The sequence below is a fragment of the Nocardiopsis halophila DSM 44494 genome (assembly GCF_000341245.1).
GTDB classification, from domain to species: domain Bacteria; phylum Actinomycetota; class Actinomycetes; order Streptosporangiales; family Streptosporangiaceae; genus Nocardiopsis_A; species Nocardiopsis_A halophila.
Genome location: NZ_ANAD01000085.1, coordinates 1 through 55,720, shown reverse-complemented (window position 1 = coordinate 55,720; position 55,720 = coordinate 1). Strand labels below are relative to the sequence as shown.

At 73.5% G+C, this 55,720-nt stretch carries 55 protein-coding genes and 1 pseudogene (1 of these 56 cut by a window edge); 22 read left to right on the top strand and 34 right to left on the bottom strand.

Annotation, left to right across the window (positions count from 1 at the left end; genetic code table 11):
- A protein-coding gene (gene paaA / locus D450_RS0111485) for a 1,2-phenylacetyl-CoA epoxidase subunit PaaA (RefSeq protein WP_017538807.1) crosses the window boundary here: on the bottom strand, window positions 1-846 show its 5' portion. Its footprint begins 132 nt before the window's first position; only the first 846 of its 978 coding nucleotides appear in the window; the start codon lies at window positions 844-846; its stop codon lies beyond the left edge, outside the window.
- A gap of 128 nt (window positions 847-974) precedes the next feature.
- Window positions 975-2,640: pseudogene (gene paaN, locus D450_RS30025) on the bottom strand (phenylacetic acid degradation protein PaaN).
- A 187-nt stretch (window positions 2,641-2,827) separates the two neighbouring features.
- Between paaN and D450_RS0111475 the strand changes: the two are divergent.
- The 3 genes from D450_RS0111475 (at window position 2,828) to D450_RS0111465 (ending at window position 7,551) form a co-directional block, all read left to right on the top strand.
- Window positions 2,828-4,168 carry a phenylacetate--CoA ligase family protein gene (locus tag D450_RS0111475; protein WP_017538806.1) on the top strand — a complete coding sequence of 447 codons (1,341 nt, stop codon included), beginning with the start codon at window positions 2,828-2,830 and terminating at the stop codon, window positions 4,166-4,168.
- Window positions 4,169-4,242: 74 nt separating this feature from the next.
- Window positions 4,243-4,866, top strand: a complete 624-nt coding sequence (locus D450_RS0111470; protein WP_017538805.1) for a TetR/AcrR family transcriptional regulator — start codon at window positions 4,243-4,245, stop codon at window positions 4,864-4,866.
- Between the two features lie 426 nt (window positions 4,867-5,292).
- Window positions 5,293-7,551 (top strand): hypothetical protein, encoded by a 2,259-nt coding sequence (locus D450_RS0111465; RefSeq protein WP_017538804.1) that lies wholly within the window; start codon window positions 5,293-5,295, stop codon window positions 7,549-7,551.
- Here D450_RS0111465 and D450_RS0111460 read toward each other — a convergent pair.
- A complete protein-coding gene (locus tag D450_RS0111460; RefSeq protein ID WP_017538803.1) occupies window positions 7,517-8,356 on the bottom strand; it encodes a TauD/TfdA dioxygenase family protein in 840 nt (279 codons plus the stop codon). The two genes, D450_RS0111465 and D450_RS0111460, sit on opposite strands and share 35 nt — an antisense overlap.
- 471 nt (window positions 8,357-8,827) lie before the next feature.
- On the opposite strand from D450_RS0111460, the gene D450_RS0111455 reads away from it, so the two are divergent.
- The gene (locus D450_RS0111455; protein ID WP_017538802.1) at window positions 8,828-9,190 is read left to right on the top strand and encodes an STAS domain-containing protein; all 363 of its coding nucleotides are present in this window, start codon (window positions 8,828-8,830) and stop codon (window positions 9,188-9,190) included.
- A gap of 61 nt (window positions 9,191-9,251) precedes the next feature.
- Here the strand turns inward: D450_RS0111455 and D450_RS0111450 are convergent, their stop codons facing one another.
- From D450_RS0111450 to D450_RS0111435, 4 genes are all read right to left on the bottom strand, one after another.
- Window positions 9,252-9,980 carry a M50 family metallopeptidase gene (locus D450_RS0111450; protein ID WP_017538801.1) on the bottom strand — a complete coding sequence of 243 codons (729 nt, stop codon included), beginning with the start codon at window positions 9,978-9,980 and terminating at the stop codon, window positions 9,252-9,254.
- A gap of 169 nt (window positions 9,981-10,149) precedes the next feature.
- Entirely contained in the window at window positions 10,150-11,070 is a 921-nt protein-coding gene (locus D450_RS0111445) for a DUF4097 family beta strand repeat-containing protein (RefSeq protein WP_017538800.1), read from the bottom strand.
- Entirely contained in the window at window positions 11,067-11,744 is a 678-nt protein-coding gene (locus tag D450_RS0111440) for a response regulator transcription factor (protein ID WP_017538799.1), read from the bottom strand. Before D450_RS0111440 ends, D450_RS0111445 begins: the two co-directional genes overlap by 4 nt.
- A gap of 2 nt (window positions 11,745-11,746) precedes the next feature.
- Window positions 11,747-13,078 carry a sensor histidine kinase gene (locus D450_RS0111435; protein WP_017538798.1) on the bottom strand — a complete coding sequence of 444 codons (1,332 nt, stop codon included), beginning with the start codon at window positions 13,076-13,078 and terminating at the stop codon, window positions 11,747-11,749.
- 210 nt (window positions 13,079-13,288) lie between these two features.
- Here D450_RS0111435 and D450_RS0111430 point away from each other — a divergent pair, with 210 nt between their 5' ends.
- The 6 genes from D450_RS0111430 (at window position 13,289) to D450_RS0111405 (ending at window position 17,268) form a co-directional block, all read left to right on the top strand.
- A complete protein-coding gene (locus D450_RS0111430) occupies window positions 13,289-13,696 on the top strand; it encodes a TOBE domain-containing protein (RefSeq protein ID WP_026124432.1) in 408 nt (135 codons plus the stop codon).
- The gene (gene modA, locus D450_RS0111425) at window positions 13,689-14,573 is read left to right on the top strand and encodes a molybdate ABC transporter substrate-binding protein (protein WP_017538796.1); all 885 of its coding nucleotides are present in this window, start codon (window positions 13,689-13,691) and stop codon (window positions 14,571-14,573) included. The genes D450_RS0111430 and modA overlap by 8 nt, the downstream gene beginning before the upstream one ends.
- Window positions 14,567-15,376: an ABC transporter permease gene (locus D450_RS0111420; RefSeq protein WP_017538795.1), complete on the top strand. Its 810-nt coding sequence runs from the start codon at window positions 14,567-14,569 to the stop codon at window positions 15,374-15,376. Before modA ends, D450_RS0111420 begins: the two co-directional genes overlap by 7 nt.
- Window positions 15,361-16,410 (top strand): ABC transporter ATP-binding protein, encoded by a 1,050-nt coding sequence (locus D450_RS0111415; RefSeq protein ID WP_017538794.1) that lies wholly within the window; start codon window positions 15,361-15,363, stop codon window positions 16,408-16,410. Before D450_RS0111420 ends, D450_RS0111415 begins: the two co-directional genes overlap by 16 nt.
- A 79-nt stretch (window positions 16,411-16,489) precedes the next feature.
- Complete coding sequence (locus tag D450_RS0111410) at window positions 16,490-16,723, top strand: hypothetical protein (RefSeq protein WP_017538793.1); 234 nt, start codon at window positions 16,490-16,492, stop codon at window positions 16,721-16,723.
- Window positions 16,724-16,911: 188 nt separating this feature from the next.
- Window positions 16,912-17,268, top strand: a complete 357-nt coding sequence (locus D450_RS0111405; protein ID WP_017538792.1) for a DUF4333 domain-containing protein — start codon at window positions 16,912-16,914, stop codon at window positions 17,266-17,268.
- Window positions 17,269-17,311: 43 nt separating this feature from the next.
- Here the strand turns inward: D450_RS0111405 and D450_RS0111400 are convergent, their stop codons facing one another.
- The 6 genes from D450_RS0111400 to D450_RS0111375 all read right to left on the bottom strand — a co-directional run bounded on the left by D450_RS0111400 (window position 17,312) and on the right by D450_RS0111375 (window position 24,078).
- Window positions 17,312-17,752, bottom strand: a complete 441-nt coding sequence (locus D450_RS0111400; RefSeq protein WP_017538791.1) for an SRPBCC family protein — start codon at window positions 17,750-17,752, stop codon at window positions 17,312-17,314.
- A gap of 45 nt (window positions 17,753-17,797) precedes the next feature.
- Entirely contained in the window at window positions 17,798-18,778 is a 981-nt protein-coding gene (locus D450_RS0111395) for an NUDIX hydrolase (protein WP_017538790.1), read from the bottom strand.
- On the bottom strand, window positions 18,771-20,858 hold the full coding sequence (locus D450_RS0111390) for an RNA degradosome polyphosphate kinase (RefSeq protein ID WP_026128496.1): 2,088 nt from the start codon (window positions 20,856-20,858) through the stop codon (window positions 18,771-18,773). Before D450_RS0111390 ends, D450_RS0111395 begins: the two co-directional genes overlap by 8 nt.
- 451 nt (window positions 20,859-21,309) lie before the next feature.
- Window positions 21,310-22,140 (bottom strand): CPBP family glutamic-type intramembrane protease, encoded by an 831-nt coding sequence (locus D450_RS0111385; protein WP_017538788.1) that lies wholly within the window; start codon window positions 22,138-22,140, stop codon window positions 21,310-21,312.
- 233 nt (window positions 22,141-22,373) lie between these two features.
- Entirely contained in the window at window positions 22,374-23,330 is a 957-nt protein-coding gene (locus D450_RS0111380) for a CPBP family intramembrane glutamic endopeptidase (protein WP_017538787.1), read from the bottom strand.
- 325 nt (window positions 23,331-23,655) lie between these two features.
- Window positions 23,656-24,078, bottom strand: a complete 423-nt coding sequence (locus D450_RS0111375; protein WP_241483128.1) for a DUF4234 domain-containing protein — start codon at window positions 24,076-24,078, stop codon at window positions 23,656-23,658.
- A 646-nt stretch (window positions 24,079-24,724) separates the two neighbouring features.
- Between D450_RS0111375 and D450_RS33670 the strand changes: the two genes are divergently transcribed.
- The gene (locus D450_RS33670) at window positions 24,725-25,258 is read left to right on the top strand and encodes a GNAT family N-acetyltransferase (protein WP_017538785.1); all 534 of its coding nucleotides are present in this window, start codon (window positions 24,725-24,727) and stop codon (window positions 25,256-25,258) included.
- A 54-nt stretch (window positions 25,259-25,312) separates the two neighbouring features.
- On the opposite strand, the gene D450_RS33665 is transcribed toward D450_RS33670, so the two are convergent.
- Window positions 25,313-25,450 (bottom strand): hypothetical protein, encoded by a 138-nt coding sequence (locus D450_RS33665; protein WP_017538784.1) that lies wholly within the window; start codon window positions 25,448-25,450, stop codon window positions 25,313-25,315.
- A gap of 72 nt (window positions 25,451-25,522) precedes the next feature.
- Between D450_RS33665 and D450_RS30020 the strand changes: the two genes are divergently transcribed.
- Window positions 25,523-26,344: a hypothetical protein gene (locus D450_RS30020; RefSeq protein WP_017538783.1), complete on the top strand. Its 822-nt coding sequence runs from the start codon at window positions 25,523-25,525 to the stop codon at window positions 26,342-26,344.
- Between the two features lie 236 nt (window positions 26,345-26,580).
- Here the strand turns inward: D450_RS30020 and D450_RS33895 are convergent, their stop codons facing one another.
- From D450_RS33895 to D450_RS0111345, 3 genes are read right to left on the bottom strand one after another with little or no spacing between them, the layout of a single operon-like run.
- Entirely contained in the window at window positions 26,581-26,889 is a 309-nt protein-coding gene (locus tag D450_RS33895) for a hypothetical protein (protein ID WP_017538782.1), read from the bottom strand.
- A complete protein-coding gene (locus tag D450_RS0111350) occupies window positions 26,889-27,311 on the bottom strand; it encodes a hypothetical protein (RefSeq protein WP_017538781.1) in 423 nt (140 codons plus the stop codon). Before D450_RS0111350 ends, D450_RS33895 begins: the two co-directional genes overlap by 1 nt.
- A gap of 10 nt (window positions 27,312-27,321) precedes the next feature.
- Window positions 27,322-27,699 carry an ATP-binding protein gene (locus tag D450_RS0111345; protein WP_017538780.1) on the bottom strand — a complete coding sequence of 126 codons (378 nt, stop codon included), beginning with the start codon at window positions 27,697-27,699 and terminating at the stop codon, window positions 27,322-27,324.
- Between the two features lie 113 nt (window positions 27,700-27,812).
- Here D450_RS0111345 and D450_RS0111340 point away from each other — a divergent pair, with 113 nt between their 5' ends.
- Window positions 27,813-28,562 (top strand): GntR family transcriptional regulator, encoded by a 750-nt coding sequence (locus tag D450_RS0111340; protein ID WP_017538779.1) that lies wholly within the window; start codon window positions 27,813-27,815, stop codon window positions 28,560-28,562.
- A gap of 41 nt (window positions 28,563-28,603) precedes the next feature.
- Here D450_RS0111340 and D450_RS0111335 read toward each other — a convergent pair whose 3' ends face one another.
- From D450_RS0111335 to D450_RS0111325, 4 genes are all read right to left on the bottom strand, one after another.
- Window positions 28,604-29,062 carry a flavodoxin family protein gene (locus D450_RS0111335; protein ID WP_026128493.1) on the bottom strand — a complete coding sequence of 153 codons (459 nt, stop codon included), beginning with the start codon at window positions 29,060-29,062 and terminating at the stop codon, window positions 28,604-28,606.
- A 138-nt stretch (window positions 29,063-29,200) separates the two neighbouring features.
- Window positions 29,201-29,782, bottom strand: coding sequence for a PH domain-containing protein (locus D450_RS34600; protein ID WP_241483122.1), 582 nt, complete (start codon window positions 29,780-29,782; stop codon window positions 29,201-29,203).
- On the bottom strand, window positions 29,764-30,684 hold the full coding sequence (locus D450_RS30015) for a PH domain-containing protein (RefSeq protein WP_449289461.1): 921 nt from the start codon (window positions 30,682-30,684) through the stop codon (window positions 29,764-29,766). Before D450_RS30015 ends, D450_RS34600 begins: the two co-directional genes overlap by 19 nt.
- Before the next feature lie 173 nt (window positions 30,685-30,857).
- A complete protein-coding gene (locus D450_RS0111325) occupies window positions 30,858-31,403 on the bottom strand; it encodes a PH domain-containing protein (protein ID WP_017538776.1) in 546 nt (181 codons plus the stop codon).
- 123 nt (window positions 31,404-31,526) lie between these two features.
- Between D450_RS0111325 and D450_RS0111320 the strand changes: the two genes are divergently transcribed.
- Window positions 31,527-32,444 carry an SPFH domain-containing protein gene (locus D450_RS0111320; RefSeq protein ID WP_017538775.1) on the top strand — a complete coding sequence of 306 codons (918 nt, stop codon included), beginning with the start codon at window positions 31,527-31,529 and terminating at the stop codon, window positions 32,442-32,444.
- A 51-nt stretch (window positions 32,445-32,495) separates the two neighbouring features.
- Window positions 32,496-32,768 carry a hypothetical protein gene (locus D450_RS0111315; RefSeq protein ID WP_017538774.1) on the top strand — a complete coding sequence of 91 codons (273 nt, stop codon included), beginning with the start codon at window positions 32,496-32,498 and terminating at the stop codon, window positions 32,766-32,768.
- A gap of 51 nt (window positions 32,769-32,819) precedes the next feature.
- On the opposite strand, the gene ehuA is transcribed toward D450_RS0111315, so the two are convergent.
- The 8 genes from ehuA to ectA all read right to left on the bottom strand — a co-directional run bounded on the left by ehuA (window position 32,820) and on the right by ectA (window position 39,823).
- Complete coding sequence (gene ehuA, locus D450_RS0111310) at window positions 32,820-33,605, bottom strand: ectoine/hydroxyectoine ABC transporter ATP-binding protein EhuA (RefSeq protein WP_017538773.1); 786 nt, start codon at window positions 33,603-33,605, stop codon at window positions 32,820-32,822.
- 22 nt (window positions 33,606-33,627) lie between these two features.
- Window positions 33,628-34,269: an ectoine/hydroxyectoine ABC transporter permease subunit EhuD gene (gene ehuD, locus D450_RS0111305; protein ID WP_017538772.1), complete on the bottom strand. Its 642-nt coding sequence runs from the start codon at window positions 34,267-34,269 to the stop codon at window positions 33,628-33,630.
- The gene (locus D450_RS0111300; RefSeq protein WP_017538771.1) at window positions 34,269-34,994 is read right to left on the bottom strand and encodes an amino acid ABC transporter permease; all 726 of its coding nucleotides are present in this window, start codon (window positions 34,992-34,994) and stop codon (window positions 34,269-34,271) included. Before D450_RS0111300 ends, ehuD begins: the two co-directional genes overlap by 1 nt.
- A gap of 21 nt (window positions 34,995-35,015) precedes the next feature.
- A complete protein-coding gene (gene ehuB / locus D450_RS0111295) occupies window positions 35,016-35,942 on the bottom strand; it encodes an ectoine/hydroxyectoine ABC transporter substrate-binding protein EhuB (protein WP_017538770.1) in 927 nt (308 codons plus the stop codon).
- A 346-nt stretch (window positions 35,943-36,288) separates the two neighbouring features.
- Window positions 36,289-37,197 (bottom strand): ectoine hydroxylase, encoded by a 909-nt coding sequence (thpD, locus tag D450_RS0111290; RefSeq protein WP_017538769.1) that lies wholly within the window; start codon window positions 37,195-37,197, stop codon window positions 36,289-36,291.
- A gap of 172 nt (window positions 37,198-37,369) precedes the next feature.
- Entirely contained in the window at window positions 37,370-37,759 is a 390-nt protein-coding gene (locus D450_RS0111285; RefSeq protein ID WP_017538768.1) for an ectoine synthase, read from the bottom strand.
- 102 nt (window positions 37,760-37,861) lie between these two features.
- Window positions 37,862-39,127, bottom strand: coding sequence for a diaminobutyrate--2-oxoglutarate transaminase (ectB, locus tag D450_RS0111280; protein WP_017538767.1), 1,266 nt, complete (start codon window positions 39,125-39,127; stop codon window positions 37,862-37,864).
- 129 nt (window positions 39,128-39,256) lie between these two features.
- Window positions 39,257-39,823 (bottom strand): diaminobutyrate acetyltransferase, encoded by a 567-nt coding sequence (ectA, locus tag D450_RS0111275; protein WP_017538766.1) that lies wholly within the window; start codon window positions 39,821-39,823, stop codon window positions 39,257-39,259.
- A gap of 670 nt (window positions 39,824-40,493) precedes the next feature.
- Between ectA and D450_RS0111270 the strand changes: the two genes are divergently transcribed.
- The 3 genes from D450_RS0111270 to D450_RS0111260 all read left to right on the top strand — a co-directional run bounded on the left by D450_RS0111270 (window position 40,494) and on the right by D450_RS0111260 (window position 42,153).
- A complete protein-coding gene (locus D450_RS0111270) occupies window positions 40,494-40,760 on the top strand; it encodes a WhiB family transcriptional regulator (RefSeq protein WP_017538765.1) in 267 nt (88 codons plus the stop codon).
- 80 nt (window positions 40,761-40,840) lie between these two features.
- Window positions 40,841-41,434, top strand: a complete 594-nt coding sequence (locus D450_RS0111265) for a hypothetical protein (protein ID WP_017538764.1) — start codon at window positions 40,841-40,843, stop codon at window positions 41,432-41,434.
- A complete protein-coding gene (locus D450_RS0111260) occupies window positions 41,431-42,153 on the top strand; it encodes a copper resistance CopC family protein (RefSeq protein WP_017538763.1) in 723 nt (240 codons plus the stop codon). Before D450_RS0111265 ends, D450_RS0111260 begins: the two co-directional genes overlap by 4 nt.
- Before the next feature lie 1,710 nt (window positions 42,154-43,863).
- On the opposite strand, the gene D450_RS0111255 is transcribed toward D450_RS0111260, so the two are convergent.
- A complete protein-coding gene (locus tag D450_RS0111255; protein WP_026128489.1) occupies window positions 43,864-44,625 on the bottom strand; it encodes a PP2C family protein-serine/threonine phosphatase in 762 nt (253 codons plus the stop codon).
- A gap of 171 nt (window positions 44,626-44,796) precedes the next feature.
- Window positions 44,797-45,459, bottom strand: a complete 663-nt coding sequence (locus D450_RS0111250) for a hypothetical protein (RefSeq protein ID WP_017538761.1) — start codon at window positions 45,457-45,459, stop codon at window positions 44,797-44,799.
- A 447-nt stretch (window positions 45,460-45,906) separates the two neighbouring features.
- Here D450_RS0111250 and D450_RS0111245 point away from each other — a divergent pair, with 447 nt between their 5' ends.
- Window positions 45,907-47,145, top strand: a complete 1,239-nt coding sequence (locus D450_RS0111245; RefSeq protein ID WP_017538760.1) for a glycosyltransferase — start codon at window positions 45,907-45,909, stop codon at window positions 47,143-47,145.
- Window positions 47,146-47,229: 84 nt separating this feature from the next.
- Window positions 47,230-48,192 carry a sensor histidine kinase gene (locus D450_RS0111240; RefSeq protein ID WP_241483119.1) on the top strand — a complete coding sequence of 321 codons (963 nt, stop codon included), beginning with the start codon at window positions 47,230-47,232 and terminating at the stop codon, window positions 48,190-48,192.
- 58 nt (window positions 48,193-48,250) lie between these two features.
- On the opposite strand, the gene D450_RS0111235 is transcribed toward D450_RS0111240, so the two are convergent.
- Window positions 48,251-48,607: an STAS domain-containing protein gene (locus D450_RS0111235; RefSeq protein WP_017538758.1), complete on the bottom strand. Its 357-nt coding sequence runs from the start codon at window positions 48,605-48,607 to the stop codon at window positions 48,251-48,253.
- A 127-nt stretch (window positions 48,608-48,734) separates the two neighbouring features.
- Window positions 48,735-49,517: a GAF and ANTAR domain-containing protein gene (locus tag D450_RS0111230; RefSeq protein ID WP_017538757.1), complete on the bottom strand. Its 783-nt coding sequence runs from the start codon at window positions 49,515-49,517 to the stop codon at window positions 48,735-48,737.
- Between the two features lie 156 nt (window positions 49,518-49,673).
- Between D450_RS0111230 and D450_RS0111225 the strand changes: the two genes are divergently transcribed.
- Together D450_RS0111225 and rph are read left to right on the top strand one after the other, a co-directional pair.
- Window positions 49,674-50,840 carry a GAF domain-containing protein gene (locus D450_RS0111225; RefSeq protein WP_017538756.1) on the top strand — a complete coding sequence of 389 codons (1,167 nt, stop codon included), beginning with the start codon at window positions 49,674-49,676 and terminating at the stop codon, window positions 50,838-50,840.
- Window positions 50,841-51,372: 532 nt separating this feature from the next.
- Window positions 51,373-54,036 (top strand): rifamycin-inactivating phosphotransferase, encoded by a 2,664-nt coding sequence (gene rph, locus D450_RS0111220; protein WP_017538755.1) that lies wholly within the window; start codon window positions 51,373-51,375, stop codon window positions 54,034-54,036.
- Between the two features lie 99 nt (window positions 54,037-54,135).
- Here the strand turns inward: rph and D450_RS0111215 are convergent, their stop codons facing one another.
- A complete protein-coding gene (locus D450_RS0111215; RefSeq protein ID WP_017538754.1) occupies window positions 54,136-54,966 on the bottom strand; it encodes a hypothetical protein in 831 nt (276 codons plus the stop codon).
- Between the last annotated feature and the right edge of the window lie 754 nt (window positions 54,967-55,720).

Sequence of the window (55,720 nt, the reverse complement as noted above, 5' to 3'; positions counted from 1 at the left end):
CTTGAGGACCTGCATGAACTCGTCCCAGTCGGGGGTGCCGAAGTCGTAGTGGCCGCGTTCGGCGTTCCAGGCCAGGTCGGGGTCGGGGAGGGTGAGCCCGAGCGCCTCGGCCTGCGGAACGATCATGTCGACGAAGCGCTGGCGGAGCTCGTCGTTGGAGAACCGCTTGATGTTCCAGGCCATGGACTTCTCCGAGTGCGTCGACTCCGAGTCCGGCGGGCCGAACATCATCAGCGAGGGCCAGTACCAGCGGTCGACCGAGTCCTGGGCCATCCTGCGCTGCGCCTCGGTGCCGCGCGCCAGGGTGTACAGGAGGTCGAAGCCCTGCCGCTGGTGGAAGCTCTCCTCCTTGCAGATGCGCACCATCGCACGCGCGTAGGGCCCGTAGGAGCAGCGGCACAGGGGCACCTGGTTGGTGATCGCGGCGCCGTCGACCAGCCATCCGATGGCGCCGACGTCGGCCCAGGAGACGGTGGGGTAGTTGAAGATCGACGAGTAGCGCTGGCGCCCCTGGTGGAGCAGGTCGAGCAGTTCCTCCCGGGCCACGCCCAGGGTCTCGGCGGCGCTGTACAGGTACAGGCCGTGCCCGGCCTCGTCCTGCACCTTGGCGATGAGCACCGCCTTGCGGCGCAGCGAGGGGGCGCGGGTGATCCAGTTGCCCTCGGGCTGCATGCCGATGATCTCGGAGTGGGCGTGCTGGGCGATCTGGCGGATCAGGGTGCGCCGGTAGTCGTCGGGCATCCAGTCGCGCGGCTCGATCCGCTCGTCGGCGGCGATCCGCTCCTCGAAGCGCCGCTGCTCCGGCGCGTTCTCCGGCGCCGCCGTCGCCGTCCCTCGGTCCGTCATCGCGGGTCCTCCCCCGGCCATAATACCGACCGAACGTTCAGTGAGAAATTACCGCCCGGAGAAGGGCGGGGTCAACGGCGCGACCCCGCCCTCTCCGGCCGCGGAGCGGCCCCGTTCGGCCGTACTGCTCAGCCGTGCCGCCGGGACTGCACGAAGCTGAACCGGCCGGCGACGAACGCCGGGTCGGTCAGCGAGGTGGTCGCCGCCCGGTTGGCGCCGCTGCCGTGGTAGTCGCTGAAGGCCGCCGACTGGTTGACGAACACCTGCCCGGTGAGGTTCTCCGACAGGTTCACCCCGGCGTCCAGGGCGGCCTTCTCCGCCTCGGCCAGCACCTCCTCGGAGGTGGAGTAGACCGCGGCGGTCAGTGCGCCCCGGCGCTCCACGCTCCGGCGCAGCAGCCGCAGCGACTCCCCGGTTCCGGAGGTGGGCACGAGGAAGGAGACCGGGCCGAAGTGCTCGCGGCCGAACACCTCCTCGCGGTCGGCCTCCACCCGGACCACGGCCGGGGTGCGCACGGTGGCGTCGGCGAAGTCCGGGTGGGCGACCTCCTCCGAGCGCCGCACNCCCCCCCCCCCCGCCCCCGCCCAGCCGGTCCATCACGCCCTCGTTGGCGATGGCGCCGAGCACGCCCGCCGCCTTGGCCGGATCGCCCAGCAGGCGCCCGAGCGCGCCGGACAGGTCCTCGCCGACCTGCTCGGCGCTCTTGCGGCCCTCGTCGGTGTCGATCCCGGCGGCGGGCACGAAGATGTTCTGCGGGGTGGTGCACATCTGCCCGCTGTACAGCGACAGCGAGAACGCCAGGTTGCCCAGCATCCCCGCGTAGGAGTCGGTGGAGTCCACCACCACGCAGTTGACCCCGGCCTTCTCGGTGAACACCGCGGCCTGGCGGGCGTTCTCCTCCAGCCACTCGCCGAACTCGCTGGAGCCGGTGAAGTCGACGATCCGCACCTCGGGCCGCAGCGCCAGGTCGGCGGCGATCCGGTCCTCGGCCCGCTCGGCGGCCAGCAGCACCGCGTTCGGGTCCAGCCCGCACTCGGCCAGCACCTCGCGGGCGACGGCCACGGTGACCGCCAGCGGCAGCACCGCCCGCGGGTGCGGCTTGACGATGACCGTGTTGCCGGTGACCAGGCTGGCGAACAGCGCCGGGTAGGCGTTCCAGGTGGGGAAGGTGTTGCAGCCGATGAGCAGGGCGGTGCCCCGCGGGACCGCAGTGAAGCGCTTCTCCATCACCAGCGGGTCGCCCTTGCGCTGGGGCTTCTCCCAGCGCACCGCGCCGGCGTAGCCGGTGGTCATGTCGTGGCCGTAGGCGAGTGCCTCCAGCCCGCGCTCCTGGGCGTGCGGGCCGCCGGCCTGGAAGGCCATGACGAAGGCCTGGCCGCTGGTGTGCTGCACGGCGTGCGCCATCTCGAAGCTGCGCTTGTTGATCCGGTCGAGGATCTCCAGGCAGATCCCGGCGCGCGCGTCCGGGCCGGCGTCCCGCCACGGCCCGGCGGCCTGCCCGGAGGCGGCGATCAGCGCGTCGGCGCCGGCGCGGGGGTAGCCCGTGCCCAGCGCCAGCCCGTACGGGGAGCGCTCGGTGACCACGCGGTCCCCGGTGCCGGGGTGGCCCTCCAGCGGGAAGTCCCGCCCCAGGTAGGCCTCGAAGGCCGCCTTTCCGGCCGGCGCCGCCTCCTCCCCGTACACCTTGGGGCTGGGGGATTCGGGGTAGGGCGACCAGAAGTGCCGTCCGCGGATCGCGCCGACCGCCTCCTCCAGGGTCTTGCGGTGCCGTTCGTAGAGCTCGCTGGGGTCCATGGGCGGCCTCTCCCTACGCGTCGTCGCGTCCTGCTGCGCTTTCCAGCACCGATGGCCGCCGGGCCCCTTGACAGCGCCCCGGCCGGTGGTGCTTGTCTATGCCGTACTTACTAACCGACCGTTCGTTCAGGCCGCAAGGGTCCGTCCCCGCGCCCCGCCGGGGTGCGCCAGCCGAAAGGACGACGCCGTGACCGACCCGTCCCCCCACCCCGCCGGCGCCAGGCGCCTCGGACCCGCCCCCGGCCCCGGGATGCTCGACCCCATGGAGCGCGCCGACCGCGGGATGCTGGAGGAGCACCAGCTCAAGCGGCTGCGCTGGACCCTCGCCCACGCCTACGCCCACCAGCCCTTCTACCGGCGCAAGTGCGAGGCCGCCGGGGTGCACCCGGACGACCTGGACTCGCTGTCGGACCTGCGGCGCTTCCCCTTCACCACCAAGCAGGACCTGCGCGACGCCTACCCGTACGGGGCGCTGGCCGTGCCGCACGACCGGGTGCTGCGGCTGCACGCCTCCAGCGGCACCACCGGGCGGGCCACGGTGGCCGGGTACACGCGCGGCGACCTGGACATCTGGTCGGACCTGGTGGCCCGGTGCATCCGCGCCTCCGGCGGGCGGCCCGGGGAGAAGGTGCACGTGGCCTACGGCTACGGGCTGTTCACCGGCGGCCTGGGGGCGCACTACGGGGCCGAGCGGCTCGGGTGCACGGTCATCCCCGTCTCCGGCGGGCAGACGGCGCGGCAGGTGCAGCTCATCGACGACCTGCGGCCCGAGACCATCATGGTCACCCCCTCCTACCTGCTCACCATCGCCGACGCCATGCGCGAGCAGGGCATCGACCCGCGGGCGAGCTCGATGCGCACCGCGATCCTGGGCGCCGAGCCGTGGACCGAGGACATGCGCGCCGAGATCGAGGAGGCCTTCGACCTGCACGCGGTGGACATCTACGGGCTCTCGGAGGTGATGGGGCCCGGGGTGGCCAACGAGTGCGTGGAGTCCAAGGACGGGCCGCACGTGTTCGAGGACCACTTCCTGCCCGAGACCGTCGACCCGGTCGACGGCGCGCCGGTGCCCGACGGCGGCGAGGGGGAGCTGGTGTTCACCTCGCTCACCAAGGAGGCCATGCCGGTGGTGCGCTACCGCACCCGGGACCTGTCCCGGCTGCTGCCGGGGACCGCCCGGCCCGCGTTCCGGCGCATGGAGCGGATCGGCGGGCGCAGCGACGACATGATCGTGCTGCGCGGGGTGAACCTCTTCCCCACCCAGGTCGAGGAGCAGGTGCTGCGCGTCCCGGCGCTGTCGCCGCACTTCCAGCTGGTGCTGCGGCGCCCGGGGCGACTGGACGAGATGACGGTGCGGGTGGAGGCGCGGCCGGGCATCGCCGAGCAGGAGCGCACCCGGGCCGGGGCCGCGCTGGCCGAGGCGGTGCGCGAGCACACCGGGGTGGGCGCCGCGGTCGAGGTGCTCGACCCGGGCACCCTGGAGCGGTCCACCGGCAAGGTGCGCAGGACGATCGACGAGCGGCCGTGACGTCGGACACCGTTGGCGGCGCGAGCGGCGATGCGCGCACGGGCACGGTCGCGGCCGGGGTAGATTCACCCTCTGTGTCCCGCTCCACTCCCCCCGGCCCCGCCACCCCCGCGCGCCGCCGCGCCGGACGCCCCGGCCACGACGCCGACTCGGTCCTGCGGACGGCGGTTCGGGTGTTCAACGAGCGCGGGTACGACGGCACCAGTATGGAGGACCTGGCCCGCGCGCTGGGCGTGACCAAGTCCGCCATCTACCACCACGTCTCCGGCAAGTCCGAGCTGCTGCGCCAGTCGCTGGACCGCGCGCTGGACGCCCTGTTCGCCGTCACCCGCGAACCGGAGGCCCGGCGCGGGCCGGCCCTGGGCCGCCTGGAGCACGTGCTGCGCGGCAGCGTGCTGGCGCTCGCCGAGGAGCTGCCGCACGTGACGCTGCTGCTGCGGGTGCGGGGCAACACCCCGGTGGAGCGGCGGGCGCTGGAGCGGCGCCGCGAGTTCGACCGGTTCGTCGCCGACCTGGTGCGCGAGGGGATGGCCGAGGGCTCGATCCGCCCGGACGTCGACCCCGACGTGGCGGGGCGGCTGCTCTTCGGCATGGTGAACTCCCTGGTGGAGTGGTACCGCCCCGGCGGCGGCCTGGACCCCGAGGCCCTGGCGGCGCAGGTGGCGGCGGTCGCCTTCGAAGGCCTGCGCAAGGACTGACGACCAGGGAAGCGGCCCCTGGCCGTTCCCCTCGGCCGCCCCTTGCCACGTGCAAGGCCGCAGTTCGAGGTGGAGCGTCCGCAGCACGGCGAGGACGAACGGTCGCGTTCGCCGCAGTGGTGGACGTTCCGTCCGGCCGGAGCAGCGCCATCGTTACGGGCATGAGCCGACCCCGAGCCGCCTTCGGCCCCGCAGGGGGAGGCGTCGGCGCCCCCGGAATCCGGCGGCGGCACGAGGGGCGAGCGCGAGCCCGCTCCGGCCGCCCGAATCCGGCTCCCTTCCCCCGCTCTCCTTCCTCCTCCGAGAGCCCCGGGCCTTCCGTCTCCTCTCCGCCCTTCCGTCCACAGGGTGCGTGGCACACCCCGGTGGGGCGTGCCCGGACCGCTACGGTGTGCAGCAGAACGCCCCCGGAGCGAGGAGGATGCCGTGTCCTTGGGAGGACGGGCGGCCCGGGCGGCGGCCGCACTCGCCGTGGCCGCCGCCGTCCTCGCCGCCGTTCCAGGCGCTCCGGCACGGGCCGCTCCCGCCGCGCAGGAGCCCCCCTCGGGCGGCCCGGCCGTGGTCGTCGGGATCCCGGGCCTCATGTGGGAGGAGGTCGACCGGGACACCATGCCCGAGCTGTGGTCGCTGGCCGGCCGCAGCGCGATCGGGGACATGTCGATCCGCACCGCCACCTCCCGCACCTGCCCCGTCGACGGGTGGCTCACCGTCTCGGCCGGGCAGCGCGCGTTCAGCGAGCGCCAGCGGCACTCCATCTGCGAGCTCCCGGTGCCCCCCGAGCGCGACGGCGAGGGCGCGGTCGTCAAGGACTACGGCGACCACGTGGCGGTCAACGCCGCATCGCCCTACACCGCCCGCGTGGGCCTGCTCGGGAGCACCGTGCACGAGGCCGGGGGCAGCACCCTGGCGGTCGGCCCCGGCGCCGCCCTGGCCGCCGCCGACGAGGACGGGCGCGTCGACCGCTACCTGGCCACCCCCGCCGCCCTCACCGAGTCGCAGATGGCCGAGGCCCGGCTGACCGTGGTCGACCTGGACGGCCTCTCCGACCTGTACCTCGACCCGCCGGTGGACCCCGAGGCCTCTCCCTCCGGCCCCGCGGCCTCCCCGGAGGGGGAGGCCGAGCCCGAGCCCGACCCGGTGCAGCACGAGGACCGGCTGGAGGCGCTCTCGGCCATCGACGACCGGCTCGCCGAGGTCGTGGACGCCCTCCCCGAGGACGCGACGCTGATGGTGGCCGGGGTGTCGGTGGAGGCCGGGCCGTCCAACCTCAACGCGGCGCTGCTGCACGGCCCCGGCCCCGTCACCGGCGACGGGTACGGCGGGGGCTACCTGACCTCCGAGTCCACCCGGCGCGACGGCCTGGTCACCCTCACCGACGCCAGCCCCACCGTCCTGCGCTCGATGGGGCTCACCCCGCCGCCCTCCATGGTCGGGCGGACCTGGGCCTCCGTCGAGCGCCCCGGCGAGCTGGAGACCGCCGTGGACGAGCTCGCCGAGTTCAACACCGCGGCCAACGTGGTGGGGTCGCTGATGGCCGGGTTCTTCAGCCTGCTGGTCGCCCTGCAGCTGCTCATCTACGCCGCGGCCGCCTACGCGGTGCACCGCTACGGCGAGCGCGACCGGGACAAGCGCGCGACCGTGCTGGCGGCGACCCGGGCGGTGGCGCTGGGCGGGGCGGCGGTCCCGGTCGCCAGCTACCTGGCCAACCTGGTGCCCTGGTGGTCCTTTCCCGCCCCGGAGGCGGCGCTGCCGCTGTGCGTGCTGCTGTTCGCGGCGCTCATCGCCACCGCGGCGCTGGCCGGCCCCTGGCGCCGGGACATCCTGGGGCCGATGACGGTGGTCGCCGGGATCACCACCGCGGTGCTGTTCACCGACATGTGCACCGGCGCGACCCTGCAGATGAACTCGCCCATGGGGTACACGCCCATCGTGGCCGGGCGCTTCTACGGCCTCGGCAACATCGCCTTCGCGACCTTCGCCACCGGCATGCTGATGACGGTCGCGGGACTCGCCCACTACCTGATCGCGGCCGGGCACCGCCGGGCGGCGGTGGCCGTCGCCCTGGCCATCGGGGGCGCGACCGCGCTGGTGGTCGGCTGGCCGGGGCTGGGCACCGACTTCGGCGGGCTGTTCGCCCTGGTGCCGGGGCTGGCGGTGACGGTCCTGATGATCGCCGGGCGCACGGTGACGATCACCCGGATGGTGCTGGTCTGCGCGGCCGGAGCCGCCGTGCTGGCGGCGATCGCCTACTGGGACTACCTGCGCCCGCCCTCGCAGCGCAGCCACTTCGGGCTGTTCGCCTCCCAGGTGCTGGAGGGCGGCGCGTGGCCGGTGGTGGCCCGCAAGCTGACCGCGATGCTGGGCACCCTGGGCAACTGGCAGCTGACGCTGCTGGCCGGCTGTGCGCTGCTCTTCCTGTTCGCGGTGCTCAACAAGCCGACCGACTGGCGGATGGGGGTGCTGCAGCGGGCCTACGAGCGCGCGCCCACGCTGCGCGCCGGACTGACCGGGTCACTGGTGACGGCGCTGGTGGGCTTCGCCGCCAACGACTCGGGGATCGCCATCCCGGCGCTGGCGCTGACGGTGGCGGTGCCGCTGACGCTTTCGGCGGCCACCTGGGTGCTGCGGCGCGACGGGCCGGGCGCGCGGCTCAGTCCTCGAAGCCCTTCGGGAAGTCCACCGTGACCCGGTGCATCTCGCGCCGCTCGGTGTAGTCGGGCACCGCGTAGTGCTGCACCGCCCGGTTGTCCCAGAAGGCGATGGTGCCCACCTCCCAGTGCAGCCGGACCTGGTACTCGGGGCGGCGGATCCGGTCGCACAGCATCGGCAGGAGCGCCTCGTTCTCCCACTCGTCCAGGCCGGTGATCCGGGTGACCGAGCTGCGGTGCACGTACAGCAGCCGGCGGCCGGTCTCGGGGTGCACGCGCACCACGGGGTGCTCCCGCGGCGGGAAGCGGCGCTGCAGGTCGGCCAGGTCGAGCGGGTGGCCCTTGGACACGGCCTTGCGGACGCCCAGGGTGATGTCGTGCACGGCGGTCAGGGAGTCGGCGAGCGTGCGGACCTGGGGCGAGAGGCCGTCGTAGGCGGCGCAGGCGCTGGCCCACAGGGTGTCGCCGCCGACCTCGGGCAGCACGACGGCGCGCAGGATCGACGCGTGCGGCGGGTTCGGCATGAAGGTGTTGTCGGCGTGCCAGCTGTCGCCGCCCTCGCCCTTGGGACTGGTCTGGTTCAGCACGTGCATCGCGTCGGCGACCGGGTCGCCGGAGGGCTCCCCGGCCTTCATCGGCGGCGTGTTGAGCTCGCCGAACCGGAGCGCGAAGCGGACGTGCTGCTCGTCGGTGATGTCCTGGCCTCGGAAGAAGAGCACTCCGTGGTCGAGCAGGCCGCGGTGGACGGTGCCGACCTCTTCGCCGGACAGGTCCTGGCTCAGGTCCAGGCCGGTGACGTAGGCGCCGACGCGCGCGGTCGCCTTGGTGAACTCGATGGCCATGCCGGGACGCCTCCCCATGAAGCAAGCAGTTGCTTGGTGTGGTGAGGCTAACACCGCACCCCGTTCATGAGCACGCTCGCGCTTCACTCATGTCACGAATAGGCCACAGCCGTGTGGTATCGTCCGGGACGGAGGCTTGTTCTAAGCTCCTTAGCATCCAGCGGGCGTGTGAGAGTTCCAGCCCACGGGTCGCCCCGCAGGCCGCCGCGTCCGGCCCGGCCACCCGCAACCCGGCCGCCCGCCCCGGAGTCGAGCGATCGCCGACGACGAAGACCACGCAGATGCCGGTCCCGCCAGGGGCCCGGCATGAGGGGTAGAGCCATCACGATGAGTCAGCAGTCCCGCCGCGACCATGCGCCCGCTCACGCGCGAGCACACGCGTTCGGCGCCCGCCCGGAGCAGGGCGCCCCGCGGACCGCTGCCCGGGCCGGGGGCGCCGAGGGCGCCCGACCCGGAACTCCCGGAGCCGCCATGCCCGCCCTGACGATCACCAGCCACGCCCACGACGAGGGCCTGGTCCTCACCTTCGAGGGCGAGGTCGACCTGGCCACCGAGCGGCGGTTCCACACCGCCGCGCGCGAGGCCGTCGAGTCCATGCCGCACGGACGGGTGGTGCTCGACTTCTCCCGCCTCGACTTCATCGACTCCAGCGGGCTGCGCGTGCTCATCCAGGCCCACAAGCTGGCCAAGGAGCACTACGCGGCGGTGATGGTCGCCGCGCCGAACGAGCGCGTCGCCCAGATCCTGCGGGTCACCGCGATCGACACCCGGGTGCCGGTCATGCCCGACGTCGCCGCGGCGCTGGCCGCCCCGCTCAACGCGCCCAGCCCCTGAGTCCGCCGGCCGGTGTGCCCGGTGTGGCCGGTTCCGGCCACACCGGTCCCGGCCCCGTCCCTCACGCCGCGTGGCCCGCAGAGGTCCACAGCAGCCACACGCCCAGCGCCAGGACACAGAGGTTGACCGCGCCGAACACCACGACCCACGCGGTGCCGGGCATCCCGGTGAGCCGGTGCAGCTGGTCGGCGTCGGAGTGCGGGGAGGGCTGGCGCCGCCGCTGGGACTGCAGCTCCAGCACCGGCCGCACCCCGGCGACCAGCATGAACCAGGTGAAGAAGTAGGCGAAGCCGGCCTGCACCTCGGCGGGGGTGAACCAGGAGACGCCGAACACCAGGGCGCCCGTCCCCACCACCGACACCACGCCGTACAGGTTGCGGATCATCACCAGCAGGGCCGCCAGCACCAGCACCGAGAGCCACAGCAGCGCGGTGATGCGGTTGCCCAGCAGGAACACCACCCCGATCAGGCCGACCAGCGACGGGGTGACGTAGCCGGCGAACACGGTGAGGACCATCCCGATCCCCTCCGGCCGGCCCCGGGAGACGGTGACCCCCGAGGTGTCCGAGTGCAGCCGGATCCCGGTGAGCTGGCGCCCGCTGAGCAGCGCCACCAGCGCGTGCCCGCCCTCGTGGGCGATGGTCACCGCGTTGCGCGCCAGTCGCCAGGGCCCTGAGGTGGACACCAGCGCCAGTGCGACCACCCCGGTGGCGACGACGAGCCACCACGGCGGCGCCGTCTGGGTCGAGAAGACCTCGGACACGACATCCTCGAAGGAGGTTCCCTCCATGGCGCGCTTTCCCGTCCTCGCTCGGTGGTCGGCGGCCGGTCGTCCCCGGCCGTCCGCACGGGGCGTGGGCCCCGCACCTGAAGGGGAGGGTAGGCCATCGGCCGCACCGCGGAAGCCGCGGCGGCGCTGATCGCGGGGCCGGGGCGGCCCCGCCCGGCGCCGGCGGGCCTCAGTCGTCGGAGCGGACCTCGACCGCGCCGCTGGTGGAAGAGGCCCGGATGCTGCTGTCCGAGCCGCCGTCGTCCTCGACCCCGACGTCGACGGCGCCGCTGGTGGACTCGGCCTGCACGTCGTAGGCGCCGTCGGGGACCGTCAGCTCGACCTCCCCGGAGGTGGTCTCGGCGCGCAGCGAGTCGAAGCGCTCGCGCGTGAGGACCTCGACCATGCCGGAGGTGCTCTCCAGCTCCGCCGCGGAGAACGCGCCCTCGACCTCGATCACGCCCGAGGTGCTCTCGGCGGCCAGCCGGTCGACGTCCAGGCCCTCCATCTCCATCTCGCCGGAGACCGAGCGGGCCTCCACCGACCCGTCCGCCCCGTCCACCTCGATCATCCCGGAGACCGTCTCCAGGACCGCGCCTCCGCCCAGGTCCTCGACCTCGATCGGGCCGGACACCGACTCGGCCCGCACCGCGCCGTCGACGCCGACCACCTCGACCTCGCCGGAGGCGGTGCGCACCTCGACCTCGGCGCCCAGGGGGACCGTCACCTCGTAGTCGACCGCGCACACCGACATCAGTGCGGCCTGGCACCCGGCCTCGGCGCGGACCACCCCGCCCCGCTCGTCCAGGCTCTCCTCCGGCTCGAACAGCAGGGACCGCCGCAGCTCGGTGCGGACCTCCACCGCCCCGGTCTCCGCCCCGGTGACCGTCACCCCGCCCGGCGTCCGGTTCTCGACCACCACCCGCTCGGCGCCCTCGAAGCTCTGGGGGGCGCGCTCCTCGCTGCCGACCGGGACCGCGCCCAGCGCCACCGCCGCGCCGAAGAGCACGGCGGCGACCGCCGCCACGGTCCCCAGCCACATCCAGCGGAACCTCCGCTGCCGCGGGACCTTGCTCGACGAGGCGTAGAGGCCCCGCGCATTGAACGTCATGGCTTCCTCCCTTCGGGGGCCGCGGCCTCCACGCCGCGGAGGTACTCCAGTACGGCGCGCACGCGCCGGTGGTCGTGGTCGTCCTGGCCCAGGTCGAGCTTGGTGAAGATGGAGCGGATGTGCTTCTCCACCGCCCGCTCGGTGATCACCAGGCGCTCGGCGATGCCGGCGTTGTTCAGCCCTTCGGCCATCGCCGCCAGCACCTCCCCCTCGCGCGGGCTGAGCCGCTCCAGGGAGCTGTCGGCGCGCCGGCTGAGGAGCTGGGAGACGACCTCGGGGTCGATGGCCGCACCGCCGCCGGCGACCCGCCGCAGCGCCTCCATGAACTCGTCGATGTCGGCGACCCGGTCCTTGAGCAGGTATCCCACCTTCGACGCGCCGCCGCCGAGGAGCTCTCCGGCGTAGCGGCTCACCACATGCTGGGAGAGCAGCAGCACCGCCACCCCCGGGTGCTCGCTGCGGATGCGGATGGCCGCGTCCATGCCCTCCTCGGAGTAGCCGGGGGGCATGCGGATGTCGACCAGGCACAGGTCGGCCTCCGGGTGGGCCGCGACGGCCCGCATCAGCGCCTCGGCGTCGCCCGCCTGGGCGAGCACCTCCACCCCTTCGTCCTCCAGGAGCCGGGCCATGCCGCTGCGCAGCAGCACCGAGTCCTCGGCGATGATCACCCGCATCGCTATGCCTCCCATGGGATCTCCGCGGTCAGGACGGTCCCTCCGCCCTCGGGGCCGGCGATGTGCAGGCGCCCGTCCACGGCGTCCACCCGGTCCCACAGCCCGTACAGCCCGGTGCCGCCCTCGGGGTCGGCGCCTCCGACCCCGTCGTCGCCCACGCTGATCCGCAGCAGGTCGCCGCCGCGGCCGGGGACCCGGCGGACGGTGATCCGCGCCGCGGTGGCGCGGGCGTGCTTGGCGACGTTGGTGAGCGCCTCGCTGGCGACGTAGTAGGCCACGCCCTCGGCCCGCGGCGACGGGCGCCCGTCAAGGTCCACGTCGACCTTGACCGGCACCGGCGCGCGCCCGGCGGCCACCGGCAGGGCCGCCTCCAGCCCGTGGTCGGTGAGCACCCGGGGGTGCAGGCCGCGGGCGACCTCCCGCAGCTCCTCCATGACCTCCTTCGCCTCGGCCTGCGCCTCCTCCAGCAGCCCTCGGGCGCCCTCGGGGTCGCGGTCGAAGCGGGAGCGGGCCCGGCTGAGGGTGAGGGTGACCGCGAGCAGCCGCTGCTGGGCGCCGTCGTGCAGGTCGCGCTCGATCCGGCGGCGCTCGGCCTCGGCCGCGTCCACCATCCGGGACCTGCTGTCCTGGACGTGCATGAGGCGGCGGCGCACCCGCACCTCGGGGGCGTCGAAGAGCATCGTGCGGGCGACCGCGTACTCCAGGCGCACCGCGAACGGCGCCAGCCACAGGGCCAGCGGCACGCCGAGCGCGGCGATGGCGAGGTTGACCGACAGCTCGCCCAGGTAGGCCTGGCCGCCGAGGGCGACGAAGCCGGCCACGATGAGGGCGGCCGCGGCGCCGCCGATGCCGAAGGCCACCAGGGCCAGCACCAGGCCGCCGGCCAGCAGCCCCTGGAGGCCGGCGACCGTGCAGTAGAGCAGGTTGCCCCAGGCCTCGGCGCCGAACAGGTGGTTCAGCACGCGGCCGGGGCGGGAGGAGGGGACGTCGGGGTCGGGCGGGCGGGTCTCGACGACCCCGAAGGCGTCGCCGAGCCAGCGCCGCTGCAGGGCGCAGCACAGGCGGGCGGTCAGCATGCCCAGCACGGCCAGCCCGGCGACCAGGCCGGCCTGGCGGGCGACGTCCATCGGCCCCTGGGCGCCGTAGGGGGTGCCGGCGAGGAAGTAGTAGGTCTCGAACGACACGGCGGTCGCGGCGACCAGCAGGAGCGCGCCGGGGACCAGGTACAGCACCGACAGCACCAGCGAGGTGAGCAGGTGCAGCAGGGCGAGGAGCCGCTCGGCCCATCCCGGCCGAAGGGCGCGTGCGGCCGCGGCCGCATCTCCGCTCGCCATCGCTCCCGGCCTCCCGCCGTCGTATCCGCCCCTCACCATGGAACCTATGGTCGCGCGGCCGGGGTGCGCCATGGCGCTGCCACGTGGAGGGGGGTAGTGGCAGCACGCCCCGAGGTCCAGAGGATCCTCTGAACCGCCTGGCCCACCCCCTCGCATCTGCTGGATGATTCCCCCTTTCTCATCGCAGATGCGAGCGGTAGTGTGCCGGACATGCCGACGTTCCGGATCAGCGAGGTCGCCGAGCTCGCCGGGGTCAGCCCCGACACCGTCCGCCGCTGGGTCGACTCGGGGCGGCTGCCCGCCGAGCGCGACGCCGCCGGCCGCCGCCTGGTCGACGGCGCCGCGCTGGCCGCCTTCCTCCGCTCCCCCGACGCCGACCCCGGCCTTGGCCGCTCCTCGGCCCGCAACCGGCTGCGCGGGCTGGTGACCGGCGTGCGGCGCGGGGACGTGATGGCGCAGGTGGAGATCCAGGCGGGGCCGCACCGGCTGGTGTCGCTGATGAGCCGGGAGGCCGCCGACGAGCTGGGCCTGGAGCCCGGGGCGGTGGCCACCGCGGTGGTGAAGTCGACCAACGTGATCGTGGAGAGCGGGGCCGACCGGGGAGCGCGCCATGACTGAGCCGGCCGTGCGCCGGCGGGGGCGGCGCGCGGCCGCGGCGGCCGGGGCCCTGCTGCTGGCCGCCGCGGGGTGCGCGGGCGGCGCCTCGGGCGGGGACCGGCTGACCGTGTTCGCCGCGGCCTCGCTGACCGAGGTCTTCACCGGGCTGGGCGAGGAGTTCGAGGCCGAGACGGGCGTGCCGGTCGACTTCTCCTTCGCCGGCAGCTCCGACCTGGCCCTGCAGATCGCCGACGGCGCGCCCGCGGACGTGTTCGCCTCGGCCGACACCCGAACGATGGACGACGTCGCCGACGCGGGGGCGGCCCGGGGCCAGGCGCGGGTGTTCGCCCGCAACGAGCTGCGGATCGCGGTCCCCCCGGGCAACCCGGCCGGGATCACCGGCCTGGAGGACCTGTCCGGCCCGAACGTCCGGGTCGCCCTGTGCGCCCCGGAGGTCCCGTGCGGCGCGGCCGCCCGGGACCTGCTGGACGCTCACGGGGTGCGGGTGGCGGGTGCGTCCGAGGAGGAGGACGTCAAGGCGGCCCTGACCCGGGCCCGCCTCGGCGAGGCGGACGCGGCGCTGGTCTATGCGACCGACGTGCGGTCGGCCGGGGGCGACGTCGAGGGCATCGACGTCGACGGCGCCGAGGAGGCCGCCAACGACTACCCGATCACGGTCGTGAAGGGGGCCCAGGCCCCCGAGGCGGCGCAGGAGTGGGTCGACCTGGTCCTGTCCGACCAGGGGCAGCAGGCGCTGGCCGACGCCGGCTTCAGCCCGGGAGGCGGAGCGGACGGCCGACCCTGCGTTGATCTCGGGGAAGTCGGCCTTAAGAGCGCCCTTTCAAGGCCGACTTCCCCGAGATCAACGCAGGGTGCCGGGGCGGAGCGGGCGTGCTGAGCGGCGAGAGGAAGGCCCGGCCCCCGCGCGGGCGGGTGCCCTGGCTCCTGGTGGTCCCCGCGCTGCTCGGGCTCGGGTTCCTCGTCCTGCCCTTCGCCGGGCTGCTCATCGGCGCGCCCTGGGGCGACCTCGTCCCCCTCGCCGCCTCACCCGGGGTGCGGGGTGCCCTGTGGCTGTCGCTGTCCACCGCCACCGCCGCCACGGCCGTCTCCCTCCTGCTCGGGGTTCCGCTGGCGTGGCTGCTGGCCCGCACCGAGTTCCCCGGGCGCCGGGCCGTGCGCGCCCTGGTCGCCGTCCCCCTCGTGATCCCCCCGGTGGTCGGCGGCGTCGCGCTGCTGCTGGTGCTGGGCCGCAACGGGCTGCTCGGACGGCACCTGTACGAATGGTCCGGCCTCTCGCTGCCCTTCACCCCCGCCGCGGTGGTCGTCGCCCAGGTGTTCGTGGCCATGCCGTTCCTGGTGATCAGCGTGGAGGGCGCGCTGCGCGGGGCCGACCGCCGCTACGAGGAGGCCGCCGCCACGCTGGGCGCCACCCGCTGGACCGCGTTCCGCCGCATCACCCTGCCCATGGCCGCCCCGGGGGTGCTGGCCGGCGCGGTGCTGGCCTGGGCCCGGGCGCTCGGCGAGTTCGGCGCCACGATCACCTTCGCCGGGAACCTGCCCGGCCGCACGCAGACCATGCCGCTCGCCGTCTACCTGGCGATGCAGCAGAGCCCGGAGGCCGCCGTGGTGCTCAGCCTGATCCTGCTCCTGGTCTCGGTCGCCGTGCTGGCGGCCCTGCGCGACCGGTGGACGACGGCGTGAGCGCGCTGCAGGCCCGGATGCGGGCGCAGCGGGGCGGCTTCCTGCTGGACGCCTCCATCACCGCCGACCGCGGCGAGGTGGTGGCGCTGCTGGGGCCGAACGGGGCGGGCAAGTCGACGGCCCTGCGCGCCCTGGCCGGGCTCCAGCCCCTGGCCGGCGGCTCGGTGGTGCTGGAGGGGCGCGACATCACCGCGCTGCCGCCCGAGCGGCGCCCCATCGGGGTGGTGTTCCAGGACTACCTGCTCTTCCGCCACATGTCCGCGCTGGACAACGTGGCCTTCGGCCCGCGCTGCCGGGGCGAGTCCAAGGCCGCCGCGCGCGCCCGCGCCGCCGGGCTGCTGGAGGAGATGGGACTCGCCGACCGGGCCCGGTCCCGGCCGGGGGCGCTCTCCGGCGGCCAGGCCCAGCGCGTGGCGCTGGCCCGGGCGCTGGCGGCGGGACCGCGCCTGCTGCTGCTCGACGAGCCGCTGTCGGCCCTGGACGCCCACACCCGCGAGGAGGTCCGCGCCGGCCTGCGGGCCCGCCTGCACGCCTTCGACGGCGCCACCGTGCTGGTCACCCACGATCCGCTGGAGGCGATGGTGCTCGCCGACCGCATCACCGTGCTGGAGGAGGGCGCGGTGGTGCAGGACGGCCCTCCGGCGGAGGTCGCCCTGCGCCCGCGCACCGAGTACGTGGCCCGCCTGGTCGGGCTCAACCTGTACCGGGGGCACCAGGAGGGGACGACGGTGCAGGTGCCGGGCGGTGCCCGGATCGAGGCGCCGTCCCCGGGCGCGGGCCCGGTCTTCGCGGCCTTCCCCCCGCGCGCGGTCGCCCTGTACCCCGACCCGCCGTCGGGCACCCCGCGCAACGTGTGGCCCCTGGAGGTGACGGGGGTCGAGCGCTTCGGCGACCAGGTACGGGTCCGGCTGGGCGGCGCCCTGGAGGTGGGCGCCGACGTCACCCCGGCGGCGCTGGCCGAGCTGGACCTGGCGCCGGGCGCACGGGTGTGGGCGTCGGTCAAGGCGGCCGAAGTGCACTGCTACCCGGCCTGACGTGCTGGTGATCGGCGCTCGACCCGCCTAGGCTGGTCACCGTCAGTCACGGATTGATCACGCAAAGGAAGGCTCGATCATGTCACTCACGCGCACGCTCGCCGCGGCCGCCGTCACCGCCGCCGCCGGAGCCGCCATCGCCGCCTCGGCCGGGCCCGCCTCGGCCGCAGGCAGCGGCGACGGCTACGACGGGTACGACGGCTACCGCGTCGGCGCCGCGGAGACGCTGCTCATGGGGCACGGCTACGACGGGTACGACGGGTACGACGACGGCGGCATGGGCGGCGGCGGGTACGACGGGTACGGCTACTAAGGATGGCGCCGGGCGCGCCGGCGACGACCGAGGCGCCCTCCCGAGTGCCTGAACGGCGTGTCGGCCTCCCGGGCCCGGTTCACCGCCGGCCCCGGGAGGCCCCCGGCCGCGCCCCCTGGCGTTCACCGCCGTCCGACGTAGGCTCGTTCCCAGAGACGGCGGCCACGACGCCCGAAGGAGCGATGAGGATGACGGCACCCCTGCCGCAGAGGCCGCAGAGGCCTCACCGACGGTCCGGTCGACGGCTCGCCCCGGTCCTGGCCGGCACCGCCCTGGCGGCGGCGTTCGCCGCCACGGGATGCGAGGGCGCCATCGACGGAGAGCGCCTGGAGGAGGAGATCGCCTCGCAGCTGGAGTCCGAGCTCGGCCGCGTCCCCGACTCGGTGGAGTGCCCGGGCGGCAGTCTCGACGCCGAGGACGGTGCGGCGATCGAGTGCGAGGTGACCGCCGGTGAGCAGACCTATGACGCCGCGGTCACGGTCACCGGGGTCCAGGACGGCAACCTCGAGTACTCGGTCGAGCTCGACGAGACGCCGTCCTCCTGACCACCGCCGCCCGCCGCCGGGCCTCGCGCCCGCGCCCGCGCCGTCAGCCCTCGACGAGCTCCTTGAGGCGGACCAGGGTCTGCTCGATGGAACGGCCGTTGCGCGACGGCCAGCCGAGGAGGATGTAGCCGAACCTCAGCAGCGGACCCCCCGTCGAGTAGTCGAAGGTCTCGGTCACCCGGCAGGTCCCGTCGGACAGCGGCTCGGTCTCGAACCGCCACCGGTGGACGCCGAAGTGCCGCCAGGCGATCAGCCGCCCCTCCTGGTACTCCACGACCCGGTTGGACATCCGGTAGGGCAGGCCCATCCGCATGTCCATGCCGAACTCGTCGCCGAGGCCGAGCCGCTCCGGCCCGTGCACCGCCTCGCGAACCGTGCCCGAACCGTCGAACTCCGCGTGCCTGCGGGGCGAGGCGAGGACCTCGAACACCTTCTCCGCGGGGGCGTCGACCACGACGCTCCGCGCCACTCTGTGCTGCGCCATGCCGGAATCCTCTCAGTGCCCCGTCCCCCCGGCGCACCGGGGCCGCTACCGGGTCGCCTCGTGCCTCTCGACCGCCGCCAGGGAGCGCTCCTGCCCGGACGTGATGTGCAGCACCCAGAACGTGCCCTTGCGCAACGAGATCTGCTGCGTCACCGGGGCACCGAGCCGGGCCAGCGCCTCCTTCATCAGGTCGGCCACCAGCTCGCCGTGGATGCACACCAGGGTCGGGCGCCCCTCCTCCACCAGGGTCGCGAAGGCCCGGCGCGCGGCCGCGGTGTCCACACCGCCGCCGGGGTGCACGCCGGCGGTGAGCGCCGGCACCGTGCGCACCTCGGCGCCCGTGGCCGCCGAGTACGGCAGCACGGTCTCGGTGCAGCGCGCCGCCGCCGAGGACACCACCCGCATCGGGCCGTAGGGCTCCAGCACCCGCGCCAGCTCCCCGGCCGTCTCCCGCCCGGTCTCGTCCAGCGGGCGCAGCAGGTCGTCCCCTTCCCACGCGCGCTTCTCCCCTGCCGGGGCGTGCCGCAGCAGCACCAGCGGGAAGGTCTCCAGCGGCCCCGAAACGAAGTTGTCCAGCACGGAGACGTCGTGGTCGTAGGTGAGCCGGTCGCGCGCCTCGGCCAGCGGGACCCACTCCACCCGGTCGATCTCCTCGTTGGGGGTGAACTCCGAGGCCCCCGGCCCGGCCTCGGCCGCCCACCAGTCGACCAGCTTGGGCCAGCCCCCGCGCAGGTAGCGCTGCGGGGGCAGGCGCCGGCCGAGGACCGGCCGCAGCCCCGTCTCCTCGGCCACCTCCCGTGCCGCGGCGGTGACCAGGTGCTCGCCGTTCTTCACCTTGCCCTTGGGCAGCGTCCAGTCGTCCCGGTCCGGGCGGTGCACCAGCACCGCCTCGCGCCCGGACTCCCCCTGCCGCCAGAGCACCGCGCCCGCGGCCCGGATCGGCTCCATGTAGCCGCCGGGCGCGGTGTCCCGGGGCGGCCAGGCGCTCGTGATCTCGGCTTCGTCGAACGGGTAGTCGTCAGCCATCCATCGCCCTCACATGCCGGTCGCGGCGCAGGGCGCTCTGCAGGTCGCGCAGGGGCGCCCCTTCGGCGTCGCGGGTGTGGCGGGTCCACTCCCCGTCCGGCCCCAGGTGCCAGGAGGAGGTCCCCTCGTCCATCGCCGTGTCCATCAATTCCACCAGCCGCGCGCGGTGCTCGGGGTCGGACACCCGGATCAGCGCCTCCACCCGGCGGTCCAGGTTGCGCGGCATCAGGTCGGCGCTGCCCAGCCACACCTGCGGGTCGCCGCCGTTCTCGAACACGAACACCCGCGAGTGCTCCAGGAAGCGCCCCAGGATGCTGCGCACCCGGACCGTCTCCGAGACCCCTTCCAGGCCCGGGCGCAGCACGCAGCTGCCGCGCACCCACAGGTCGACCGGGACGCCCGCCTGGGAGGCCCGGTACAGGGCGTCGATGATCTCCTCGTCCACCAGCGAGTTGACCTTGATCCGGATGCGCGCCGGGCGCCCCTCGGCGTGCGCGCGCACCTCGGCGTCGATCCGGTCGGTGAGCCCGGACCGCAGCCCGTCCGGGGCCGCCAGCAGCCGCCGGTAGCTGGTGGTGCGGGAGAAGCCGGTGAGCCGGTTGAACAGGTCGCTGAGGTCCTCGCCGACCTCGGGGGCGGCGCTGAACAGGCCGAAGTCCTCGTAGACCCGGGCGGTGCTGGGGTTGTAGTTGCCGGTGCCCACATGGCAGTAGCGGCGCAGCGAGCCGTCCTCCTCCCGGCGCACCACCAGGGACAGCTTGCAGTGCGTCTTGAGGCCCACCACTCCGTACACCACGTGGCAGCCGGCCTCCTCCAGCTTGCGCGCCCAGGCGATGTTGTTCTGCTCGTCGAAGCGGGCCTTGATCTCGACGAGGACGACGACCTCCTTGCCGGATCGGGCGGCTTCGATGAGCGACTCGACGATGGGCGAGTCGCCGCTGGTGCGGTAGAGCGTCTGCTTGATCGCGACCACGCTGGGATCGGTCGCGGCCATGGCGATGAACCGCTCGGTGGTGGTCGCGAACGACTCGTAGGGGTGGTGCACCAGCAGCTCGCGGCCGCGGATGGCGGCGAACAGGTCCTCGCGGTCCAGGCCCGGGGGCTCGGCCGGGACCATCGGGGAGAAGCTCAGCTCGGGGCGGTCCAGGTCGGCGATCTGGTGCAGGCCGGCCAGGTTGAGCGGGCCGGCCACCGCGATGACCTCCTCGTCCTCGGCGCCCAGCTCGCGCTTGAGGATGCGCAGCACCTCCGGGGAGATGTCCTCCTCCACCTCCAGACGGACCAGCGGGCCGAACCGGCGCCGGAGCAGCTCCTTCTCCAGGGACTGCACCAGGTCGTCGGTCTCGTCCTCGTCGACCTCCAGGTCGGCGTTGCGGGTCACCCGGAAGGCGTGGTGCTCCAGCACCTCCATGCCGGCGAAGAGCTGGGGCAGGTGCCCGGCGATGACGTCCTCGACCGGGACGAAGCTCTCGCCCTCCAGCCGGATGAAGCGCGGCAGCGCCGAGGGCACCTTGATCCGGGCGAAGGCGGTGCGGCCGGTGCGCGGGTCGCGCACGGTCACCGCCAGGTTGAGCGAGCGCCCGGAGATGTAGGGGAAGGGGTGGGCGGGGTCCACCGCGAAGGGGGTGAGCACCGGGTAGACCGAGCCGCGGAAGAACCGGTGCATCCGGCGCCGGTCCTCCTCGCTCAGGTCGTCCCAGCGCAGGATGCGGATGCCCGCGTCCGCCAGGGCGGGGGCGACCGAGTCGTGGTAGCAGCGCGCGTGCCGGCGCATCAGGTCGTGGCTGACCTCCGCGACCCGGGTGAGCAGCTCGCGGGGGTGGTGGCCGCTGGGTCCGGCCACCGCGACCCCGGTGGCCAGGCGGCGCTTGAGCCCGGCGACCCGCACCATGAAGAACTCGTCCAGGTTGCTCGCGAAGATGGCCAGGAAGCGGACCCGTTCCAGCAGCGGCATCGCGGCGTCCTCCGCCAGCTCCAGGACCCGCTGGTTGAACCGGAGCCAGTCGACCTCCCGGTCCATGAACCGCCCCTCGGGGAGGTTCCCCGCCTCTTCTCCCATGAACACCGCTTCCGTTGCCATGGTTCGCACGCTGCCCCATTCCGGTGAACGAACGGCGAACCGTAACTCTCAAGATCGATTGTGGCGTATCGCCCTTCCGGCCCGCGCGAGGCGGGGCCGCTCTGCACCGCTCCCCGCGGGCCGCGACAACCGCAGGGACGCGCGGCGGTGCCGTTCGGCCGGGCCCGGCACGGACGTGCGACCCTACCGTTTTGTCCCGATAGAAGGTCGAATCGGCGGATTTTAGGAGGGAGGACAGGTGCCCGCATCCTCGCCCCCAGGGGACCACGGGACCGGCCCCCGCACACGGGTTCACCGGGGCGCGTCGCCGTCGGACCCTCCGGTCCCCTGCGGTCCTCGGAATCGGCCGACGGGCATCAGCGATCAACGGCCGCCCGCCTCGGCGCGGACGGCGGGACACGGGGAGGACCCCCGCCGCCCGGTAAGGAAGGGATCCCCTCCCGAAAGCCCTCTAGACGAACGCGGCGGTCGGCGGGAGCACCGCCAGGGCGGTGACGCCCCCGGCCAGCAGCAGGCTCGCCCACAGGTTCCGGTACCGCGCCCAGAGGTACCCGTAGACCAGGAACGACAGCCCCTGGACGGCGACCGCCGAGGCCAGGTCGTGCGCGCCGCCGGTGAGCGGCTCGCCGACCAGCGACGAGAGCCCGTAGAGCACCGCCGTGGCCGCGACCGCGGCCCGGCGGCCGAACAGCGGCTCCAGCCGGGTCTGCAGGAGCACCGCGAAGAACAGCACGTCGATCACGGCGACACCGGCGAAGGAGAGCGCGGCCGCCGCGCCCAGCGCGTAGTCGGCGGGCAGGGCGCCGGGGAGCTCCGGGCGGGCGATCCAGGGCAGGGCGAGCAGCAGCGGGAAGACCGCCGCCGGGACCGCCGCCGCCCAGCGCCAGGGCTCGCGGACCACGGCGGACAGGCGGAGCAGGTCGGGCCCGCTGGAACGGCGCATGACGCCGCTTCCGCCGGTGAACATCAGCGGGATGAGCAGCAGGAAGATCGTCTTGGCGGCGTAGTAGGCCAGCGGCGGCGCGCCGGGGCCGATCAGCGCGAAGACCGGCGACAGCAGGGCGTCGCCGACCGCGAAGGCGGCCAGGCAGCCGACGAGCAGCGCCGCCTCGGTTCCGAGCGAGCGCCCGGCCATGCGCTCCCGGACCCGTTCGACCATCCGGGCCTCCGGCACCCGGGGCGGGAGCAGCCGGATCAGCGCCATGGCCAGGGCGATCGAGGGCCACAGCAGGGCGACCCGGGGATCGAACCCGCCGGCGGCGAGCGACCCGGCGGCGTACACGGCGGCGCAGGCGGCGAACGCCAGGGCGGCGGCCCCGCCGACGGCGCGTGCCGCGCGCGGCGCGCGGTCCGCGGCGGGCGCGGTCCTGCCATGGGCCGTGCCGTGAATGGGGATCCCCGCCTTCGCCGTGCGTCCGGTCCGGTGACCGGGGCGTACGCTCGCACACCGACGAATATTTTACCGGTTCGACACGGTTACGTGACTTTCGGGGGATGTGCGACCGCGGTCGGACGTCACCCGACACCGCCGGCGGAGAGGCTCGGGAGGAGCACCAGAAGCAGCGGAACGCCGTGCAGCAGGATGTTGACCCACATGTTCCGGTAGCGGATCCACACGTAGCCGAGCAGCAGGCCCTGCACCCCGTAGGTGACCAGTGCCACGCTCACCTGCCCGGACGCCCCGTCCCCGTCGAGGGGGGCGTAGGCGTTGTAGTAGCTGCCCACCGCGTGGGCCAGGGCGTACAGGATCGCGGTCACCACCACCGCCGCCGGGCGGCCCGCGACCAGCTCGAGGCGGGTCTGCACCATGCCCCGGAAGAAGATCTCCTCGATGGTGCTGACCCCCACCAGCACCGCCGGGACGACGAAGAGTGCGGCGGTGGGCGTGGGCACCTCCGCCGCGTGCAGGCCGACCAGGACCGGAGCGCCGACCGCGGCCACGGTGATCAGCCCCAGCCACCGCCACGGCTCGCGCACCGCCATCGACAGGCGGGGCATGCGGGTGCCGTGCCCGCTCAGGCTGAAGCCCCCCTGGTCGACGAAGAGCACCGGCAGCACGAACAGGAACACCAGCCGCGTCACCGGAAGGGCTGCGGAGGCCGGGAGCTCCTCGCTCACCAGACGGAACAGGGCGTAGAGCCCGGCGGTGCCCACGGCGAAGCCGAGCAGCATGCCCAGCAGCAGGGCCAGCTCCAGCCGGACCGGGTGGCCCTCCATCGCGTCGCGCACCCGCCGGTCCAGCTCGCCCTGGCCGGTTCGGCTGCCGAGCAGCCAGGTCAGCAGTGCACCCGCGGCCACGGGGAGCCAGACCCCCCAGAACGCCTCGGAGCCGTGCCAGGTCACCTCGGACAGGGAGACGGGACCGCCGACGATCCCGGCCGCCGCGAGCAGCGCCCCGCCGGCGACGGCCAGTCCGGCGAGCGCCAGCCCGGCGGCACCGGCTCGGAAGGTGCGCCCTTGACCTGCGTCCACGTGCCCACTCCCCCTGTCAGAGCCTTCAGTCTGACCGGAGAAACACGCATTGTGACGTATCGTGTGCGGAATGTCGCGGACTCGGTGAGTGGCGATGTTCGCAGCGAATGGCCTCGGGCGTGCCCGTGTGGGGCTTTCGCGGGCGAGAGCGCCGTGTTACCAGGCGATGGCGAACGCTTGGAGAACGGCCCGGCCGCGTGGTGGGCCGGCGACCACGCCTTGACCTTCCCGGGGACGGACGGAGGAGCCCGACGCAGAAGGGCGGCGGGGCGTACGCCCCGCCGCCGAACTACGCCCTATGTGCGGGGCGGGAGCGGTACCCGGCTCAGTGGTCCCCGGCGACCTTGTTCAGCTCCATCTGGTAGTAGAGCGGCGTCAGGCCGAACACGAAGAGCAGGAGCACGCCCATCCCGCCGCTGCAGGAGGGCGCCTGGCCCGCGGCCCGCTGGGCGGCGGCGATGTGGCCGCCGGCCTTGTGGGTGGCCACGATGGGCCAGATGAACAGGGTCAGCGGAGCGATCAGCGCGGCGATCATCGGGCTCCCGGGGCTGATCTCCCGCTCGGGGGTGGCCCGGCTCATCTCGTCGTGGATCTTGTAGATCCAGACGAGCAGGTAGATGCCGATGGTGATCAGGGGCAGGCCGATCCAAACGCCGACCGGGTTGCGGCGCTTGATGTGCTCGGACGGGTGGTCCATGGCGCCGTGCTGGGCGCGGTGCCGAGGGGCATGGTGCTGACTGTTCTGCATGGCCACGACGGGGTCCTCCTGGACGTGTCGGGGGATGCGACCGGAAGTGTGCGCGGGTCGGGCGCGACCTGACACAGGCGGGAGTATCCGGTGGCCAAGAGGCCTTCCGGCACGACCGGCTGCACGACACCTTCCGGTGCGGCTTACGGGGTACGCGCGCAGGCGCCGCGGCCGCGTTCGGCACACGTGCGCACGGCGGGCACGGCGCGCATCGGGCGTGCTCCGGGCGACGGTGGGACGTCGAAGCAGAAGAGCGGGGACATCCGCCGTCGGACGCGACACCGCGTCGACGGAGCCGTCCGCGCACCATCGGAAGACGGCGCCACGGAACTCTTGGGGACACTACCGACACAAGGGGCACAGCGGGCCGATTCAGCCGCTTTTGACCAAGAGAGGCCCCGAGGACAACCGATCACTCCTCTCACTCGTCGCAGGGGCCTCCCCGCAGCGCATCAAGCGGAGTCGGGTCCATCCCCGCACGCGGGGAGCAGAACACTTTTCGCAGGCACGGGGAAGGACCGGAGCGGCTGGACCGGCCGCCGTGACAACCGGACCCTCCCCACCGGGCCGGGGCCCGGAACGGCACACCCGGGCCGCCCCTGCGGTCTACGCTCACATGGGAGACCCCTCGCGAGCGGAGGCACCGATGGACACTCCAGACCGCCCCGTCATCGCCTACCCCGGCGACCCGCTGAGCCTGGCCGTGCCCCGCCCCGCACGGGCGGACGTCTACCACCGGTGGATGATGGACCCCGACACCGCACGTGGACTGGGGAACAGGTGGCCCCACACGGTGGAGACACACCGCCGGGGGTGGGAAAGCGGGAGCGGCTCCAATTCACACCCCTTCGAGCTGATCGACGGCACCGGGGGTGGAGCGGGGATCGTCAAGTTCGACGCCGACGACTTCGTCCGTTCGGCGGAGTGGACCATCTACCTCGCGCCTGAGGCCCGCGGCCGCGGCTACGCCGCAGAGGCCGCCCGTCTCTCCCTGGCCTACGCCTTCGATATCGCCCAGCTCCACAGCGTGTGGCTCCGCGTCCTCGAACCCAACAAGGCCGCCATACGGGCCTACGAGAAGGGCGGGTTCCGCCACGCCGGGGTGCTCCGCCGAGGCGGCTACTGGGGCGCCTCTCCTTGCGACCTGGTCATCATGGACGCCATCCCCGCCGACCGGTGAACAGCGGACGGGCCGCAGGGGTGACCCGCTGCGGCCCGCCGTCACATCACCGGCCTACTCGACGCACAGGCACCAGTCGGTGCACGTCTCGGTGCGGCACTCCTGGTCGTCGCTGCCGGCCAGGTCCCCGCCGAGCATGGGCGGGGGCTTCTCGTGCTTCCCGGTAACGCTGGGCATCATCGTGGGGTTCACGGGTTTTCTCCTGTTCATCGGGGGGTTCTCGGGTAGCCTCGTGGCCCTGCCGCCCCGGGGAGGTCCACGAGCATGCGGATGCGCAAGGACGACCTTGCTCACGGCCTGGTGGCGCTCGACGTCCACCAGGACGGTCCGGAGCGCTACGGGTTCGGCGACGCGACCGTGTCCGCGCCCGTAGGGCGCACGGGTGAGGCGCTGTGGCTGCGCGTCGCCGCCGTCCCGGCCCCACCACTGTGGCCGCGCCCGGACGCCCCGGCCGAGGCGTGGCGCGCCCTCGGCGGCCGGGTGCCCATGCCCGGACTGTTGGAGCGCGCCGAGTGGCAGGCGTGGGACGCCGAGAAGGAGCGCGCCGCGACCGTGAGGGCCCAGCTCTACGCGTACTGCACGGCGGCCGCCGTGTCGGCGACCCCCGACCTCCACCACATCCCCGACGTGTCGGACGGCTGGTGGCGCCGTCTCGCCGACGCGTCCCGCGTGATCCCAGGAGCCGCGGCCTGGCCGGGGATGCCGAAACGGATGTTCCTCAGGTATCTGGAGCGCGCCGGGGTCGACCCGACCGGCGCCCACCGCATCCCGTGGGTCGCCCAGCACTGCGACTGGCACTGGGCCAACCTCGCCGGCCGCGACGCCGACGACTTCACCGTCCTCGACTGGGAGGGGTACAGCCTCGCCCCCGCCGGGTTCGACGCCGCGACCCTCCTCGCCTACAGCCTCCTCAGCCCGGACACCGCCGCGCGGGTGCGGGAGGCGTTCGCCGACGCCCTCGCCACCGAGGCCGGGCGGCTGGTGCAGGTGTTCGCGGGGATGCTCGTCATGACCGCCATCGACGCCGGGCACCACCCGGGGCTTGCGGCTCCGCTCCGTTCCCATCTGGCGCGTCTCACCTCCTGATGGTGGCGGTGGCCTGCCTGCTGCGCCGCCCGGCCAGGGGGGCGGGGCCTCATGGCGCGGCGGGTGCTCTTCCGCCATGCGGGCGGGGTGCCCCTGGCGCCTTGCTGGGGATGGGGAAGGGACGCCAGGGGCCGTCTCACGGGCGGCCGCACGGGCGCGGCCGGTCGGCCGGGTAGCTGGTCCGACAGTGCGGACACGTCCGGTAGGGCCTGCCGGAGGAGTCGGGCATGGCCGCCTCACCTCACGTGCACCCGGTGCCACCACCCGTTCTCCTCGCCGAGGGCTGTCAGCTCGTCGGCGACGGTGGCGGCCAGGGCGCCGCGGGTCTCGTCTGTCTCGTCGAGCCCGTGTTCGGCCCGGTAGCCCTCTTCGTCAGCAGCCGCGACGTCGACGGTCACGGTGAACCGGAACGGGCGCACGGCCGCGTCGTTGCGCCAGGTGTCGCCGAGGACGGATTCGTGGTCACCGCCGTGCCCCTCCCGGCGGACGCAGGGGAACCCGCGCTCCTCGCCGGAGAACCAGGCCTTACAGAGGCGCGCCTCCATCACGCCACCCCTCGCGCGGCCTCAGCGAGGAGGCACCGCTCCGCCTCGCGCTCCGCGTCGTCCTCGGGCACGTAGGGGCGCACCCGCGACGGCGGCTCGTACTGGGAGAGGAGAACGTCGAGGATGCGGACGTCCGAGGCCGCGACCGTGACGCCCTCGACCAGGTGGTACGCCCGGAAGGGCACGAGGGCCCCGGGCCCGTAGGTCAGACGCCACCGGGCGCGGTGCCGCACGTCGGCCTCACAGAAGCGGATGTACTCCGGAACCGGGGATGCGCCGTACGTCTGCTCCGCGGGCAGCGGCACGACGGGCGAGGGCGCCGCCGGGGCGGGGGGCGGGGGTGTCCCCGGGATGTGGCGGCCGACGGCCGACATCGCCAGGCGGAGGAGGACCGCGGGGACGAGCAGGTACAGGAATCGCATGGGGGACTCCTCAGGAAGCTGTTGGAGTTGGGGCGACCACGGCCCAGGTGATGCAGTCACCTCCGCGCCGCGAGGAGCCGACGCGGTCCGCGAGCGCCGACACCACGGCGAGTGGGTCAGGGGCTCCGTCCTCGGGCTCAGCGGGCGAGGTCTGCGGTTGTCGCCCGCGTTGATCACGCACCTCGATCCGAACCGCGCCGCCGTCGAGGTGGCAGACGCGGACGACGAGGTCGCCGACAGCGGCGCGGATCGCCGAGACGACCAGTTCGACTGCGATGAGAGCGACGTCATGTCGGCGGTCGAAGCCGTCCAGCATGCCGATCACGCCGCGGCGTACGGCTGGGGCCATGGCGGCGATAGCGGGGACGGTCATCGACGCGTGTTCCATGCACATCCTCAAAATCTGCACGTACTACTTTTGAAGCTGTACGTGCAGCTTGCTTCTGCACGTACAGCCTTGTCAAGCTGTTCGTGCAGATTGACCTTTCCCGAGGAGTCGCCGTGGCCCGCCCGACCTACCAGCGGATCGCCGATACGCTGCGGCAACGCATAATCATGGGCGAGTACGGCGCGAACGACCGACTTCCCTCCCGACAGGCACTCGCCGACGAGTTCGGAATCGGTCCCCGCGTCGCCGCCGACGCGGTACAGCAGCTCGTCGCCGAGGGCTACGTCATCAGCCGGACCGGTTCAGGGACCTACGTGCGGCCGCGTCCTCCCGTTCGTCGGCTCACTCGGAGCTGGTACCGGGAGAACCGGGCCGGATCCCCGTTCCGCGCGGACATGGCCGCGCAAGCGATGAGGGGCGGCTGGGAGTCGTCGTCAGAGACCGTGCCGGCGCCCGAGGAGATCGCCGATCGGCTCGCGATCACGCCCGGAGCCGAGACGATGCGGACCACCTACACCTTCACCGGTGACGCCGAGCCGGTGATGCTGTCGACCTCGTACGAACCGTTGGAGATCACCCGGGGAACCGAGGCGGTGTTCCCGGAGGACGGCCCCCACGCGGGCCGCGGCGTCGTCGAGCGGATGCGCGTGATCGGCCAGCACATCGCGCACGCCAACGAGATCGTGACCGCCCGCGGCGCGACGGCCGACGAGGCCGACCGTCTCGGTCTCGGCCGCGGGTCGGTGGTCATGGTGATCCAGCGGACGTACTACACCGAGGAGCGGCCGGTGGAGACGGCCGACATCGTTGTGCCGCCCGACAGGTACGAGCTGGCGTACATGATCCCGGTGAACCAGGACTGAACGCCCCCACCGCTCCGGCGGGACCATCGGGCCATCCTCGGTCAGGCCTCGCCCGTAGCCGCGAGAGCGACCACGGCCCCCAGCTCCCAGCAGGCATCCCGCGCTTCACGGCCGACCTCGCCGATCACCTCCGCCGGCGGGCGGACCCGCTCCCAGCCCATGCCCTTGGTGATCTGCTCCACCGCCCGCACCGCCCCGGCCGTGTCGTTGTTGCCGTGGACGTACAGCCCGTAAGGCAGCCCGGTGGTGTCGTTCAGGCACGGGTAGTACACACCGTCGAAGAAGTGCTTGAGCGCGCCGGACATGTAGCCGATGTTCGCCGGGGTCCCCAGGAGGACCGCGTCGGCGGCCAGCACATCGGAGGCCGTCGCCGCCAGTGCCGCGCGCGCGGTGACCTCGACCCCTTCGATCTCGTCGTTCTCGGCCCCCGAGCACACGGACTCGAAGAGGTCCTGCATCCCGGGTGAAGGCGTGTGGTGGACGATCAGCAGGCGTGCCATGCCCACAGCCTGGCACAGCGCCCCAAGCCCGNGCCCCCCAAGCCGGGTCCGTCATGCCCTCCGAAACGGCCGGGGGCCCGCCACGCCGTCCTCGTGGCGGGTCCCCGGGGTTCCCAGGTCGAGGTTCCCAGGTGAGGCTCAGTCGCGCTCAAGGAACGGCGCGAGCAGCCCCGGAACCGCCTCCTCCGCGAACGCCAGCCCCTGCCCGCAGTCGACGTCCCGGGCCTCGTGCACCCCTCGCCCCGCCGCGACCGTCGCGCCCAGGGTCGCCAGGCCCGACCATCGCTGGAACGGCGACCGCCGCACCGTCCAGCCGATGACCGACTCCCGCTTCAGGGCGACCGTGGAACGCGCCGCCATCCCCTTGCGCAGCAGCAGGAAGCGGCCGTCGATACCGTGCCCCAGCCCCCGGAAGCAGCCGACCGCATAGGGGATGCCGACGAGCAGCGTGAGGAGGGCCGTGCCGAGGAAGGCCGCGCCCACGGCCCCGCCCCCGATTTCCAGCGGCGTCGCGGCGGCGAGCGTCCACAGTCCCCCGCCGACCACCGAAGCCACCACCGCCGTGACGGCAAGCGCGCGCACGATCCGCCGCCGCAAGGCCGCCCGCGGGTGCGCCCTCAGGCCGTCGAAGGCGATCCCGCTCCGGGCCCGGACCGCCGCCTCCGCCGCGTGCCGCGCCCCCTTCCGGGGCATCTCCGGCGTCAGCGCGCGCTTCGGCACCAAGCCGCCCTTGCCGCCCTGCCCCTCCTGGGCCTGGTCGAGCCCGGAGGCCACCGCCGCCGCCGAGGCGACGNGGGGAGCGCCAGCCGCTCCACCAGCTCCACACCGCGAAGGCGGCGCTCCTCGATGGAGACCGACGTCCGGGTGAGCAGTCCCCGCCGCACCCGCAGGGTGCCGTCGGATTCGCGGGTGAGCTCGTAGTTCCACCACGACTCGGTGTGCAGGGCCAGCGCCACGGCCGAGGCCACCGCCACGAAGACCGCGAGCGCCCCGACCGCCCACAGGGTCAGTGCCACGGCCGACGCCCCTTCGGTGCGGCCGAGGAACCATGGCAGCACCACCCTGATGATCAGCTCGGTGAACGACCCCAGCAGCGCCGCCAGACCGCCGTACCCCACGGCGGCCGGGCCCCACGCGAAGAGCCCGTACCCGTACCAGCGCGGCGCCATCCGGACCAGCGGTGCCGTCCCGCCGTCGACGACGTCGGCGCCGCCGGTCACCCCGCCCCGGTCCAGGAGCACACGACGCAGCCGCTCCCCCTCGGCCACCGGCACCAGCACGAGGTCCATCGCCTCACCCGCGCCGGCGCTCTCCCCCGTGCCGATCTCCACCCGGCACAGGCCGAACGGCCGCGCCCACAGCGGGATCGCGATGTCGACGCTGCGGATCCGGTCGCGCGGCAGCGACTTGTGGCTGCGCGCGATCACCCCGGAGGCCGCCTCGAAGCGCTCCTCCGTCACCCGGTAGCGCGTGCGGCGGTAGCGGAGCACGTCGGCACCGACGGCCAGGCCGACGACCGCCAGGCCTCCGACCACGGTGAGCAGCACCCACACCGCCGGGACGCCCGCCACCGCCAGGATCACGGCGGTGACGGCGACGGGCAGGCCGATGGCCAGGCCCATGCCCGCCGCGCCGGCCCACACCGTCAGCGGGCTCAGCAGCAGCCAGCCCTCGCCGCGCGCGCCCGGGGCCGAGGGCGACCCTGTGGTCCCCGCGGCGTTCTCGTCCACGGTCCCGTCCATCGCGTCCGCCCTCTCTCCGGTGTCCGTCCGGTCGTCGCGTCCGCCCGTGCCGCTCATGTCCCGTCCCCCGGTACCGCCTGGGTGACCTCGGTCAGCTGCTGCGCCAGGTCGGAGGCCCGCTCGGACTCCAGTCCGTCGATGCGCAGCGCTCCTGCCGCCGAGGCCGTCGTCACGGTGAGCGTGGACAGGCCGAGCGCGCGCTGCAGCGGCCCCCGCTCGGTGTCCACGGTCTGGATGCGCGCCATCGGGGCCACCCGCCACTCCTGCCAGAGCCAGCCCGAGGCGGTGTAGACGGCTTCGCCGGTGACCTCCCAGCGGTGCACCCGGTAGCGCCACTGCGGCACGACCAGGACCAGCAGCACCCCCAGGGCGCCGACGGCGGCGGTCAGGGCCCACAGCGGCACCGTCGCCTCCGGGAGGAGGCCGGTCAGGTCGGAGGCGATCGCGGCGGCCGCGGCCACCAGCGTCGCGGGCAACCAGAACGCCGCCCAGCGCAGCGTCCACAGCGCGACGGCCCGAGCCGCGACCCGGTGCCGTGGCGGGCGCAGCCGCACCGGCGTGCCGGCGCCCGCGGTGAGTGTGCCGTGCTCCGTGGTCATGTGGGCCTCCCGAGATGGTCGCCTGCGCGGCGGACGGCGCCGTCCGGTCCGACGCCTTCAATAAAGTGATATCACAATGCTAGTCTACGGCAATCACGTAATCTGGAACCGGAAGGAGCGCCGATGACCGACACCGCCTCCCCCGCACCGGGGGTCGAGCTGCCCGAGCCCGTCTACCGCGAACGGGCGGCCTTCACCCTGCCCGGCATCCCCATGGCGGCCGCGGCCGTGGCCCTGCTGGTCGCCGGGGCGGCGCTGGTCCTGGTGGGCCTGGGCGACGGCGGCATCCCCCTGATCGGCGCCGGTGCCGTGGCGGTCCTGGCCGCCGCCGTGCTGGGGGTCGGCCTCACCGTCGTCGCCCCGAACGAGGCCCGGGTGCTGCTCTTCCTGGGCCGCTACACCGGAACGGTGCGCCGCGACGGGCTGCGCTGGGTGAACCCGCTGACCACACGCCAGGCGGTGTCCACCCGCATCCGCAACCACGAGACCTCGGTGATGAAGGTGAACGACGCCGAGGGCAACCCGATCGACATCGCGGCCGTGGTGGTCTGGCAGGTCGAGGACACCGCCCGGGCGGTGTTCGAGGTGGACGACTTCACCGAGTTCGTCTCCACCCAGACCGAGGCGGGCGTGCGGCACATCGCCAACCGCTACCCCTACGACTCCCACAACGAGGACGTGCAGTCCCTGCGGGACAACGCCGAGGTGATCACCGAGCAGCTCTCCAAGGAGCTCGCGGACCGGGTCAACGCCGCCGGTGTGCGCATCGTGGAGTCGCGCTTCACCCACCTGGCCTACGCTCAGGAGATCGCCCAGGCCATGCTGCAGCGCCAGCAGGCCGGCGCGATCGTCGCCGCCCGCCGACTGATCGTCGACAACGCCGTGGGGATGGTGGACATGGCCCTGAAGCGCCTCGCCGAGGAGGACGTCGTCGAGTTGGACGAGGAGCGCAAGGCGGCGATGGTGAGCAACCTGCTGGTGGTCCTGTGCGCCGACCGCCCGACCAGTCCGGTCGTCAATACGGGATCGCTCTACCAGTAGTTTCGGCGACCACTCGCGAAATCCGGGACACCAGAGGACGGCACGATCACCTTGGCCGAGCGCAAGAAGATCCTCCTGCGCCTGGACCCCGCCGTGCACGATGCGCTCGCGCGGTGGGCGAACGACGAGCTCCGCAGCACCAACGCCCAGATCGAGTTCGTCCTCCGCAAGGCCCTGGCCGACCACGGCCGCATGCCCAAGAGTGCGGGCTCCCTCCCCCGCCGCGGCCGTCCCCCCAAGGGGCGCCCCACCGACGACCAGAACGACGACCGGACCGGGGCAGACGCCCCGGAGGCGCCGGAGGGCGAGGACGGAAGAACATGAAGAAGCGGCGCGGCCCTGAGGCCGCGCCGCCCTCGTCGCCAGGACGACTGATCAGCTCTGCTCCAGGACCGCCTTCAGGAAGCTCTTCGTACGGTCCTCCTGGGGGTCGCCGAAGATCTGCTCGGGCGGGCCGGACTCGGCGATCCGGCCGGCGTCGAACATGAACACCCGGTCCGACACATCGCGCGCGAACCCCATCTCGTGGGTCACGCACAGCATCGTGATGTCGGTCTCGCGCGCGATCTCGCGCAGCACGTCCAGCACGCCGGCCACCAGCTCCGGGTCCAGAGCCGAGGTGACCTCGTCCAGCAGGAGGATCTCTGGGCGCATGGCCAGCGCGCGGGCGATCGCCACGCGCTGCTGCTGACCGCCCGACAGCTGGGTCGGATGGGCGTTGATCTTGTCCTGCAGGCCGACCATCTCCAGGAGCTCGACCGCGCGCTCGGAGGCCTCGTCCTTGGAGATGCCCAGGCTGTGCACCGGCCCCTCGGTGACGTTCTGCAGGACGCTCATGTTCGGGAACAGGTTGAACTGCTGGAAGACCATCCCGATGGTCTTCCTCCGCGCCCGCAGGTACTTCTCGGAGGCGGGGACGAGCCTGCCGCCCTTGTACATGTGGCTGAACGGCTCGCCGCCCACCCAGATCGTCCCGCCGTTGACGTACTCCAGCGTCATCAGCAGCCGCAGGATGGTCGTCTTGCCCGAACCGCTGGGCCCGATGAGGGTCACACGCTCACCGGCGTTGACGTCCACGTTCAGCCCGTCCAGCACGACGTTGTCGCCGAACCGCTTGACGACGTCGTCGAACCTGATCAGCGGCTCGTTCTGGGATTCCATCTCGGGGGCCTCTCCCCTCGGGTCAGACTGCTGCATATCGGCGCTCCAAGCGGCGGATCACCACCGCGGACGGCACGCTCACGATGAGGAACGCGATCCCGACCAGGGTGAAGGCCTCGAACGAACGGAAGTGGTCGCCGCCCAGGCCCTTGGCGACCGAGAGCATCTCGGGCACGCTGATCGCGAACAGCAGGGGCGTGTCCTTGAACAGGGCGATCAGGTAGTTCCCGAGGGCGGGGATCACCTTGCGGATCGCCTGCGGCAGGACCACCCCGCCCCACACCCGGTGCGGGGGAAGGCTCAGCGCGCGGCAGGCCTCCCACTGCCCTTTGGCCACCCCCTCGATGCCGGAGCGGTACACCTCGGCGGTGTAAGTCGCGTAGTGCACGCCCAACACGACGATGCCGATGGTCAGCGCCGGGACATCGGACAGGGCGCTGAGCGAGAAGATGAACACGAGTTGCACCAGCACCGGTGTGGTGCGGATGAACTCGGTGAGCACGAAGACGATTCCGCCGACGACCCGTATGCGGCGCACGAGCGCCACGACCAGGCCCAGAACCAGCGCGAGCGCGTACCCGAGCACCGTGGCCTGCACGGTCACCCACAGCCCCTCGAGCAGGGCCGGGATGAGCAGGCGTGTGAACTCCACGTCCCACACCATCAGCGGGCACCCCCCGTCGTCGTTCCGATGGACGGCGGCCGCAGCAGTCCGAGCAGGCTGTCGTCGGTCGGCCGCCCCAGCCGCCGGTTGGCGCGCCGCTCGAGCAGCCGCACGAGCACGATGAGCACCTGCGCGAACAGGAAGTACGCCACCAGGGCCACCGTGTAGACGGTGAAGGTGTCCGCGACCGCAGAGGCCCGGAAGTCGTCGGCGACCTTGGTCAGGTCGGTCAATCCGAGGATCGAGACGATGGCGGTCGCCTTCATCAGCTCGATGACGAGGTTGCCGAAGGTGGGCAGCATCTGCGCCCAGGCCTGCGGGAAGATGACCCGCGAGGTCCGCCGCCACCACGACATGTTCAGCGCGATGGCGGCCTCGGTCTGTGCCCGGGGGACCGCGTTGATGGAGGACCGGACCACCTCGGCGCCGTAGGCGCCGACGTTGAGGCCCAGCGCCAGGATCGCGGCGAAATCGGTGGTCAGGCGGAACCCGGTGATCTCCACGAAGGAGTACCCGAACCAGAACAGCAGCACGATCGCCGCGACCCCGCGGAAGACCTCGGTGTAGACGGTGGCGACGGCCCGCGCGATCGGGTTCCGCAGGGTGCCCATGGTGCCCACGACGACCGCGAGGACGAACGCGAGCGCGGCACCGAGGACCGTCAGCCGAATGGTGAGCAGCGCTCCCTCCCAGTACTGGGGGAGCGCATTGATTACGAAATCCACTGTGGTGGTGTCACCTCGACGCTATTCCGCGCAGAGCTGCTCGGTGGTGAGGTCGCCCGGGTCCGAGGACTCGTCGAACCCGAAGGGCTCGACCGTCTCCCGGAGCGTGCCGTCCTCCTTGAACGTGCTCAGCACCCCGTTGAACTCGTCGCGCACCTCGGTGTTCTCCTTGGGGAACGCGAACCCGCCGGCGGGGCTGACCTCCTCGCCGTTCTCATCGACCGGGATGAAGCCCTCGGTGACCTCGAAGTCCTCGCCCAGCTCGCGCTCCTCGAGCTGGTAGTTGAGCGAGAAGGTGCTCAGCGCGACCGCGTCCACCCGGTCGTTCTGCAGCAGCTCGATGGCGTCGGCGGCGCCGCCGACGGTCTCCATCTGCCCCTCCGGGACCCCGGCCGTCTCGGCGTAGCCCTGCTCGACCGAGGCGTTGAGGACCGCGATGGTCACGTCCTCGTTCTCGGCGACGCTCTCGTAGGAGTCCAGCTCCTCCGGGTTGCCCTTGGGCACCATGAACGCCTCCTGGACCCGGTAGTCGGGCTCCATGAAGGACACTTCCTCACAGCGCTCCGGGGTGATGTACATGCCGGCGGCGACCACGTCGAAGCGCCCGGACTTCAGGCCGGGGATGAGGGCGTCCCAGTCGACCGACTCGGCGCGGACCTCGTCGATCCCCAGCTCCGCGGCCATCTCCTTGAGCAGCTCGGGCGCTGCGCCGGTGACCGAGCCGTCGTCGTCGATGTACCCGAAGGGCGGCTCGTTGTTGATGGCGGCGGTGATGTACCCGCGCTCCTGCATCTCCTCCAGCGTCACCGGGCCCTCGTCCGCGCGAGAGCACGCGGAGAGCGACGCGGCGGCGACGACAGCCGCCGCCCCGATCGCGCCCGCACGCAGGACGTCGCGACGCCCGGACGCGCCGCGGGCGGCGCTTCTGCGGGATTCGTGGTCGGTCATTGCCATCTCCTTTTTCGGGGGCTGTGAGGGATGCGAACGGCGCCCCGCCCCGCGTCGAGGGGAGACGCGGGACGGGGCGCCGTGCGGTGTTCGGGGAATGGGCGCCCGAAGGGCGGATGCGTGCCCGTCGAGCACCGGAGTCCGATCTCGCACGACGCGGCAGGGCCCCGGGGGGCCCATGCCGTGCGCTGCGGACTCACGTCCCCATTGTTCGGCGCGCCCTAACGGGTCGGGAATGCGGCGTTATGCACTGGTTATCGGCCGGGGTGGCCGACTCCGGCCCCGTAACGATCGGGTCGCGCAATTCGGTGACCCTGTGAAACGCATTGTTCACAGGGGGGCGTCGTCATTTCACCGGCGTGAAGTCGCGGGCACCCAGGAATTCCGGCCGCGGCTTCGGCGCGGCGAAGGGCTCCGTGCAGGTGTTCTCCACGCTGTTGAACACGATGAAGATGTTCGACCGCGGGAAGGGCGTGATGTTCCCGCCCGAGCCGTGCATGCAGTTGGAGTCGAACACCGTGGCGCCGCCGGCGGGGCCGGTGAGCACGTCGATGCCGTGCATGTCGGCCAGCACCGCCAGGCTGTGCTTGTCGGGGACGCCGATCTCCTGGCTCTTGAGCGAGGAGCGGTGGTGGTCCTCAGGGGTCTCGCCGACGCAGGACACGAAGGTCTTGTGCGAGCCCGGCATGATCATCAGGGCGCCGTTGTGCGCGTAGTTGTCGGTCAGCGCGATGGAGATGCTCGCGGCGCGCGGGGCGGGCATGCCGTCCTCGGCGTGCCAGGTCTCGAAGTCGGAGTGCCACCAGAAGTCGCCTCCGCCGAAGCCCGGCTTGTAGTTGACGCGGCTCTGGTGCACGTAGACGTCGCCGCCCAGGATCTGGCGGGCGCGGCCGACCACGCGCGGGTCCCTGACCAGGTCCGCGAAGAGCTTGCTGATCTTGTGGACCTCGAAGACGGACCGGACCTCGTCGGAGGAGCGCTCGACGATCACGCGCTCGTCCTTCTTGAGCTCCTGGTCCTGGCTGAGCCGCCGCAGCTCGGCGCTGTAGGACTCCACCTCGTCGGGGGTGAGCAGCGCCTCGGTCTGTGCGTAGCCCTTGGCCTCGTAGGAGGCGAGCTCGTCGGCCGTGTAAGGGCCGTCGTGAGGGCCGCCGTCACCGGACTCCCACACGACGGGGCACGTCCGGTACAGCAGCGCTGGGGTGCTGTCCTTGCGGGTCGGGTACTCGTCCATGGTCTTCTGCTGGATGTCCATCAACGCAGTCATGGCGTTGCCCCGAGGGGTCTCGCTCCTAACTCCTCAATCGGCGTCGCTTTCTTCCCAAGCGGTTGCGGGGCCCCGGCCCAGGGAGCCGGGGCGGTGGTTCGGTTCGGGCGGTGGGGCGGGGCCGCGCAGGCGGCCCCGCCCCGGGGGGCAGCCGCCCGGCTCAGGCCTCGGTGATGAGCGGGTACACGCCGTTCTCGTCGTGCACCTCGCGGCCGGTGACCGGGGGGTTGAAGACGCACAGCACGCGGAAGTCGGTCTTCGGGCGCACGGTGTGCTTCTCGTGGCCGTCGAGCAGGTACAGCGTGCCGGGCGTGATGAGGTGGGTCTCGCCGGTCTCGTCGTTGGTGACCTCGGCCTCACCCTCGATGCAGTGCACCAGCTCGATGTGGTTGGCGTACCACATGCTGGTCTCCGTGCCCGCGTACAGCACGGTCTCGTGGAACGAGAAGCCCACGCCGTCCTTGGCGAGGACGATCCGGCGGCTCCGCCACGTCTCGGTCTGGATGTCCGCGTCGGTGCCGTCGACGTCCTTCAGGCTGCGCACCTTCACTGTGGCTGCTCCCTCACTACACGTTCTTCGCTGCAGGGCCCGCGGGTCCCGTTGGAGGACCCGCGGACCGTTCCGGATGATGCAACCCGGTCTATCAGGGGACTAGGCCGGCTGGGGAGCCTTCACGGCCACACGGGCCGATTCGGCGATGATGTCCAGCCCGCGCTCCAAGTCCTCCACGGTGGTGGTGAGCGGCGGCAGCAGCTTGGCGACCTCGTCCTCGGGACCGGAGGTCTCCAGCAGCAGGCCGCGCTTGAAGGCCTCGGCGGAGATCGCCTTGGCCGCGCCCTCCTGCTCGAAGGCCAGGCCGCGGGCCATGCCCCGGCCGCGCACGTGCGCCCCGGCGTCGGTGTACTCCGCGGCGATCTCGCCCAGCCGCCGCTCGATCAGCGCGCCCTTGTCCAGGGTCGAGCGCTCCAGGTCCTTGTCGGCCCAGAAGGTGCGCAGTGCCGCCGTGCCGGTGGCGAAGGCGGGGTTGGGGCCGCGGAAGGTGCCGTTGTGCTCGCCCGGGTCCCACACGTCCAGCTCGCGCTTGAACATGGTGAGCGCCAGCGGGATCCCGTAGCCGCTGATCGACTTGGACAGGGTGACGATGTCCGGGGTGATCCCGGCCTCTTCGAAGCTGAAGAAGGCGCCGGTGCGGCCGCACCCCATCTGGATGTCGTCCACGATGAGCAGGATGCCGTACTCGCGGCACAGCGCCTCCAGGCCGCGCAGCCACTCGGCGCTGGCGGCGTTGATGCCGCCCTCGCCCTGCACGGTCTCCACGATGACGGCCGCGGGCTTGTCCAGGCCGCTGCCGCTGTCCTCCAGCAGGCTGCGCAGCCACAGGAAGTCCGGGGTCTGGCCGTCCATGTAGTTGTCGAAGGGCATGGTGGCGGCGTGGCCCAGCGGGACGCCGGCGCCGCCGCGCTTCATCGAGTTGCCGGTCACCGCCAGGGCGCCCAGCGTCATGCCGTGGAACCCGTTGGTGAAGCTGATGATCGTCTCGCGCCCGGTGTACTTGCGGGCGAGTTTGAGGGCCGCCTCGACGGCGTTGTTGCCCGCAGGGCCGGGGAACTGGACCTTGTAGTCCAGCCCGCGCGGCTCCAGCAGCACGTCGCCCACGGCCTGCAGGAAGTCCCGTTTGGCCGTGCTGTAGGCGTCGAGGCTGTGGACGATCGAGTCGCCGATCAGGTAGTCGAGCAGCACGGATTTGAGTTCGGGGTGGTTGTGCCCGTAGTTGAGCGAGCCCGCCCCGGCGAAGAAGTCGAGGTAGGGGCGCCCCGATTCGTCGTAGACGTAGCTGCCCCGCGCCTCGTTGAAGACGACCGGCCAGCCACGGCAGTAGCTGCGGACTTCGGACTCGAGGCGGTCGAAGATCTCCATCGTGAGTTCCTTGGTTCCTTTCCCCAGGTTCGTGGGCTCTCGGCTCGACTGATCGGGGTTTTTCAGGACGTCATCGGGGGTCGCATCGTTCGTTCTCGCCTCCTCCCGGCGGCGCCGGGCGGGCCGCGGTCAGCGGCCGGCGGGCGGCCGGACCAGCGGACCGATCCGGACCAGGTCCTCGGGCTCGTGCTCGTCCCCGGCGCCGGCCTCCCCCGGCTCGGGGAAGTGCGCCGCGGTGAACAGCGGGGTCCACACGGCCTCCACCCCCCGCGCTCGGGCGAAGGACCCGAACAGCGCTCGTGAGGCCGCGTTGTCCGGGGTGACCGTCGCCTCCAGGTAGCTCGCCTCCAGGGAGCCGAACCGCTCCGCGAGGTGGTCGAGCATCCGGCGGGCGAGGCGGCGGCCCTGCATCCGGGGGTGCACGCCCACCTGCCACAGGAAGTACGTACCCCGATCGTCGGGTCGCATGAATCCTGTGACGAATCCGACGGCGCGTCCGTCGGCCTCGCGGGCGATGACCGTGGTCCGGGCGAAGTCGCGGCACCAGAGCGTGTAGGCGTAGGGCGAGTTGAGGTCCAGTCCGCAGTCGCGGGCAAGGCGCCACAGCTCCGGGCCGTCGGCGGGCTCCGGTGCGGACATGCGCAGTCCGTCGTCCGGCCCGCCCTCGGCGGTCCGGCCGGTCGCCTGTTCGGTCACGGAGGGGTGATCCCCCGCCGCGGTCCGGGCGGTCTCTGCGTCGTCGCTGCGTTGATGTGGCACGTCGAAGAAACTTAGCGAACGTTCCTGAGCAGCGTTTCCGGCCGATTCGCCGGAAATGTTTCGGTGTCGTTGCACCGGGTAGGGCTTGTCTATTTAGCGCCCGCCGTCACCGTGCGTCGACATCGCACGGGGGGTGCGCCTGGGCCCCCGAGGTGCGGATCGCTCCCGACTCACCTGGGGTTTCGGGCCGCTCACGAGGGGCGGCCCGGGGCGCCGGGGCGGCGGGACGCGGCGGCCGTTCCCCGCCCTCACCGGGTAAACATACGCCAACCGCAGCGAATCTTAAGGGTGGGCTAAGTCACACGAATTCGGGTGAAAGCCCGCGACAGACCGGGCCCAGTGTTCCCGATCGGCGCACCCGACGTCCAAAGATCTTCATCTGTGCAGGTCAGAGCGGTTAAGCGAGGGTTGCGACCCCATTGCGCCGACATGACGCGCAGCACACCGCCGCTCACCCCCGGGGGCTTGAACCCGGCGCCGATCTTTAGCAGACTGCGCGTAGTACGACTCAATGTAGTACTACGTGCGGTGGCGACATCCGCCTCCGCGCGCCCCAGCTCCGTCGCCGACCGGCGTCGCGGATCGAGAACGGGAACGGAGGCACCCGGTGAATCGCCTGTACCACGAGAGCGAAGACTGGGTCCGGCACGGAGCCTGCCGGCAGTACGACCCTGAGCTCTTCTTCCCCGTCAGCTCCTCCGGCCCCGGTCACCAGACCGTCGAACTCGCCAAGGCCGTCTGCCGCAGCTGCCCTGTTCGCCAAGAATGCCTGCGGTGGGCGCTGAGGGCCGGGGAGGCCGACGGCGTATGGGGCGGCACCACGCCCGAGGAACGCCGCTACATGCGCCGCGAACTGGTACCGGCGGCGAGCTGAGGCGCGCCCCGTCGGCGGGCGCCCGGTGTGGAGGCCGGGCGCCCGCCGCTTTCCCGCGCCCGACGCCTGGGTTAGGTTCGATGACCGTGGAAACCGCCGGCCACGGGCCGCTCCAGGCCCTGCGCACGGCCCTGCTCGCGGCATCGTGCACCGCCGTGGCGTGGGCCGGCCACGCGGTGTGGGGCGGTGACCCCGTACCGGCATGGGCGGCCCTCATCGCAGCGGCGCTGCTGGTGGGGCCGCTGGCCCGGTTCACGCGCGGGCGGCGCGGGTTCGGCGAGATCTTCGCGGTACTGGCCGCGGCCCAGCTGCCGGTGCACCTGCTGTTCCTGGCGGCGGGCTCCGCGCACCCCGCGCCGGAGGCGGCGCTCGGCGCCCCCGCGGTGCACGGGGCGCACCCCGCGCACGGAGGCCCTTCCCTCTTCGGGTACACCCCGGGCATGCTCGCCGGACACCTGTGGGCCGCGCTGGCCGGCGCCGCCCTGCTCTCCCGGGGGGAGGACGCGCTGTGGGCGCTGATGGGGATGCTCACCTCGGCGCTGCCCCCGCTGATCGCGCCGGGGGCCGTGCCCGCTCCCCCGGCGGCCCGCACCGCGCCGGGGGCGCCGGAGCGCGGGCTCCGGTACGCCCCGCGCTCCGGGATCCGCCCGCGCGGCCCGCCCCTGCGATCGTGACCGAGGAGTCCCTGACCGCGAACGGGCCGAAAGGGCCGACCACCATGACCATTGCGTCCATCACGAACACCGCCCCCGCCTCCCCCGCCGTGCCGGGAGCAGGGGGCGGGCGCGGCACCCGCCGCGCCGCCGCTCTCACCGGAGCGCTGGCCGCCGCGACCGCGCTGGGGCTGGCCACCGCCCCGGCGGCGAGCGCGCACGACGTCCTGCTGTCCTCCACCCCGGAGGAGGGGGACACGCTGGACACCGCGCCGGAGACGGTCGAGCTGACGTTCAGCGCCGACATCGGCGACGGCGGCAACGCGATCGCCGTCAACGGACCCGACGGGGACGACCACGCCACGGGAGGCATCACCATCGACGGGCCCGACGCCGAGATCGGGGTGGAGCCGCTGACCGAGGCGGGCGACTACACGATCGCTTACCGGATGGTCTCCTCCGACGGGCACGTCATCGAGGACACCGTCGAGTTCACCGTCTCCGACGAGGCCGTCGCCGACGAGCAGGAGGCCGCGTCCGAGGAGGGCGGCGAGGAGTCGTCCCCCACCCCGGAGGACGACGGTGCGACCGACGAGGCCCAGACCCAGGAGGACGCCCCGCCGTCCAGCGACCCGGTGTCCCTCTTCGGGCCGGTGGGCGGAGCGATCATCGGCATCGCGCTGCTGGCGCTGGTCGTGATCGCGATCATCCGCCTGCGCAGGCGCGGCGGCGGCGACTGACCGGGCCGTGCCGAACCGCCGATGAGCCCCGGACCCACCTCGTGGTGGGCCCGGGGCTCTCGTCGTCCCGAACGAAGCCGGTCCCGCCGCTCCCTGCCGTCGAAGGGCTGTCGGTTCCACCATGGTCCGAAGACCATGCGGCGACGGAGCGGCCGGTACCCCGCTCGTGGGCTCCACCCGGGCGACGGGGCGGCAGAGTGCCGGGTGAAGAGCGGCGACGAAGAAAGCGGGGCGGTACCCCTGACTTGCTCGTCGGCCGCCGGGCCGCCGGTGGTCCCGGCAGAGGGCGGCGACGGAGCGGCCGGTGCCCCGCTCGTGGGCTCCACCCGGGCGGCGGGCCGCCGGAGCGCCGGGCGGCAGGCGGCGACGAAGGAGGCGGAGCGGTCACCCGGGCCCGCTCGTCGGCCGCCGGGCCACCAGTGGTCCGGGAGATTCAGCGGCGAAGGAGGAGCAGGCCCCCACCCACGCGTGCTCGCCGGGAGGTCGTGGCGGGACGGGGCGCCGCCCGCGCGCGTTCGCGGCGCACGACCGGCCCGTACCGGGCGCCCTTCAATGAGCAGCACACCGCTGACCTGGGTGAACACAAACCGTCATGGGCTGGAGCGCCCTCACCGACGCGTCATGGCGGCCTCCAGGTGCGATCTCGACCAGACCAGAACGCGGTTCGGCGACAAGACGTCCCGAACATCCCTTTTGCCAGGCGACCGGGCGGGGAAATCGACAGAGTCGAGGCGGAGCGAACACCCTCACCCGGGTCCGACACCCTCACAGACTCGATCTGGACTACCCAGCGTGACAGATCTGACCACAAATGGCCTTGGCGCGCTGATAGAGGGGGCGCCAGACACCGAATCCGGTTCTGGTCTGGCCACGGCCGCACACTGACTCGGCTCCCGGCGGTAATCCGGGCGCTCTAGGCTTCCCCCGCTCCGATCCGGTCGATCCGGACGCGCAGCGGGTCGAATCCGCCGGTGACCGGGCCGGGAGGCCCCGCCCCTGGGGTGCGGCTCTCCCGCCCCGCCCAACGCCCCCACTCCTCGCGAGTCGGACTCAGCGAACATAACGGAAACACCGGCGCATCGAGAGTGGTGGTATCGCCACGAAATTGCACATTGCGTGGCGATACCACCACTCTCGATGCAGCGCCAGGGGCCTTCCCCGTGGGGCGTCGGAGCGCCACGGCTCCGACGGACCGGCCCCTCGCCTGCGCCACGGGGCCCCTTTCTGCCGGGGGGGGGGCACCTGCTGCTCCGTCGCCGCCGGACCACCCGGACCACGAGAGGACCTACGACCGACAGGCAGGGCTGCCCCCCGCCCCTCCTTGCCGTACGGGCCTGGACTTTCAGCGACCAGGCGGCCCATTCCTCTGACCAGGGCGACCGCCCTCTGCCACCGCCGCCGGTCCCCTCCCGACGCCCCCGCTTCTGCCGCTACTGCCTTTGCCCCTACGAACAGGAGACGCCGACGAACCAACGATCAGCAGGTGCTTCGCGCCCCTGACCGGGAGTACCGCCCACACCGAAGAGCGATGATCGTCCCTGCACACAGAGCCGAACATCGGATCTTCCGGCTTCGGTGCCCCATCCCGCCTCCGCGGACGCCGACCGCTCCTTCGGATACCGGCGCCGGCGGGCCCGCCTTCATGGCCCGCCCTGCCCCGCCTCGCCCCGGTCCCGGAGCTCGAACGCGGGAGGGCGGCCCTCGGACGACCTACATGCGGCGGGCGAGAAGGATGCTGATGTTGTCGCGCCCCGAAGCGTCCATCGCGGCGCGCCACAGGGCGTGGACGGCGCCCTCGTCGTCGGACGCCTCGGCGATGATGCGCTCCATCTCGTCCTGGGCGACCAGGTCGCTCAGGCCGTCGCTGCACATCAGCCACGCGCTCGGGTCGGGCTCGGCGTCGCGGTCCACATGCGGCACCATCGCCGTGCTGCCGCTGCCCCCCAGCGACTGGGTGATGAAGTTCGTCGTGACCGGCTTGCCGTCCTCCGACGGCGGCAGCGGCGGGGAGTCGTCCTGGGAGAGCTGGCGCAGCCGGTTGCCCTCCAGCCGGTAGGTGCGCGAGTCGCCCACGTTGAACCAGAAGTTGCCGTCGGTGTTGAGGAGCATCCCCGCCACCGTGGTCCCCATGCCGGAGAACTCGGCGTGCTGAGTGGCGTGGTCCTTGATCTCCTCGTCGATGTTCTTCAGCAGCATCGCCACGTCGTCCGGGCCGGTCATGCGCGGGCTCATCTCCGCCATCCGGTGGACCGCGTGCTCGGAGGCGATCTCCCCGGCCGCGTGGCCGCCCAGGCCGTCCGCGACCGCCAGGACCACCGGCTCGGTCAGCGACAGGACGCAGCGCACGGGAACGTTCATGTTCGCGCTGGCGACGGTGAGGGCCCCCATGACCACGGCGTCTTCGTTCGCCGGCCGGACAGCGCCCCGGTGCGTCAGGGCAGTGACCGTGACTTCCCCACCAGCGACACCCATGCGCCCTACCTCCCGTTCACAACGGCAGCGACTGCCGTACGCGTCTGCGCGGCGCCCCGCCGGACGGTGGGCCGGGGCGCGTTGATCTTGTAACCGTATCGGGGGACCGTTGTCCGTGGCCAAAGTCCGCGTCCATCATGGCGGAAATCGCCCGGCGCCGCAGTTCCGGGATCAGCCGCGCGCCATGGGCGAGGGCACCCCGTTCCGGGCGGCCGCCGCCACGCACGACCGGGCCCGCTCCTCCGGGCCCGCGGCGGGCCCCGCCCCCGCCGTCTCCACCCGGATGCCCCGGCTCCGCAGCGGCCCGCCCAGCGACCGCGCCCACCCCACCGGGTCGACCGCCCACGCGCCGCCCACCAGCACCACCGACGACCCCGCCGGCATGAAGTCGCGGGCGGCACGGACCAGCCACGCCACCGCCTCCCGTGGGGCCCCGGGCCCCACGGGCGCCGCCGCCACGAGCACGTCCAGGGCTCCGAACTCCAGCGCGGCGTGCGCCACCGCCGCACGGCAGGCCGTCTCGCTCCCCATGGGGCAGTGCAGCGCCAGCGCCCACGCCCCCAGCCGGGCGGCGTCCCGCGCCGCCCGCTCCACTCCGCTCGGCGCACCGCCCGCCCGGCCGCCGGACTCCGGTCCGGGGACGACGGGGAGGGGGCCGGCGACGACCCCCGGCCGTCCCGCGTCCCCGGCGGCCGCCACCGCCGCGCCCTCCTTGGCCAGCGCGGCCGCCACCGCACCGGGCCCGTCCTCCTCGAAGTCTCCGGCGACCAGTGCGCGCCGTCCGGCCAGTCGCCCCGCCCCCCGATAGTCGGGGAGGGGATCCGTGAACCCCATACCCCTGTCCTCCGTCCTGCCGGGGCTCCGTCGCCGCCACCGTGCCCGAGTCCTTGCACTGCAAACGCCCGGCACCGCCCGCGACCCGCCCCGCGACCGCGTTCCCGCACGCCGGAGGCGCGTTGTCGGCCCTCGAACCGCTCTGGCAGAATGGGGTCCGCTGGGTGTCTAAGACGCAGACACACCTCCTCTGAGCGCTCCCTCCCGGGGTTCACTCCCGGTGCTGAGGCGGGCGCTACACGTGTTTCCTCAGGAACCCGTTAGGTGTGATTCCATGCGTCCCCATTTCTCTCTCACCGTTCTCCGGACACCCGTCCGTTCTCCGTCTCCGTCACCATGCGGCCCGGCCCCCGTGCCCCCACACGCTCCCGGGCCCCTGCCCCCCTGTGCTCCGCCCCCCGCTCGCGGAGCACGCCCTTCCGACTCCATCGCCACGAGGAGCACTCCGTGAAGATCGCCCTGATCGCCGAGCACACCGCCCCCCTCGCAGCACACAGGGGCGAGCCGACCTGCGGTGACAGCGTCCACGTCGCCTCGCTCTCCCGCCACCTGGCCAAACTCGGCCACCGGGTGACCGTCTACGCCCGCAAGAGCACCTCCGACCCGGTGGGCCGCTCCCGGATGGGGCGCGGCGTGCACGCCGAGATCCTCGGCGCCGGCCCCGAGCGCCCCCTGCAGGAGCACGAGGAGGCCGACCACACCGGCGCGTTCGCCACGGCGCTGACCGCCTCCCTGAAGGACGACGCCCCCGACGTGGTCCACGCGCTCGGCTGGACAAGCGGCCTGGCCGCACTGTCCGCCGTGCACGGCGCCGGGGGCCTGGGCGACGTGCCGGTGGTGCAGACGTTCCACTCCCTCAACGCGACCGAGCAGCGGGCCGGCCTGCCCGAGCGCCCCGAGCGGGTGCGCCTGGAGGCCGCCATCGCCGGCCGGGCCGACGCGGTCGCGGTCAGCTCCGCCGACCTGCGGTTCGAGCTCGCCCGCATGGGGCTGCCGCGGCACCGGGTGGCCGTGGTGCCGTTCGGCGTGGACACCGACCACTTCAGCGTCGAGGGCGGGGCCGCCGCCGAGCCGTGGAGCCAGCGCCGCCAGGACCGCACCCGGGTGATCACCGTCTCCGGGCCGGCCTCGGGCGGCCCGGACCGGCTCATCGACACGATGGTGCGGCTGCCCGACGCCGAGCTGCTGGTGGTGGCCGCCGCCCCGCTGGAGGTGGCGCTGGACGAGGACGCCCGCCGCCTGGAGCTGCGCGCCAAGGAGGCGGGGGTGGACGACCGGGTGCACCTGATGGGCCCGGTGGAGCGCAAGGAGCTGCCCCGGCTGCTCCGGTCGGCCGACATCTTCGCCTCGGCCGACCGCTACGACCCCTACGGCGGCGCCGTGCTGGAGGCGATGGCCTGCGGGCTCCCGGTGATCGCCCGGGCGGCCGGCGGTCCCACCGGCGCGGTGCTGGACCGCACCACCGGGATGCTGCTGCGCTCGGCCCGCCCCGACACCCTGGCCCGCGCGGTGCGCGGGATGATGAACGAGGCCACCACCCGCTCCGCGCACGGCATCGCCGGCGCCGACCGGGCGCGCTCGCGGTTCACCTGGCAGCGGGTCGCCGCCGAGACCGAGCGGGTCTACCGCACCGCCCTTCCGGGCGCGGACGGCCTCCCGCTGGCCGCGGGCGATGATGCACACTAGTCCGGAGACGGCCCCGTGATGGGGGGCCTGCGCCTGCGCCGCCACGTTCCCGACGCGACCGGGAGGACCGTCCGGGGTGATGCCATGACGTCGCACGCCGCGCCCCCGGACGGCGGGGCCGCAGCCGTGGAGCACGCCGCGGTGTTCGGCGGGTCCGGCGCCGGGCTGTGCGCCCCCGTGCTGCCCCGCATCGCGGCGGGCGCCGAGGGCGGGCGGCGCGTGACCGTCGCGGTCGGCGACCGGCTGCGGGAGGCCCTGCAGGAGGCCCTGCGCGCCCGCCTGCCCGAGCCCCTGCTGCGCCGGGTGCGCTTCGCCGACCGCGCGGAGTACTACGACGCCCCGGGACGCACGGTCGGGGCGCTGCACCGGCTGGCCGTGGAGGCGGGCGGCGCGGGGGCGCTGTTCGTCGGTGAACCGGCGCCGCCGTCGGGGACGCGGCTGGAGCGCGACCAGTGGCGGCGCATGGAGGCGGCCGTGCACCGGGCGCTGGCCGGGGACCGGCTGGCGGTGCTGTGCCTGCACGACACCTCCGCGCTGGACCCCGCGGCGCTGCGGGGCGCGCTGGAGGCGCACCCGCTGCTGCTGGCGCAGGGGGGCGTGCGCCCCAACCCGTCCCACCGGACCGCCGAGGAGGCCGCGGGCGCCGCCGCACCGCCGGTCCTGCCGCCCGCCGACCCGGTGCTGACCATGGACATCCGCCCGGACCTGCCGTCGGTGCGCGAGGAGGCGGTGGGCCTGGCCGAGGCCGCGGGCCTGCCGCAGGGGCGCCGGTCCGACCTGCTCGTGGCGGTCAACGAGCTGGCGGCGAACGTGCTGGAGCACGGCGCGGGCAAGGGAACGGTGACCTTGTGGCGCGAAGGGGGCCGCCTGGTGTGCGAGGTCCTGGACGGCTCGGCCGCACTGGACGACCCGCTGGTGGGCTTCCGCCCCGCCGACGGCCTCGGCGGCCGGGGCTACGGCCTGTGGATCACCCGGCAGGTCTGCGACTTCCTGGAAGTCCTGCCCGGCCCGGACGGCACGCGGATGCGGGCCCACTTCCGGATTTAGCCCCCCGCCCGGCCCGACGACGGTCGGCGGATCAGGCCGCGGACCTTTGCCGACCGGCTCAGGTGCCGGCCAGGACCGCCTCTCGGGCGTCCCCCGGGTCGTCCTCGATGGTGATCACCTGGTCGATGCCGGCGATCACGAACAGGCGGTGCACCGCCCGCTGCGGGGCCGCCACCGCCAGGCCGACGCCCCGGTCGCGCGCCTGCCGGTAGGACTGGACCAGCACGCCGATGCAGCGGGAGTCGCAGAAGCTCACCTTGGCGAAGTCGATGACGATCCCCCGCGGCGGCACCTCGGCGGTCAGGAGGCCGTCGAGGACCTCCGCCAGGGCCGGGGAGGTGACGGCGTCCATGTCCCCCTCGGGGGCGACGACCACCGCGTCACCGTCCCTGCTGACCGGGATCTGAGACGGCACGCCCACACTCCTCGCTCGCGCCTGTCGTGGACTCCACCCGCCCACACTAGCGCCCGCCCGAACGGCGAGACAGGTACGGCCGTCCACCGTCACCACACCGATACACCGCGTCGCCCTCCGCAACCCCTCACCGCGCCCGCACGGTCGCCTCGGCGTTCTCCTCCACCAGGCGCCGCGCCACGTCGGCGACCTTGATCCGGTTGCGCTGCGCCACCCGGCGCAGCTCCTCGAACGCCTCGGCGGCGCCGCACCCGCGGGCGTGCATCAGGATCCCCTTGGCCTGGTCGATGACGGCGCGGGCGGACATCGCCCTGCGCATGTGGGCCGCCTCGCGTGCGGCGTCCACGTACCTGCCCGCGCTGTGCAGCGCCATCGCCGCGTGCTCGGCCAGCAGCGCCACCAGCGGCGCCACCGCCTCCACGTCGAAGGCGTCGCCGCGCCCGGAGTGCACCCCGAAGGTGACGACCTCCTCCTCCATCTGGCACGGGAAGGTCACCGAGGACCGGTCCCCGCACTGCACCGCCGCGCTCAGGTAGTCCGGCCAGCGCTCCTCGCGCAGGACGTCGCCGACGGTGACCGCGCGCATCTCCCGCACCGCCTCCACCGCGGGCCCCTGGTCGACGGCGTACTGGCGCTCCAGCGCGGTCGCCAGGTCCGAGTGGGAGGCGCCGTAGTCGACCACGACGTGGCTGCCGGCCGCGCAGAGCTCCCCGCCGGTCCCGCCCTCGTCGCCGGGGCGGACCCCCCGCCAGATCACCACGAGCGCCGCCGAGCAGCCGGGCACGCCGCGCGCGGCGGCCGCGCTCATCCGGTCCATCGCACGCTCGGGCCCACTGCCCTCGGCCTGCCCCAGGGCGCCGATCTCGCGCGCGAGCCGCTCCACCCACGCGGGTGTCGCCGCGTCGCTCACCTGCCGCCCCCTTCCGGCCGTTCGCCGACTCCACGGTAACCGCAGAACCCGGGGGGCCGCGCATGCGTTAGCGTCGGTAGGGGTCCGGCGGCGCGCACCCGCCGCCGACCCGCATGATCATGGATTTTCACAGAACAGGGGCTGGAGTCCGAGAGCGTGCCGGAGAACCTCGCCGATCTACAGCGGGAGATCGCGGAGCTGAACGAGCGGGCGGACGCGCTGCGCACCACCCTGGGCATGTATCCGGACGACGCCGCGGGCACCGCCGAGGCCGCGCTGGCCGAGCTGTCCTACGCCGGAACGCTGCTGCGGGACTGCGGCGAGCGGCTCGCCGCGGACGCCGCCGACACCGGACCGCGCCGGGCGCCCTCCGGCGACGACGAGAAGGCGGTGCTGCGCGCGGCCTTCAACGAACTCACCGTGCCGGTGCTGCTCCTGGACCACGAGGGCTACATCCGGCGCATCAACACCCTGGCCGCCGAGCGGCTGGGCAGCGCCCCCGGCTACCTGACCGGCAAGCCGTTCTCGAACTTCGTGGACCTGCGGCGGCGCGCCCCGATGCGGTCGTGGCTGGCCGCCGTGCTGCGCGGCGGGGAGACCGCCTCCTTCGAGTCCCGCCTGGCCCAGCGCGGCTGGGCCGAGGACGTGCACCTGACCCTCACCCGGCTCGACGTGACCACCGAGGCCAACCCCCTGGTACTGGCGGTGGTCTCGCCGGCGGCCGACGGGGGCGGCGACGAGGGTCCCGCGCCGCTGGAGCCGGAGGTGGAGGACCAGGTGGTGGTGCTGGCCGCGCGCCGCCTGGACGTGCTGACCCGGATGACGCGGCTGCTGCTGGCCTCGGCCGGCCCCGGCGGCGCCGGGCGGCCGCTGGCCCTGGACGAGGCGGCGGCGCTGCTCGCCGACTCCTACGCCGACTGGGTGCTGGTGGACGTGTGCGACCTGCCGGGCGACCCTTCGCGGGCGCGGCGCGCCGTGGTGGCCGCCCCGGAGGCCCACGGCCACCGGGAGCTGCTGGAGGGCCGCGACCCGGGTGCGACCGAGGTGCCGGGGCAGGTGCTGGCGACCGGGACGTCGGTGCTGGACCAGCAGATCGAGGACGAGACCGCGCTGGGGGCCGCCGCCGACGGGGCGCCGCTGCTGAGCGTGCTGGGCGCGGGGTCCCTGCTGAGCGTTCCCCTGGTGAGCAGCCGCGGCGTGCGCGGCGCGCTGACCCTGATCCGGCGCAGCAACCGGGGGGCGTTCCGCCTGGCCGACCTGGGTCTGATCGAGGAGATCGGCGAGCACATCGGCCTCGCGCTGCCGCCCCGTCCGACGAGCTGACCGGGCCGGCCGCCCAGAAGCCTCCGGGACAGGGCCGTGCCCTGCGGCCGACGGGTGCCCTGCCTCAGGGCGAGGCCCACCGGTACCGCACCGGACCGGAGCCGACCGCCGCTCTTCGATGCCGCCTCGACGACCCGCCGATCGCGTCCGGTCTCGCTGTGGCGTCATGTTTCGTCATGTGTCGTCTCGTGATCGTGGCCGCCTTACGCCGGGGCGGGCGTCGGCCCCGACGATGGCACGCGCTCCGGCCGACGCGGCCGTGGCCTGCCGAGACCTGCCGAGGGAGGCCGCGGACGAGCGTTCCCGGTGGGCGCAGGTCTCGTCCCGGTCCGGCGCCGCCCCCGGGGGAATCCCGCCCGATACGCCCGTCGGCCCCCGTTCGGCCGCGAATCGGCCCCGGAAACAAAAAAGGCGGGGAGAAAAGTTCCTCCCTGCCACTTTCAATGTATAGCAGCCCCCGGGGCTTGCGGCAAGACCCCGGGCGTCGTGCAGAATCCTGCAGGTCAGAACCGACGTACGGGGGAAGTGGCGCATGCTCGAGACCAATGGCGGCACGGAGGAATCCGTCCGGCACGATTCCTATGTGCTGGACCTGCGGGAGGCCGGCCGGGACCGGATCGCGGACGTCGGCGGGAAGGGCGCGCACCTCGGTGAGCTCTCGCGGTTCGACGGCGTCAGCGTCCCCGACGGCTACTGCGTGACGACCGCCGCCTTCCGGCGGGTCGTCGCCGGCGTGCCGGAGATCGGCGGCCTGCTCGACCGGCTCTCGGCCGCGGCGCCCGGCGACCGGGACGCGGTCCGCACCCTCAGCGCGCAGATCCGCCGCGCCATCGAGGAGTGCCCGGTCCCCGACGACCTGGCGGCGGCCGTCACGCGGCCGCTCGCCCGGCTCGGCGAGGACGCGGCCTACGCCGTCCGCTCCAGCGCGACCGCCGAGGACCTGCCGACGGCCTCCTTCGCCGGACAGCAGGACACCTACCTGAACGTCGTGGGGCCCGCCTCGGTCCTTGAACACGTCCGCCTGTGCTGGGCGTCGCTCTTCACCGAGCGGGCGACCGCCTACCGCCTGCAGAACGGCTTCGACCACCGCAAGGCCGCCATGGCCGTGCTCGTGCAGCGCATGGTCGCCTCGGAGGCCTCCGGCACCCTGTTCACGGCCGACCCCGTCACCGGGAACCGGAGGGTGTCCGCCGTGGAGGCCGTGTTCGGCCTGGGCGAGGCCCTGGTCTCCGGCCGGGTCAACGCCGACGTCCACAGGGTCCGCGACGGCGCGGTCGTCGGGAAGGAGGTCGCGGCCAAGCGGTCGGCCCTGGACCCCGTCCCGGGCGGCGGGACGCGGGAGCGGCCGATCGGGGGCGATGAGCAGGAGCGGCAGGTGCTCACCGATGAGCAGGCGGTGCGGCTCGCAGAGCTCGGCCGACGGATCGAGGCGTACTTCGGCCGCCCCCAGGACATCGAGTGGTGCCTGGCCGGCGGCGGCTTCCGGATCGTGCAGAGCCGACCGGTCACCACGCTGTTCCCCGTCCCCGAGTCCCGGGACGGGGACGGGGACGGGGCCCGGGGGAACCGCGTCTACATCTCCGTCGGCCACCAGCAGATGATGACCGACCCGTTGAAGCCCTTGGGCCTGTCGTTCTGGCAGATGACGACGCCGCGCCCGATGGCCGAGGCCGGCGGGAGGCTGTTCGTCGACGTCACCGCGGCCCTGGCGGCGCCGGCGAGCCGCGCAGCGTACCTGGAGGTCTTCGACCGGTCCGATCCGCTGATCGGGGACGCGCTCCGGACCGTCCTCGACCGCGGCGGCCTCATCCCGCCGGCCGAGGACGGGGCGGCACCCGCGGCGCCTCCCTCCGGCGGCGGACCGGGCGAGGTCGACGCCGACCCGGCCGTCGTCGCCGAGCTGGTCGCGCGCGGCCGGGAGTCGACCGCCGCCGCCGAACGCGCCGTCGGGGCCGCGTCCGGCCCGGAGCTGTTCGACGTCATCGTCGAGGACCTAGCCGAACTGAAGCGGCTCATGTTCGACCCGCACTCCACACGGGTGATCATGGCGGCGATGGAGGCGTCGGCGTGGCTCAACGACAAGCTGTCCGCGTGGCTGGGCGAGCAGAACGCCGCCGACGCGCTCACGCAGTCCGCTCCCGGCAACGTGACCTCGGAGATGGGGCTCGCGCTGCTGGACGTGGCCGACGCGGTCCGCCCGCACCCGGAGGTCGTCGCCCACCTGCGCACCGTCGGAGACACCGGAGCCGAGGACCTCCTGGAGGGGCTGACCGGCCTGCCCGGCGGCCGGCAGGCGCGGGACGCGATCCAGGCCTACCTCGACGACTACGGCATGCGCTGCGTCGGGGAGATCGACATCACGCGCCCGCGCTGGAGCGAGCGCCCCGCCACGCTCGTGCCCGTGCTCCTGAGCCACATCGACAACTTCGAGCCGGGGGCCGGGGCACGCCGCTTCGAGCAGGGGCTTCAGGAGGCGCGGAAGAAGGAGCGCGAGGTGCTGGAGCGCCTGCGGGCGCTCCCGGACGGCGAGGGCAGGGCCGAGGAGGTCGAGCGCAGGATCGGTCTCGTCCGCACCTTCATCGGCTACCGCGAGTACCCGAAGTACTTCATGATCAGCCGCTACCTCGTCTACAAGCGGGCGCTGCTGGAGGAGGCGGACGGGCTGGTGCGGGCCGGGGTGCTCCGCGACCGGGAGGACGCCTTCTTCCTCACCTTCGAGGAGTTCCGCGACGCCGTGCGCACCGGGTGGGCGGACGACGGGCTCATCCGCCGCCGCCGGGAGGAGTTCACGGGCTTCGAGGCGCTCACGCCGCCCCGGGTGCTCACCTCCGAGGGCGAGGCGGTCACCGGGTCGTACCGGCGCCGGGACGTGCCGGACGGGGCGCTGGCGGGCCTGCCGGTGTCCTCCGGGACCGTCGAGGGGCGCGCCCGGGTCGTCCTGGACATGGAGGAGGCCGACCTGGAGGCGGGCGACATCCTGGTCACCGCTTTCACCGACCCCAGCTGGTCGCCCCTGTTCGTCACGCTCGAAGGGCTGGTGACGGAGGTCGGGGGCATGATGACGCACGGCGCGGTGGTCGCCCGGGAGTACGGCCTGCCGGCCGTCGTGGGGGTGGAGAACGCCACCGCGCTGATCCGGGACGGGCAGCGGATCCGGGTGAACGGAACGGACGGCCACGTCGAGATCCTGGCCTGAGCCGCCGACAGGGGATCGCGGCGACGGATCCGGGCCCCACGAGGAAGGCGGGCGCCTCACGGCGCCCGCCTCCTTGGAATCCGGTCGGTCACGACCCGGTCAGTCGTCCACGCCCGGCCGCTTTCTGGCCAGGTACATGGCCGTGCTCCCCGCCCCCAAGGACACCGCACCGGCACCCGCCAGGCCCAGGAGCGCCGGGCCCGTCACCGGCAGGTCGCCCAGCGGCGTGGAGATCGAGCGGCCGTTCCCCCCGGCCGCCCGGTCGTCGCCGCCACCGGAACCGCCGCCGGAACCGTCGCCGTCACCGCCGCTCGCGTCGTCCTCGGCGACCGTGAGTTCGAGCAGCGGGTCGACCGACTTCGCCGGGGCGCACTCGGTGACGGCCTTGTCCCCCTCGGCCTCCACGACCATCTGCACCGCACCGGGCGTGAACGTGAGGGACCCGGCACGCTCCGGGGTGGTCTCCGCGGACGAGCCGTCGAAGTCCCACTCGAGCCCGAACGGCCCGTCGCCGCGCGTCGCGCGCACCGTGAAGTCCATCGTCTCCTGGGGCGCGGCCCTGCCGCCGAGCTCCACCGTCCCCGTCTCGGTCACGGCGTCCGCCTCAATGATCCCGCCGTCCTCATCGACCAGCCAGGAGTAGTCGCCGGCGAAGACGGCGCCGACCTGGACCCTCTGGCCTTCCGTCGGGTCCTCGGGCACCGCCCAGGCGCTCCACAGGAACTTCTGCTCCGTGGTCCCCCGGTCGTTCGGCAGGGTACAGACGTAGTCGAGTTCGGCGACGTGGTCCCCGAACTCCTCGGGGTCCGGTCCTTCCAGCTCAAGGGGATCGGCACCGTCGTCATCGGGTGCGTCGTCCCTGTCATCCGTGCCGTCGCCTCCCTCGTCTCCGTCGGTCGAGGCTTCGTCCCCGTCCTGCGACGCGTCCATGTCCGGCGAGGGCTCCTGGGCGTCCGCGCCGTCGTCGTCCCCGGGCCGCTCCGTGGAGGGGGACGCGTCGGGCGAGGGGGAAGGCGAGGGCGAGGGGGATGCCGACGGGCCGACGGGCGACCGTTCGGCCGTGGGAGAGGCGGGTGCGGACGCAGACGCGGACGGTTCCGCTTCCGGCACGTCGGCCCAGGCAGGGGCGGATCCGGCAGCGACGAACGCCGCTAGCGCGGCGAGACCGGTTGCGATACGGGGGGACACGGGCCCACGCTCCAGTCATGATGGGGGATGTAGGGGGTGTAGGGGCGGTTGAGAGGCGTGTTCCTTCGCTCCGCATCCGATCCTATGCCGACCGCAGGGCGGGTGCGAGGGACCCGTACGATGCACTGCCCCGGGGAGCAGCGGCTTCCCCGGCCAGGGCGCTCCCCTCGTCCGAGGCACCTGAGCCGGTGAAGAGGACGCCCTTCTTCCCACGGGTGGTGTACATCACCGCACCGCGGCCGTCACGGCGGCCGCCCTGCCGGGCGGTGACGGTTCGGAGCCGTGAAGCACGACGGGCGACGGTCGCCCGTCGCCCGTCCGGTCCGCGCGGGGCCCAGGTCATCGCCGGGCGCCCGCGCGGGACTTCAGCTCACGTCGTCGGACGCCTCAGGCGTCGGTCTCGGACGCGGCGGCCGCCTTCTTCTTGCGGGAGAAGTACATCGCCGCACCGCCACCGCCGACCGCGGCCACAGCCGCGGCCACCATGCCGCCCAGC

Excerpts from the sequence above, each read along its gene's own strand:
- D450_RS0111460 (WP_017538803.1), bottom strand. The coding sequence starts at position 8,356 with ATGGCCATCGAGTTCACCAAGGCGACCGCGCGCGTCGGCGCCTACGTC.
- D450_RS0111455 (WP_017538802.1), top strand. The coding sequence starts at position 8,828 with ATGCCCGCCCTGACGATCACCAGCCACGCCCACGACGAGGGCCTGGTC.
- D450_RS0111450 (WP_017538801.1), bottom strand. The coding sequence starts at position 9,980 with ATGGAGGGAACCTCCTTCGAGGATGTCGTGTCCGAGGTCTTCTCGACC.
- D450_RS0111445 (WP_017538800.1), bottom strand. The coding sequence starts at position 11,070 with ATGACGTTCAATGCGCGGGGCCTCTACGCCTCGTCGAGCAAGGTCCCG.
- D450_RS0111440 (WP_017538799.1), bottom strand. The coding sequence starts at position 11,744 with ATGCGGGTGATCATCGCCGAGGACTCGGTGCTGCTGCGCAGCGGCATG.
- D450_RS0111435 (WP_017538798.1), bottom strand. The coding sequence starts at position 13,078 with ATGGCGAGCGGAGATGCGGCCGCGGCCGCACGCGCCCTTCGGCCGGGA.
- D450_RS0111430 (WP_026124432.1), top strand. The coding sequence starts at position 13,289 with ATGCCGACGTTCCGGATCAGCGAGGTCGCCGAGCTCGCCGGGGTCAGC.
- modA (WP_017538796.1), top strand. The coding sequence starts at position 13,689 with ATGACTGAGCCGGCCGTGCGCCGGCGGGGGCGGCGCGCGGCCGCGGCG.
- D450_RS0111410 (WP_017538793.1), top strand. The coding sequence starts at position 16,490 with ATGTCACTCACGCGCACGCTCGCCGCGGCCGCCGTCACCGCCGCCGCC.
- D450_RS0111405 (WP_017538792.1), top strand. The coding sequence starts at position 16,912 with ATGACGGCACCCCTGCCGCAGAGGCCGCAGAGGCCTCACCGACGGTCC.
- D450_RS0111400 (WP_017538791.1), bottom strand. The coding sequence starts at position 17,752 with ATGGCGCAGCACAGAGTGGCGCGGAGCGTCGTGGTCGACGCCCCCGCG.
- D450_RS0111395 (WP_017538790.1), bottom strand. The coding sequence starts at position 18,778 with ATGGCTGACGACTACCCGTTCGACGAAGCCGAGATCACGAGCGCCTGG.
- D450_RS0111390 (WP_026128496.1), bottom strand. The coding sequence starts at position 20,858 with ATGGCAACGGAAGCGGTGTTCATGGGAGAAGAGGCGGGGAACCTCCCC.
- D450_RS0111375 (WP_241483128.1), bottom strand. The coding sequence starts at position 24,078 with ATGCAGAACAGTCAGCACCATGCCCCTCGGCACCGCGCCCAGCACGGC.
- D450_RS33670 (WP_017538785.1), top strand. The coding sequence starts at position 24,725 with ATGGACACTCCAGACCGCCCCGTCATCGCCTACCCCGGCGACCCGCTG.
- D450_RS30020 (WP_017538783.1), top strand. The coding sequence starts at position 25,523 with ATGCGGATGCGCAAGGACGACCTTGCTCACGGCCTGGTGGCGCTCGAC.
- D450_RS33895 (WP_017538782.1), bottom strand. The coding sequence starts at position 26,889 with ATGGAGGCGCGCCTCTGTAAGGCCTGGTTCTCCGGCGAGGAGCGCGGG.
- D450_RS0111350 (WP_017538781.1), bottom strand. The coding sequence starts at position 27,311 with ATGCGATTCCTGTACCTGCTCGTCCCCGCGGTCCTCCTCCGCCTGGCG.
- D450_RS0111345 (WP_017538780.1), bottom strand. The coding sequence starts at position 27,699 with ATGGAACACGCGTCGATGACCGTCCCCGCTATCGCCGCCATGGCCCCA.
- D450_RS0111335 (WP_026128493.1), bottom strand. The coding sequence starts at position 29,062 with ATGGCACGCCTGCTGATCGTCCACCACACGCCTTCACCCGGGATGCAG.
- D450_RS0111325 (WP_017538776.1), bottom strand. The coding sequence starts at position 31,403 with ATGACCACGGAGCACGGCACACTCACCGCGGGCGCCGGCACGCCGGTG.
- D450_RS0111320 (WP_017538775.1), top strand. The coding sequence starts at position 31,527 with ATGACCGACACCGCCTCCCCCGCACCGGGGGTCGAGCTGCCCGAGCCC.
- ehuA (WP_017538773.1), bottom strand. The coding sequence starts at position 33,605 with ATGGAATCCCAGAACGAGCCGCTGATCAGGTTCGACGACGTCGTCAAG.
- ehuD (WP_017538772.1), bottom strand. The coding sequence starts at position 34,269 with ATGGTGTGGGACGTGGAGTTCACACGCCTGCTCATCCCGGCCCTGCTC.
- ehuB (WP_017538770.1), bottom strand. The coding sequence starts at position 35,942 with ATGACCGACCACGAATCCCGCAGAAGCGCCGCCCGCGGCGCGTCCGGG.
- thpD (WP_017538769.1), bottom strand. The coding sequence starts at position 37,197 with ATGGACATCCAGCAGAAGACCATGGACGAGTACCCGACCCGCAAGGAC.
- ectB (WP_017538767.1), bottom strand. The coding sequence starts at position 39,127 with ATGGAGATCTTCGACCGCCTCGAGTCCGAAGTCCGCAGCTACTGCCGT.
- D450_RS0111265 (WP_017538764.1), top strand. The coding sequence starts at position 40,841 with ATGACCGTGGAAACCGCCGGCCACGGGCCGCTCCAGGCCCTGCGCACG.
- D450_RS0111255 (WP_026128489.1), bottom strand. The coding sequence starts at position 44,625 with ATGGGTGTCGCTGGTGGGGAAGTCACGGTCACTGCCCTGACGCACCGG.
- D450_RS0111250 (WP_017538761.1), bottom strand. The coding sequence starts at position 45,459 with ATGGGGTTCACGGATCCCCTCCCCGACTATCGGGGGGCGGGGCGACTG.
- D450_RS0111240 (WP_241483119.1), top strand. The coding sequence starts at position 47,230 with ATGACGTCGCACGCCGCGCCCCCGGACGGCGGGGCCGCAGCCGTGGAG.
- rph (WP_017538755.1), top strand. The coding sequence starts at position 51,373 with ATGCTCGAGACCAATGGCGGCACGGAGGAATCCGTCCGGCACGATTCC.
- D450_RS0111215 (WP_017538754.1), bottom strand. The coding sequence starts at position 54,966 with ATGGACGCGTCGCAGGACGGGGACGAAGCCTCGACCGACGGAGACGAG.